Origin of the sequence: Microcoleus sp. EPA2 (assembly GCA_020882975.1) — a bacterium.
Taxonomy (GTDB): domain Bacteria; phylum Cyanobacteriota; class Cyanobacteriia; order Cyanobacteriales; family Microcoleaceae; genus Microcoleus.
Window position 1 is genome coordinate 1 of record JAHRFD010000023.1, and the last position, 54,592, is coordinate 54,592.

68 protein-coding genes (1 of these 68 cut by a window edge) are annotated in these 54,592 nt (G+C 45.4%); 17 read left to right on the forward strand and 51 right to left on the reverse strand.

Annotated features, from left to right (window positions below; all coding sequences use genetic code 11):
• Positions 1-441 precede the first annotated feature (441 nt).
• Complete coding sequence (locus AAFP14_RS18800) at positions 442-615, reverse strand: hypothetical protein (RefSeq protein WP_341733755.1); 174 nt, start codon at positions 613-615, stop codon at positions 442-444.
• Between the two features lie 44 nt (positions 616-659).
• Positions 660-1,007 carry a helix-turn-helix domain-containing protein gene (locus tag AAFP14_RS18805; protein ID WP_341733756.1) on the reverse strand — a complete coding sequence of 116 codons (348 nt, stop codon included), beginning with the start codon at positions 1,005-1,007 and terminating at the stop codon, positions 660-662.
• A gap of 182 nt (positions 1,008-1,189) precedes the next feature.
• Here AAFP14_RS18805 and AAFP14_RS18810 point away from each other — a divergent pair, with 182 nt between their 5' ends.
• Complete coding sequence (locus tag AAFP14_RS18810) at positions 1,190-1,618, forward strand: hypothetical protein (protein ID WP_341733757.1); 429 nt, start codon at positions 1,190-1,192, stop codon at positions 1,616-1,618.
• A gap of 33 nt (positions 1,619-1,651) precedes the next feature.
• Here AAFP14_RS18810 and AAFP14_RS18815 read toward each other — a convergent pair whose 3' ends face one another.
• The 3 genes from AAFP14_RS18815 to AAFP14_RS18825 all read right to left on the reverse strand — a co-directional run bounded on the left by AAFP14_RS18815 (position 1,652) and on the right by AAFP14_RS18825 (position 4,325).
• The gene (locus AAFP14_RS18815; RefSeq protein ID WP_341733758.1) at positions 1,652-2,269 is read right to left on the reverse strand and encodes a hypothetical protein; all 618 of its coding nucleotides are present in this window, start codon (positions 2,267-2,269) and stop codon (positions 1,652-1,654) included.
• A 184-nt stretch (positions 2,270-2,453) separates the two neighbouring features.
• The gene (locus tag AAFP14_RS18820) at positions 2,454-3,740 is read right to left on the reverse strand and encodes a hypothetical protein (protein WP_341733759.1); all 1,287 of its coding nucleotides are present in this window, start codon (positions 3,738-3,740) and stop codon (positions 2,454-2,456) included.
• Between the two features lie 228 nt (positions 3,741-3,968).
• Positions 3,969-4,325: a helix-turn-helix domain-containing protein gene (locus tag AAFP14_RS18825; RefSeq protein ID WP_333092052.1), complete on the reverse strand. Its 357-nt coding sequence runs from the start codon at positions 4,323-4,325 to the stop codon at positions 3,969-3,971.
• Between the two features lie 136 nt (positions 4,326-4,461).
• On the opposite strand from AAFP14_RS18825, the gene AAFP14_RS18830 reads away from it, so the two are divergent.
• Positions 4,462-4,878: a hypothetical protein gene (locus tag AAFP14_RS18830; RefSeq protein WP_341733760.1), complete on the forward strand. Its 417-nt coding sequence runs from the start codon at positions 4,462-4,464 to the stop codon at positions 4,876-4,878.
• A 16-nt stretch (positions 4,879-4,894) separates the two neighbouring features.
• On the opposite strand, the gene prfA is transcribed toward AAFP14_RS18830, so the two are convergent.
• The 31 genes from prfA to rplC form a co-directional block, all read right to left on the reverse strand.
• Positions 4,895-5,989 (reverse strand): peptide chain release factor 1, encoded by a 1,095-nt coding sequence (gene prfA / locus AAFP14_RS18835; protein ID WP_341733761.1) that lies wholly within the window; start codon positions 5,987-5,989, stop codon positions 4,895-4,897.
• A 289-nt stretch (positions 5,990-6,278) separates the two neighbouring features.
• Positions 6,279-6,587, reverse strand: coding sequence for a 50S ribosomal protein L31 (rpmE, locus tag AAFP14_RS18840; protein WP_341733762.1), 309 nt, complete (start codon positions 6,585-6,587; stop codon positions 6,279-6,281).
• Positions 6,588-6,784: 197 nt separating this feature from the next.
• Entirely contained in the window at positions 6,785-7,195 is a 411-nt protein-coding gene (gene rpsI / locus AAFP14_RS18845) for a 30S ribosomal protein S9 (protein ID WP_340518184.1), read from the reverse strand.
• Entirely contained in the window at positions 7,195-7,650 is a 456-nt protein-coding gene (rplM, locus tag AAFP14_RS18850) for a 50S ribosomal protein L13 (RefSeq protein ID WP_340518182.1), read from the reverse strand. The genes rpsI and rplM overlap by 1 nt, the downstream gene beginning before the upstream one ends.
• Before the next feature lie 208 nt (positions 7,651-7,858).
• Positions 7,859-8,701: a tRNA pseudouridine(38-40) synthase TruA gene (gene truA / locus AAFP14_RS18855; RefSeq protein ID WP_341733763.1), complete on the reverse strand. Its 843-nt coding sequence runs from the start codon at positions 8,699-8,701 to the stop codon at positions 7,859-7,861.
• 29 nt (positions 8,702-8,730) lie between these two features.
• Entirely contained in the window at positions 8,731-9,081 is a 351-nt protein-coding gene (rplQ, locus tag AAFP14_RS18860; RefSeq protein ID WP_340518178.1) for a 50S ribosomal protein L17, read from the reverse strand.
• Between the two features lie 153 nt (positions 9,082-9,234).
• Positions 9,235-10,179, reverse strand: coding sequence for a DNA-directed RNA polymerase subunit alpha (locus tag AAFP14_RS18865; protein WP_340518203.1), 945 nt, complete (start codon positions 10,177-10,179; stop codon positions 9,235-9,237).
• A 174-nt stretch (positions 10,180-10,353) separates the two neighbouring features.
• Entirely contained in the window at positions 10,354-10,752 is a 399-nt protein-coding gene (gene rpsK / locus AAFP14_RS18870; protein ID WP_332978136.1) for a 30S ribosomal protein S11, read from the reverse strand.
• A gap of 84 nt (positions 10,753-10,836) precedes the next feature.
• A complete protein-coding gene (gene rpsM, locus AAFP14_RS18875; RefSeq protein WP_340518176.1) occupies positions 10,837-11,220 on the reverse strand; it encodes a 30S ribosomal protein S13 in 384 nt (127 codons plus the stop codon).
• An 82-nt stretch (positions 11,221-11,302) separates the two neighbouring features.
• Positions 11,303-11,416, reverse strand: a complete 114-nt coding sequence (gene rpmJ, locus AAFP14_RS18880; protein WP_015178722.1) for a 50S ribosomal protein L36 — start codon at positions 11,414-11,416, stop codon at positions 11,303-11,305.
• A 369-nt stretch (positions 11,417-11,785) separates the two neighbouring features.
• Positions 11,786-12,010, reverse strand: coding sequence for a translation initiation factor IF-1 (gene infA, locus AAFP14_RS18885; RefSeq protein ID WP_006276978.1), 225 nt, complete (start codon positions 12,008-12,010; stop codon positions 11,786-11,788).
• A 258-nt stretch (positions 12,011-12,268) separates the two neighbouring features.
• Complete coding sequence (locus tag AAFP14_RS18890; RefSeq protein WP_341733764.1) at positions 12,269-12,850, reverse strand: adenylate kinase; 582 nt, start codon at positions 12,848-12,850, stop codon at positions 12,269-12,271.
• A gap of 5 nt (positions 12,851-12,855) precedes the next feature.
• Positions 12,856-14,160, reverse strand: coding sequence for a preprotein translocase subunit SecY (secY, locus tag AAFP14_RS18895; protein WP_341733765.1), 1,305 nt, complete (start codon positions 14,158-14,160; stop codon positions 12,856-12,858).
• Positions 14,161-14,262: 102 nt separating this feature from the next.
• Positions 14,263-14,709, reverse strand: coding sequence for a 50S ribosomal protein L15 (gene rplO, locus AAFP14_RS18900; RefSeq protein WP_341733766.1), 447 nt, complete (start codon positions 14,707-14,709; stop codon positions 14,263-14,265).
• A gap of 104 nt (positions 14,710-14,813) precedes the next feature.
• Positions 14,814-15,356: a 30S ribosomal protein S5 gene (gene rpsE, locus AAFP14_RS18905; protein ID WP_340518166.1), complete on the reverse strand. Its 543-nt coding sequence runs from the start codon at positions 15,354-15,356 to the stop codon at positions 14,814-14,816.
• 144 nt (positions 15,357-15,500) lie between these two features.
• Entirely contained in the window at positions 15,501-15,863 is a 363-nt protein-coding gene (rplR, locus tag AAFP14_RS18910; RefSeq protein WP_340518163.1) for a 50S ribosomal protein L18, read from the reverse strand.
• A 2-nt stretch (positions 15,864-15,865) separates the two neighbouring features.
• Positions 15,866-16,414: a 50S ribosomal protein L6 gene (rplF, locus tag AAFP14_RS18915; protein WP_341733767.1), complete on the reverse strand. Its 549-nt coding sequence runs from the start codon at positions 16,412-16,414 to the stop codon at positions 15,866-15,868.
• Between the two features lie 122 nt (positions 16,415-16,536).
• Positions 16,537-16,941 carry a 30S ribosomal protein S8 gene (rpsH, locus tag AAFP14_RS18920; protein ID WP_341733768.1) on the reverse strand — a complete coding sequence of 135 codons (405 nt, stop codon included), beginning with the start codon at positions 16,939-16,941 and terminating at the stop codon, positions 16,537-16,539.
• A gap of 22 nt (positions 16,942-16,963) precedes the next feature.
• Entirely contained in the window at positions 16,964-17,509 is a 546-nt protein-coding gene (rplE, locus tag AAFP14_RS18925; RefSeq protein ID WP_340518158.1) for a 50S ribosomal protein L5, read from the reverse strand.
• A gap of 148 nt (positions 17,510-17,657) precedes the next feature.
• Entirely contained in the window at positions 17,658-18,020 is a 363-nt protein-coding gene (gene rplX / locus AAFP14_RS18930) for a 50S ribosomal protein L24 (RefSeq protein WP_340518156.1), read from the reverse strand.
• Position 18,021: 1 nt separating this feature from the next.
• Positions 18,022-18,390 (reverse strand): 50S ribosomal protein L14, encoded by a 369-nt coding sequence (gene rplN, locus AAFP14_RS18935; RefSeq protein ID WP_193973611.1) that lies wholly within the window; start codon positions 18,388-18,390, stop codon positions 18,022-18,024.
• A 76-nt stretch (positions 18,391-18,466) separates the two neighbouring features.
• Entirely contained in the window at positions 18,467-18,715 is a 249-nt protein-coding gene (gene rpsQ, locus AAFP14_RS18940) for a 30S ribosomal protein S17 (RefSeq protein ID WP_340518155.1), read from the reverse strand.
• 102 nt (positions 18,716-18,817) lie between these two features.
• Positions 18,818-19,126 carry a 50S ribosomal protein L29 gene (gene rpmC, locus AAFP14_RS18945; protein ID WP_341733769.1) on the reverse strand — a complete coding sequence of 103 codons (309 nt, stop codon included), beginning with the start codon at positions 19,124-19,126 and terminating at the stop codon, positions 18,818-18,820.
• 58 nt (positions 19,127-19,184) lie between these two features.
• On the reverse strand, positions 19,185-19,604 hold the full coding sequence (rplP, locus tag AAFP14_RS18950; protein ID WP_340518151.1) for a 50S ribosomal protein L16: 420 nt from the start codon (positions 19,602-19,604) through the stop codon (positions 19,185-19,187).
• 109 nt (positions 19,605-19,713) lie between these two features.
• On the reverse strand, positions 19,714-20,442 hold the full coding sequence (rpsC, locus tag AAFP14_RS18955; RefSeq protein WP_341733770.1) for a 30S ribosomal protein S3: 729 nt from the start codon (positions 20,440-20,442) through the stop codon (positions 19,714-19,716).
• 106 nt (positions 20,443-20,548) lie between these two features.
• Entirely contained in the window at positions 20,549-20,908 is a 360-nt protein-coding gene (gene rplV, locus AAFP14_RS18960; RefSeq protein ID WP_341733771.1) for a 50S ribosomal protein L22, read from the reverse strand.
• A 93-nt stretch (positions 20,909-21,001) separates the two neighbouring features.
• Positions 21,002-21,283 (reverse strand): 30S ribosomal protein S19, encoded by a 282-nt coding sequence (rpsS, locus tag AAFP14_RS18965; protein ID WP_341733772.1) that lies wholly within the window; start codon positions 21,281-21,283, stop codon positions 21,002-21,004.
• Between the two features lie 166 nt (positions 21,284-21,449).
• On the reverse strand, positions 21,450-22,313 hold the full coding sequence (gene rplB / locus AAFP14_RS18970; RefSeq protein ID WP_341733773.1) for a 50S ribosomal protein L2: 864 nt from the start codon (positions 22,311-22,313) through the stop codon (positions 21,450-21,452).
• Between the two features lie 167 nt (positions 22,314-22,480).
• On the reverse strand, positions 22,481-22,789 hold the full coding sequence (locus AAFP14_RS18975) for a 50S ribosomal protein L23 (protein ID WP_340518140.1): 309 nt from the start codon (positions 22,787-22,789) through the stop codon (positions 22,481-22,483).
• The gene (gene rplD / locus AAFP14_RS18980; protein ID WP_340518138.1) at positions 22,782-23,414 is read right to left on the reverse strand and encodes a 50S ribosomal protein L4; all 633 of its coding nucleotides are present in this window, start codon (positions 23,412-23,414) and stop codon (positions 22,782-22,784) included. Before rplD ends, AAFP14_RS18975 begins: the two co-directional genes overlap by 8 nt.
• Positions 23,415-23,520: 106 nt before the next feature.
• A complete protein-coding gene (gene rplC, locus AAFP14_RS18985; RefSeq protein WP_341733774.1) occupies positions 23,521-24,156 on the reverse strand; it encodes a 50S ribosomal protein L3 in 636 nt (211 codons plus the stop codon).
• A 472-nt stretch (positions 24,157-24,628) separates the two neighbouring features.
• On the opposite strand from rplC, the gene AAFP14_RS18990 reads away from it, so the two are divergent.
• The 4 genes from AAFP14_RS18990 to AAFP14_RS19005 all read left to right on the forward strand — a co-directional run bounded on the left by AAFP14_RS18990 (position 24,629) and on the right by AAFP14_RS19005 (position 27,622).
• Complete coding sequence (locus AAFP14_RS18990; protein ID WP_341733775.1) at positions 24,629-25,810, forward strand: RNA-guided endonuclease InsQ/TnpB family protein; 1,182 nt, start codon at positions 24,629-24,631, stop codon at positions 25,808-25,810.
• 73 nt (positions 25,811-25,883) lie between these two features.
• Complete coding sequence (gene ndhN, locus AAFP14_RS18995; protein ID WP_341733776.1) at positions 25,884-26,360, forward strand: NAD(P)H-quinone oxidoreductase subunit N; 477 nt, start codon at positions 25,884-25,886, stop codon at positions 26,358-26,360.
• Positions 26,361-26,479: 119 nt separating this feature from the next.
• Positions 26,480-27,085 carry a vWA domain-containing protein gene (locus AAFP14_RS19000; RefSeq protein WP_341733777.1) on the forward strand — a complete coding sequence of 202 codons (606 nt, stop codon included), beginning with the start codon at positions 26,480-26,482 and terminating at the stop codon, positions 27,083-27,085.
• 75 nt (positions 27,086-27,160) lie between these two features.
• The gene (locus AAFP14_RS19005) at positions 27,161-27,622 is read left to right on the forward strand and encodes a salt stress protein, Slr1339 family (RefSeq protein WP_341733778.1); all 462 of its coding nucleotides are present in this window, start codon (positions 27,161-27,163) and stop codon (positions 27,620-27,622) included.
• Between the two features lie 41 nt (positions 27,623-27,663).
• Here the strand turns inward: AAFP14_RS19005 and AAFP14_RS19010 are convergent, their stop codons facing one another.
• The 4 genes from AAFP14_RS19010 to AAFP14_RS19025 form a co-directional block, all read right to left on the reverse strand.
• A complete protein-coding gene (locus AAFP14_RS19010; protein ID WP_341733779.1) occupies positions 27,664-28,224 on the reverse strand; it encodes a deoxycytidylate deaminase in 561 nt (186 codons plus the stop codon).
• A 37-nt stretch (positions 28,225-28,261) separates the two neighbouring features.
• On the reverse strand, positions 28,262-28,696 hold the full coding sequence (gene dut / locus AAFP14_RS19015) for a dUTP diphosphatase (RefSeq protein WP_341733780.1): 435 nt from the start codon (positions 28,694-28,696) through the stop codon (positions 28,262-28,264).
• A gap of 157 nt (positions 28,697-28,853) precedes the next feature.
• Positions 28,854-29,576 (reverse strand): FAD-dependent thymidylate synthase, encoded by a 723-nt coding sequence (gene thyX / locus AAFP14_RS19020; RefSeq protein ID WP_341733781.1) that lies wholly within the window; start codon positions 29,574-29,576, stop codon positions 28,854-28,856.
• A gap of 90 nt (positions 29,577-29,666) precedes the next feature.
• On the reverse strand, positions 29,667-30,290 hold the full coding sequence (locus AAFP14_RS19025) for a Uma2 family endonuclease (protein WP_341733841.1): 624 nt from the start codon (positions 30,288-30,290) through the stop codon (positions 29,667-29,669).
• A gap of 469 nt (positions 30,291-30,759) precedes the next feature.
• Between AAFP14_RS19025 and AAFP14_RS19030 the strand changes: the two genes are divergently transcribed.
• The 3 genes from AAFP14_RS19030 to AAFP14_RS19040 all read left to right on the forward strand — a co-directional run bounded on the left by AAFP14_RS19030 (position 30,760) and on the right by AAFP14_RS19040 (position 32,488).
• A complete protein-coding gene (locus AAFP14_RS19030; RefSeq protein WP_341733782.1) occupies positions 30,760-31,896 on the forward strand; it encodes an ABC transporter ATP-binding protein in 1,137 nt (378 codons plus the stop codon).
• Positions 31,897-31,961: 65 nt separating this feature from the next.
• Positions 31,962-32,087 carry a hypothetical protein gene (locus tag AAFP14_RS19035; protein ID WP_341733783.1) on the forward strand — a complete coding sequence of 42 codons (126 nt, stop codon included), beginning with the start codon at positions 31,962-31,964 and terminating at the stop codon, positions 32,085-32,087.
• Entirely contained in the window at positions 32,084-32,488 is a 405-nt protein-coding gene (locus AAFP14_RS19040) for a hypothetical protein (RefSeq protein ID WP_341733784.1), read from the forward strand. The genes AAFP14_RS19035 and AAFP14_RS19040 overlap by 4 nt, the downstream gene beginning before the upstream one ends.
• 230 nt (positions 32,489-32,718) lie before the next feature.
• Here AAFP14_RS19040 and AAFP14_RS19045 read toward each other — a convergent pair whose 3' ends face one another.
• The 3 genes from AAFP14_RS19045 to rbfA form a co-directional block, all read right to left on the reverse strand.
• Entirely contained in the window at positions 32,719-32,952 is a 234-nt protein-coding gene (locus tag AAFP14_RS19045; RefSeq protein WP_340518115.1) for a DUF4327 family protein, read from the reverse strand.
• Positions 32,953-33,342: 390 nt separating this feature from the next.
• Positions 33,343-35,016 carry a glycoside hydrolase family 3 N-terminal domain-containing protein gene (locus AAFP14_RS19050; RefSeq protein WP_341733785.1) on the reverse strand — a complete coding sequence of 558 codons (1,674 nt, stop codon included), beginning with the start codon at positions 35,014-35,016 and terminating at the stop codon, positions 33,343-33,345.
• Between the two features lie 92 nt (positions 35,017-35,108).
• Positions 35,109-35,531 carry a 30S ribosome-binding factor RbfA gene (rbfA, locus tag AAFP14_RS19055; RefSeq protein WP_341733786.1) on the reverse strand — a complete coding sequence of 141 codons (423 nt, stop codon included), beginning with the start codon at positions 35,529-35,531 and terminating at the stop codon, positions 35,109-35,111.
• Between the two features lie 207 nt (positions 35,532-35,738).
• On the opposite strand from rbfA, the gene AAFP14_RS19060 reads away from it, so the two are divergent.
• Complete coding sequence (locus AAFP14_RS19060; RefSeq protein WP_341733787.1) at positions 35,739-36,164, forward strand: NUDIX domain-containing protein; 426 nt, start codon at positions 35,739-35,741, stop codon at positions 36,162-36,164.
• 170 nt (positions 36,165-36,334) lie between these two features.
• A complete protein-coding gene (gene sipA / locus AAFP14_RS19065) occupies positions 36,335-36,568 on the forward strand; it encodes a regulatory protein SipA (protein WP_341733788.1) in 234 nt (77 codons plus the stop codon).
• Between the two features lie 106 nt (positions 36,569-36,674).
• Here sipA and AAFP14_RS19070 read toward each other — a convergent pair whose 3' ends face one another.
• Complete coding sequence (locus AAFP14_RS19070; protein ID WP_341733789.1) at positions 36,675-40,001, reverse strand: EAL domain-containing protein; 3,327 nt, start codon at positions 39,999-40,001, stop codon at positions 36,675-36,677.
• Positions 40,002-40,833: 832 nt separating this feature from the next.
• On the opposite strand from AAFP14_RS19070, the gene AAFP14_RS19075 reads away from it, so the two are divergent.
• Complete coding sequence (locus AAFP14_RS19075) at positions 40,834-41,274, forward strand: pentapeptide repeat-containing protein (RefSeq protein ID WP_341733790.1); 441 nt, start codon at positions 40,834-40,836, stop codon at positions 41,272-41,274.
• 131 nt (positions 41,275-41,405) lie between these two features.
• Here AAFP14_RS19075 and crtH read toward each other — a convergent pair whose 3' ends face one another.
• Positions 41,406-42,950: a carotenoid isomerase gene (crtH, locus tag AAFP14_RS19080; RefSeq protein ID WP_341733791.1), complete on the reverse strand. Its 1,545-nt coding sequence runs from the start codon at positions 42,948-42,950 to the stop codon at positions 41,406-41,408.
• Positions 42,951-43,369: 419 nt separating this feature from the next.
• Between crtH and upp the strand changes: the two genes are divergently transcribed.
• The 3 genes from upp (at position 43,370) to AAFP14_RS19095 (ending at position 44,964) form a co-directional block, all read left to right on the forward strand.
• Positions 43,370-44,020 (forward strand): uracil phosphoribosyltransferase, encoded by a 651-nt coding sequence (upp, locus tag AAFP14_RS19085; RefSeq protein WP_341733792.1) that lies wholly within the window; start codon positions 43,370-43,372, stop codon positions 44,018-44,020.
• 134 nt (positions 44,021-44,154) lie between these two features.
• On the forward strand, positions 44,155-44,622 hold the full coding sequence (locus AAFP14_RS19090) for a TMEM165/GDT1 family protein (RefSeq protein WP_341733793.1): 468 nt from the start codon (positions 44,155-44,157) through the stop codon (positions 44,620-44,622).
• 36 nt (positions 44,623-44,658) lie between these two features.
• A complete protein-coding gene (locus tag AAFP14_RS19095; protein WP_341733794.1) occupies positions 44,659-44,964 on the forward strand; it encodes a TMEM165/GDT1 family protein in 306 nt (101 codons plus the stop codon).
• Positions 44,965-45,387: 423 nt separating this feature from the next.
• Here the strand turns inward: AAFP14_RS19095 and AAFP14_RS19100 are convergent, their stop codons facing one another.
• Complete coding sequence (locus AAFP14_RS19100) at positions 45,388-45,885, reverse strand: hypothetical protein (RefSeq protein WP_341733795.1); 498 nt, start codon at positions 45,883-45,885, stop codon at positions 45,388-45,390.
• A gap of 246 nt (positions 45,886-46,131) precedes the next feature.
• On the opposite strand from AAFP14_RS19100, the gene AAFP14_RS19105 reads away from it, so the two are divergent.
• Positions 46,132-47,391: an MDR family MFS transporter gene (locus AAFP14_RS19105; RefSeq protein WP_341733796.1), complete on the forward strand. Its 1,260-nt coding sequence runs from the start codon at positions 46,132-46,134 to the stop codon at positions 47,389-47,391.
• Positions 47,392-47,508: 117 nt separating this feature from the next.
• Here AAFP14_RS19105 and hisIE read toward each other — a convergent pair whose 3' ends face one another.
• Positions 47,509-48,159: a bifunctional phosphoribosyl-AMP cyclohydrolase/phosphoribosyl-ATP diphosphatase HisIE gene (gene hisIE / locus AAFP14_RS19110; RefSeq protein ID WP_341733797.1), complete on the reverse strand. Its 651-nt coding sequence runs from the start codon at positions 48,157-48,159 to the stop codon at positions 47,509-47,511.
• A 357-nt stretch (positions 48,160-48,516) separates the two neighbouring features.
• Between hisIE and hemL the strand changes: the two genes are divergently transcribed.
• Positions 48,517-49,815, forward strand: coding sequence for a glutamate-1-semialdehyde 2,1-aminomutase (gene hemL, locus AAFP14_RS19115; protein ID WP_341733798.1), 1,299 nt, complete (start codon positions 48,517-48,519; stop codon positions 49,813-49,815).
• A 225-nt stretch (positions 49,816-50,040) separates the two neighbouring features.
• Here hemL and AAFP14_RS19120 read toward each other — a convergent pair whose 3' ends face one another.
• The 4 genes from AAFP14_RS19120 to AAFP14_RS19135 all read right to left on the reverse strand — a co-directional run.
• On the reverse strand, positions 50,041-51,084 hold the full coding sequence (locus AAFP14_RS19120) for a tetratricopeptide repeat protein (RefSeq protein WP_341733799.1): 1,044 nt from the start codon (positions 51,082-51,084) through the stop codon (positions 50,041-50,043).
• A 548-nt stretch (positions 51,085-51,632) separates the two neighbouring features.
• On the reverse strand, positions 51,633-52,406 hold the full coding sequence (locus AAFP14_RS19125; protein WP_341733800.1) for a carbon dioxide-concentrating mechanism protein CcmK: 774 nt from the start codon (positions 52,404-52,406) through the stop codon (positions 51,633-51,635).
• Between the two features lie 207 nt (positions 52,407-52,613).
• Positions 52,614-53,279, reverse strand: a complete 666-nt coding sequence (locus AAFP14_RS19130) for a carbon dioxide concentrating mechanism protein (RefSeq protein ID WP_341733801.1) — start codon at positions 53,277-53,279, stop codon at positions 52,614-52,616.
• 205 nt (positions 53,280-53,484) lie between these two features.
• Positions 53,485-54,592, reverse strand: partial view of a ribulose bisphosphate carboxylase small subunit gene (locus AAFP14_RS19135; protein WP_341733802.1) — the 3' portion only. It continues 524 nt past the right edge of the window; the window shows 1,108 of its 1,632 coding nt (coding positions 525-1,632); the start codon falls outside the window, past its right edge; the stop codon is at positions 53,485-53,487.

The window sequence follows — 54,592 nt, forward strand, 5'->3', positions numbered from 1 at the left end:
GGTGGGGCACACCGAAATCAACGCTTGGGGACAGACCGATCTCTACTCTTTGATGGCAGCATCAACGAGCAAATCGACTGATTGATCCAAGAATCCCCGCGCCTTCAAGGCCGGGGAGTGTCAACAGACCAAATTTTCTGGACAAATTTGTCGATGTTGACCCCTCGAAGGCTACTCAACCGTACCTACAAGTCTAGCAAGGGATCAGAGAGATTACGAGAGTATGGCATTGGGACAGAGAAAAATATGCAGCGTTTACAGATAACCAGAATGTTTACAGATAAATTTGCCTCCTATTCATTCTCCAGCAGCCTCAGCCGACGCAGCGAATCTATCCGCTACAGCTTTCAAAGCTATGCGATCATATCTACGAGTCTACTTACGAACTGATATATCAACTATATTTCCCACACGACTCAGCAGCCGCCGCGAGTCTATCCATCACTGCTCTACCAATAACTGCCAACTCATATCGTTACCCTTTTCCCAATACTCAACAGCAGACCCAGAGACTCCCAATAGCCTACCAAAAGCGCTAAAACTCAGGTCGCCACGGGCTAGCTTCACAACGTCGCTCAGTTTTTTCTTAGCTTCTGCGTCCACAGTATCAGCCACGAGATAACCACAATTCCTAGTTTACAGATCAATCTGCCTCATATTCATTCTCCAGCAGCCTCAGCCGACGCAGCAAATCTATCCGCTACAGCTTTAGCAATTAGCGCCACCTGACTCAGAGGCAAAAACTGAATTTTTTTGACAATATCGTTAATTTCTGGTGGTTGCGAGACTGGATTGCCATCCAAAAAGCTGAGAAACTCTTCCAGAGTATAGCCGGCTCTCGCTGCGAGCTTACCCAAGTTTTCAGTATCGGGAACCGTATCGCCTCTTTCCCAAAGCTGAACAGCAGTCGCAGAAACGCCTAAAAGCTTACCAAACGCTCGTTGACTCATTGTTCCACGAGCAGTTTTGATGATTTCACTAAGTTTTTGTCTATTTTGGATGTTCACAAGTTAAAAGCTACTCGACCGCACCTACAAGTAAACTGGTCAGTTTATAAATCATTATCATTCAATAGTTTGTTCTTTGACTTGTCATCATTGACAAACAAGTAACTTTAGTATAAAATTAAAAGTATAAATTTAGTAGCCCTGGATCTGAGTATCCCTCGCGATCCAGCAGTCAGAAAATAATGACTAATAGACGCACACAGAGAACACGCAACACCCGTCAAAGCCTCACAGCCTCCGGTTGGCTCAAACCTCAACGCTGGCAAATCTCCAAAAAAGAAGCCGCCGAAGCCCTGAGAATGCCGGTCAACCGCATAGTCAAAGTTTACCCCAAACAACATCAAGTAATAGTCGTTTACCTGAACAAGAAAGGACAAAAATGCAGTTCCTTTTTCAGCTACAGACTATTTGCCAGATGGCAGCAGGAGGCGATCGCAGCAATTGCCAGTTGTCGAAACCAGCAAATCCTATCACCCCTAGAAGTCATTGTACAGTACGACCTCGAACATTTCAAGTATCCAGTGGCGATCGCCGATGCAATTTGGGAAGCCCTACTCAACCACATCCGTCAAGTCATCAGGGAACAAAGGCTCAGCCTAGCTTGCGCCTAGTCCCCCATTAACCCCCACCTATGTCGATCGTGGTTAATGCTTGGGAAAATCGATTCCTGAGATGGATATTCCTTGCATCTTCTGTACATATCGTCCTTGAGCCGCTACACACTCTGCCATTTTTTGAGCCTGTATAGGTTGACTCCTGGGATCTGGTGAGGTGCCTCTATACTCCCACACACCCCCACGACCACTATTTATTACTTTTCCATTTTTTTCTAAGATTAACTCTTCTCCGGTAGCATCAATATAGAATTTCCCCTTTTGAAAAGACACGCTGCTAATTGTGATATCTTCCACTCCCTTGTAAGGATTTGCAGGGCCCTTGACAATCTTAATACAGATTCTATTGTTTTTATGTGCAATCTCTCTCCGGGAATTATTGAACATGGTTCCTTGAGAGTAGTAAGTTCCTGTGGGTAGAATTGTAGAATCTTGTTGATTACTTTGAGCATATGACAAGGATGAAATTGATAGAAGAATAGAACTAGCAATTAGTGTTTCGAGTACCCTAAATTTCACTTCGTTTAAAACTCCATTAAAATTGTTTTTTCCGCAGGGCTCAGAAACCGGGTTTTTTACGAAAATATTGCGTTGTAGCCCCCAGATCAGGTAAAAACCCGGTTTCTTTGTCGGAGTACAAAAGTCCATAAGGGCGATCAAACTCCGTAACTAAAGTAGATTTTGCCTTGACCAAATACTCGGTTTGTGAGATGAACCTGTGGTGGAATTTCTTAAGGGCGATCGGACTCTACGAAAGCAAAACGGGGATCGCGATCGAGTTTTGTCTTTGTTGAGAATTGACCATTGGAATAGCCACTAGATCTCAATTAGCCTACTGTGTCAATGATAAGTCAAAGAAGTCAACATTAACGCAGTAAGCTTTGGGGCAAAAAGTCTCTATACTAACACTTTTTACTTTTTTAATATTTAAAGATATGGATTCTATTTTGCCTTTTCCTACTATTTTCGAGCTTGCTTTTTCTCCATCCCTGTAAATAATAATAGTGCTAGGATTGTCTGGTTGATTAATTATAGAATTTATATCATTATCCGAAACTCCAAAATCTAACTTCAAATTTTCAGCTTTTGTTCTAGATTCAGTAGATGAAAGTTTACATGTTATCCCAACTCTGCCTGAACTACCCCGTAAGTTGGGTGACATATGTAACATGGATACATATAGGTTCTTACCAACAGGAACATCATCTCGCTTCTGGTGCCAACCAGCCTCTCCAGTATTTAAACAAGTCATTGATAGTAGGTCGGTAATATTTAAATCTTTTTTTACAACTGAAGTTAAATTTATGGAAGGGGTTTTAGGGTTTTGTGACGCAGGTATGATTGTAGGTGTAGGTTGAGGCTGTGCAGATGAAGTTGGAGATACAGGATTAGGATTCATATTAAAATGATGATCGTAGAAAGTAGCATCAAAAAAGTGAACATCTCCACATCCTGTATTTGTTCTACATCTAAATTCTATTGCTATAGAATCTCGTTCAGATATATTAAAATTTACTGATTTTTGCTCACCTGATTTTATGAATTGACTTGGTGCAGGATCACCATTAATGTAGACAGTGATCGTAGAAGTTCCACGTCCATCCATATAGTTGTTCTCATCTCCATCTTCTCTACCAAATTTAAGCTGAAGGCTTTTATGCCCTTCAGGGACTTTACAAGTTAGTAAAGAAATTGATTGCGCCCAGCCATATATATAGCCCATCTTGAAGGATGAGGTAAAAATTTGTTTCCCAATCGATATATCCTTACCTTGAGCGAATGAACTAATAAATCCTCCTGTTCCACTCTTCATAATACAATTTTTAGGCTCCAGTTTCACAACAGAGACTGAAGGTGCTGGTTCTGGCGAAGAAACTGATGGAGAATCCGAAGGAGTTGGTGATGGGGGAGATGAAATTGTAGGAAGTGGAGCTGGTGAAGAAGTTACTGGGGGAGAAGTTATTGGGGGAGAAGAAAATGGTGGATTAGAAATTGTAACAGAAGTTTCAACGCCTTTTGGGTGGTAATGGTTATAAGCTGTATATCCAATACTAACTATAATTCCCACACTACTCAAAGCTATAAATAGAGGGTGATCTCCCCAGGCTTTCCAAGACATACAATAGTAGACCCCACAATGATAACTTGAATAACAAAATCAATGACCTTAGAAATCTGACTTAAGCTACGTCGCTGCTATCAACTTCATATCCAATCATGTCTTTTTCGGAGAAGCATACATTTTGAGTTAAAGTATACTTTTTCTTGACAAACTACTGACTTTGTTATGACCATGAGTGGTAGAAATTTTCAAGGGCGATCACACCTTCGATCCGTTCAACAGTCCTTACCCAGACGACTCAGCCGCCGCCGCGAGTCTATCCATCACAGCTCTACCAATCACTGCCAACTCACTAATCGGCATACATTGAATTTTCTTCAGCAGCTCGTTGGTATTAACAGGTTCTGGCATTGGTTTACCTTCGAGATGAGCCATCAACTCTTCCATTGTAAAGCCCGCTTTTGCCGCAATCTGAGTCAAATTTTTCGTATCCGGGAGTACCTGGCCCTTTTCCCAATACTGAACAGCAGACCCAGAGACTCCCAATAGCCTACCAAAAGCGCTAAAACTCAGGTCGCCACGGGCTAGCTTAACAACTTCGCTCAGTTTCTTCCTAGCTTCTGCGTCCACAGTATTAGTCACCAGATCAACACAACTCCTAGTTTACTTATTTACCAAAGAATCTGTCTTTCTTGCTTGACAGCAAAAATTTTTCCAGTTAAAGTGTAAATACTTTTGAAATCGTAATTGTATTTATAGCTAATCAGGGGCAGTAAAAATGACTCGCAAGACACGCAACACACGTCAAAGCCTTACAGCCTCCGGTTGGCTAAAACCCCAGTGCTGGCAAATCTCCAAAATAGAAGCAGCCGAAGCTCTGAGAATGCCCGTAAACCGCATAGTCAAAGTTTACCCCAAACAACATCAAGTAATAGTCGTTTACCTGAACCAGAAAGGACAAAAATGCAGTTCCTTTTTCAGCTACAGACTGTTTGCCAGATGGCAGCAAGAGGCGATCGCCACAATTGCCAGTTGTCGAAACCAGCAAACCTTAGCACCCCTAGAAATCATCGTACAGTATGACCTCGAACATTTCAAGTATCCAGTGGCGATCGCCGATGCAATTTGGGAAGCCCTACTCAACCACATCCGCCAAGTCATCACAGAACAAAGGCACACCCAAAAATGCGCCTAAGTTCCCTATCAACCAATCAATTAGTAGAAGCAGCCAACTCAGCCAAACGTTCCTGCTGATCCTGAGAAATGCAAGTCTGAATAATCCCCTCAATATCCCCTTCCAAAACACTATTGAGCGAGAAATTCTCCCCTAAACGGTGATCGGTAGCCCGATTATCCTTATAGTTGTAAGTGCGAATTTTTTCCGATCGCGAACCAGTACCAACCTGAGCCAAACGCCGGGACTTCACCTCATCCTGCTGCTCTCGCAACTTCATCTCATAGAGCTTAGCCCGCAAAATCTGCATCGCCCGCTCCTTATTCTGCAACTGACTGCGCTCCTCAGTACAGAAAATCCGAATCCCCGTCGGCTTGTGAAACAAATCCGCAGCAGTTTCCACCTTGTTCACATTTTGACCGCCAGCACCGCCCGATCGCGCCGTACTCATCTCAATATCCTTCGGATCGATATGAATCTCCACCTCATCAACCTCCGGCATCACAGCCACCGTCGCCGTCGAAGTGTGTACCCGGCCGCCAGCCTCAGTCACAGGCACTCGCTGCACCCGGTGTACCCCAGCCTCAAACTTCAGCTTGCTGTAAACACTCTCACCCGTAACTTCCAGAATCACTTCCTTAAAGCCGCCCATTTCCGCCAGTGACTCGCTCACCAATTTTACCTGCCAGCCTTGAGTTTGAGCGTAACGCGAATACAGGCGCAGCAAATCTCCAGCCCAAATACTAGCCTCATCTCCGCCAGTACCAGCCCGAATTTCCAACATAATATTCTTATCGTCGTTGGGATCGCGCGGCAGCAGCAAAACCTTCAAACGGGTTTCCAAATTTTCCAGCTTCGATTCAAGTTCCTCAACTTCCAAGGCCGCCATTTCTTGCAATTCTCGATCGCCCGCAGCCTCTTTCAGAACTTGTTTCGCACCTGCTAAATCATCAGTCGTGGTTTTCCACAGCTCAAAAGTATCGACCACTTCTTCTAAGGACGATCGAGCCTTCGCTACCCGCTGAAACTCATAATTATCCCTAGCCACATCCGGGTCAGCCATGCGGCGAGTCAACTCATGAAAAGTTTGCTCTACCGACTTCAATTTATCCAGTAAATAAGATTCAGCCATTGTCAAATGTCCTCCGTCAATCGATTTGAGATTTGAGATTTGAGATTTGAGACTTGAGATTTGAGATTTTAGAATTAGACATCTCCAATAATTCCTGTGGGGTAGGCATGGGGCCTGCCCTAGCTAGCCTTTTGGGGAGATGTCTATTGAAGAGCAGTTGGAATAGAATGTTGCTCCAACTCAACTGCTGGCAAGGGCAAGTCTTCAATCTAAAATCTGCAATCCGAAGGCGGTAAATTGTCAGTAGAAAAAACTACTCTCAACAAACTGCGGACAAATGACAATCCGGCTACTTCTTCTTTTTGCCTTTAGCAGCAGCCTTAGCAGCATCCGCTTTCGGGTCTTCCATTTTAAGCGGGCCAGAAGAAGCATCTGCCTTCGGCATTTCCACTTCCGTCATGCCATATTTCCGCATAAAGCGTTCCACACGACCTTCAGTATCAATAATCTTCTGAGTCCCAGTATAAAAAGGATGATTCCCAGACCAAACATCAACTTGCAGCTTGGGTCTAGTAGAACCAACAGTCATCACAAGTTCCCCGTTGCAATAAACCTCAGCTTCGGGATACCACTGAGGGTGAATGCCATCTTTCGCCATTGTTTTTTACTCTCTATTTTTTTTACTTTACAACCATTTTAGCCGTGCTCGGACTTGCGTACCAACAACCGCCGCGATTTTGCCTTATATCTTTTGGAACCAGCGAGCGTCATCGGGCAAATAGACTTGAAAAAAAAGGAAGATAGAATCTGGATAATTTTGCATTCTTCCTTCTTCCCTCTTCCCTCTTCCTTCGATTACCGCTTGGAGTATTGAGGAGCCTTCCGAGCTTTCCGCAAACCGTACTTTTTCCGCTCTTTCGCCCGCGGGTCACGAGTCAAATACCCCTCTATCTTGAGAGGTTTGCGGTTATCAGGGTCTAATTGGCACAGTGCTCTAGCGACACCCAAGCGAATGGAGTCAGCCTGACCTGTCAACCCGCCACCTTCGACTTTTACTAAAATATCGTACTCATTTTCCAGACCCAAAGTTTCCAAAGGAGCCTTAGCCAGAGCCAAATAAGTTGGGTTAAATTGCAAGTACAAATCCCCTTCTTTACCATTGACAGTCAATATCCCAGTGCCGGGAACCAAACGTACTCGTGCTACGGAACACTTGCGACGACCAGTACCCCAGTACACCGCGCGGCCGGTATCTGTTGCTTGCATTACTCATTTCCTCCTGGAATCGTGTGAACAATTAATTCTTCTGGTTTTTGAGCAGCATGAGGATGCTCAGGGCCAGCGTAAACCTTCAGCTTAGTAAACAGTTGTCTGCCCAAAGCAGTGTGAGGTAGCATTCCTCGAATCGCTTCTTCCACAATTCTTTCAGGCAAACGTGCTTGCAATTTAGCAAAGGTTTCGGTTTTCATGCCGCCCGGTCTTCCAGAGTGGCGACGATAGATTTTCTGGGTACGTTTTTTGCCAGTAACAGCGATTTTGTCAGCATTGATGACAATTACAAAATCGCCGGTATCCATAGAAGGAGTGTAAGTGGGTTTGTGTTTTCCCCGGAGGTACATGGCAACTTCAGTTGCCAGACGACCGAGCCGTTGGTCGGCGGCATCGACCACGTACCACTTGTGCTCTAGGGAGTCTTGAGTAGGGACGTAACTTTTGTTCATTGTTTGTTGTTTTTTGTGAGTTAACTGTTAACTGTTAACTGTTGTCAGTTGTCAGTTCTTAATTGTTAGTTGTCAGTTTTTAATTATCAGTTGTCAGTTTTTAATTGTCAGCTTTTAATTGTTAGTTGTCAGTTGTCCTTAGTTTATATTAGTAATTACCTAATGACTACTGACTAATGACTACTGACTAATGACTAATGACTACTGACTACTGACTAATAACTAATTTTGGCTGAGTGTCATACCAAACTTCGGGAGGAAAGGGAAAGTCTTGATAGCCAACTCGCAGCAGGCACAAACCTTGAGCCGGGGCGGCATATTTTACCAGTTCTCGGCGTTCGTTGACCCAGATATCTGTAAAATTTTCGATCGCCCTTTCCCCGCGACCCACCTGCACCAGCAAACCCACCAGCAGCCGCATCATCCCGTACAGAAACCCGCTCGCCTGAACCTCGATATAGATCGTAGAGCCACAACGGTGACACTCTGCTGCTTGTACGTCCACCCAAGAATGCGGCCTGGCAGACCCCGCACGGTGGAAAGCTGCTAGATGGTGGTGCCCGATCAGGGGTACCATAGCTGCCTGAATCAAAGATTCATCCACAGGAGCGTGATAATAATGCCAAGCAAAAGGACGCACAAACAAATTAGGGGTCTGGTCTGTATAAAGGGTGTAGCGATAGCGCCGCCAACTGGCTGAGAACCGAGCGTGCCAGGTAGGTTCCACCTTTGCCGAAGCTCGAATTAAAATATCTTTTGCCAGTCGAGAGTTGAGAACGCTTGCCCAGCGGTGAGCTGGAATTGGGCCATCGGCATCAAAATGAGCTACTTGAGCCGCTGCGTGAACTCCCGCATCAGTTCTCCCAGCCGCGTGCAGCGTTACCGGACGCTCTAGAACATTGGAAATTGCTGTTTCAATCTCTTCTTGTACTGTACGCTGATTCGGCTGTCGCTGCCAACCGTGAAAGTCAGTGCCGAGATATTGGATGACAAGAGCAACACGCTGCATCGATTTGGGGTTGTCGATTTCCGATTTGGGATTTTCAGTCATAAATCAAAAATATCCAACCCAAAATTGAATTAAACCAGTTCGACGATTGCCATTTCGGAATTGTCTCCTTGACGGGGGACAGTTCGCACCACGCGGGTGTAGCCACCGTTACGTGAGCCGTACCGTTCTTTTGCCGCATCAAACAGTGCGTGTACTAACTGTTTGTCATAGATAAAGCCCATAGCTTGGCGGCGAGCGGCTAAGGAGCCATCTTTTGCCAGAGTAATCATTTTGTCCGCCTCTGAACGCAGCGCTTTGGCGCGGGCGAGAGTAGTAGTAATTTTACCGTGACGGATTAATTCGGTGGTCAGCGAGCGCAGTAGTGCGCGACGCTGGTCAGCCGGTTTATTGAGTTGGGGGACGCGACAGCGATGACGCATAGCAGTTGGTAATTGGTAATTGGTAATTGGTAATTGGTAAGTAAATAGTTTTGAGTTATGAGTTTTAAATTTTGTATTTAAACCTCATCCACAAGCGTGGCCTTTGGAGCTAGCCGTGGCTAAATCAAAACTTTGTTACTCATTACCGTTGGATTAACTTTTAGCTGATTTTTCCTGTGGCAAAGTAATGCTCAGGCGCTTTTGCAAAGCTTCAATCACTTCCTCTGCGGACTTTTGCCCGAAGTTTTTGATTTCGAGCAAGTCTTCTTGGGTATAATCCAATAGGTCTGCGACGGAGTTAATCTGAGCCCGCTTGAGACAGTTGTAAGCCCGTACTGACAATTGCAATTCCTCGATCGGAATTTGGCTTGTAGGATCGGTTACACCTTGAGATTCGGGTTTGAGGGAATCTTGGGTGATGTCTTTGAGAGGTGCAAACAGGTCTACCAGGATGTGAGCAGATTGACTCAGAGCTTCTTGAGGAGTCACGCTACCATCAGTCCAGATTTCCATAATCAGCCTGTCTTTCTCGACAGTGCCGCCTACGCGAGCGTCTTCAACACTATAGTTGACCCTCCGAATCGGCATAAAAATGGCATCTATGGACAGAAAATCCAAAGCAGCTCCATCATCGCGACTACGGTCTACAGCTCGGTATCCGATCCCTTTTTCAATTCTGAATTCCATTTCCAGAACTGAGCCTGGGGAGAGAGTCGCAATATACTGAGAGCGATCGATTATTTCTACCTCAGAAGGTACATCGAATCTATCTGCGGTAACTGTGACGGGTCCTTCGATCCGCAATCTACCTATTTGTGGCTGCTGAGAATGAGTTTTGAGGACGACCTCTTTCATATTCAGCAGGATTTCGAGAACATCTTCTCGTACCCCTTCGATCGTGGCAAACTCGTGATTGACACCTGCGATGCGGACTGAAGTTACTGCTGTTCCTTCCAGATTTGACAGCAAAACTCGTCGCAGTGCATTCCCAACCGTTGTTCCTTGACCGCGGTCGAGGGGTTCTAGGACGAATTTTCCGTACTGACTCCGGTCTTTGTCAGTATGAGACTCTATACATTCAATTTGAAACTGCGCCACGGAGTGACCTCCCTTTTCCACTTTGGATTTTTGATTTTGGATTTTAGATTGCAGAGCATACCCCTGAACGGATTTCGGATTTTGGATGGACGGGGCCATAGTTGAAAGCATTAGTTTTTGGCTTTCAGCAATTAGCCATTATCCAAAATCTAAAATCTAAAATCTCAAATCGTTTTAGACTCTACGTCGCTTGGGAGGGCGACAGCCGTTGTGAGGAATTGGGGTAACATCTCTAATCAGAGTAATTTCTAGTCCAGCCCCTTGCAGCGCCCTAATTGCAGTTTCTCGACCTGCTCCTGGTCCGCTGACCATTACTTCTATTTGGCGCATCCCTTGGTCATTGGCTCGGCGGGCTGCACTTTCTGCTGCTGTTTGAGCTGCGAAAGGCGTTCCCTTTTTAGCTCCTTTAAAACCGCTCGAACCTGCTGATGCCCAGGATATGACTTCGCCATTGAGGTCAGTAATAGTCACAATCGTGTTGTTAAAGGTAGACTGGATGTAGCCTACCCCATTCGGTACATTCCGTTTCTGCTTTTTTGCACCAGATTTCTTGCCTGTTTGTGGTCGCGCCATATGAGTCTCTTTAACTTTTCTGTCAACTAATTTCCCGAAGCGCTAGGAGCCAGCAGCCCCCAGCGTAATTTTCCCAAAAAGATATTACTTCTTGGAAGGTGCTTTTTTCTTGCCCGCAACTGTGCGGCGGACACCCCGGCGGGTTCTGGCGTTGGTGCGGGTTCTCTGGCCTCTAACTGGCAATCCCAAACGGTGACGCCGACCGCGGTAAGTCCCAATATCCATCAGGCGCTTGATGTTCATTGACTCCCAGCGCCGGAGGTCTCCTTCGATCTGGTAGTTGCTTTCTACATGAGCCCGCAGGGCGGTCACATCTGCTTCTGTTAAATCCTTGACACGAGTGTCAGGATTTACGCCTGTTGCAGCGATAATTTTCTGGGCCCGAGACAGGCCTATTCCGTAAATGTATGTCAAACCTATTTCGACGCGCTTATCGCGTGGAAGGTCTACCCCGGCAATCCGTGCCACACTTTTGTCTCCCTAGTTTTCCTGTTTGGCTACAATGTTGAATTAGGCAGCAGCTATCTGCAATTCCTAATTTTCCGATTTTCTAACCCTGGCGTTGTTTGTGTTTTGGGTTAGTACATATCACCATCACTCTGCCTCGACGGCGGATGACGCGACATTTTTCACAAATTTTTTTGACAGATGCTCGAACTTTCATCTTTCTTCCTGCCTGGAGAACGCCACCATACCGGAGAGTACGCCTGCGGGCACTGCCTGTATAGCGGTGGGAGGAGAGGCAGGGCAAGGTGTAGGCCTCTCCTCGATTAATTTTTATGAAGCGGGGGTTATTTGATGAAGGAACCCGCTGGTCCCCACTCCCACTACTGGGGTCAAGTTCGCCTGCTTTCAGACTGTTAGCGATCGATACTTTCACGGTGTAGCAATGACTTAACCCTGTACACCGGTGGGTTGTTGACGTCCTTCTCGGCAACACTACAAACGTAGCATTATAGCATAAATTTGACGGGTTTTACCAAATTCTCTCTAATTAAACTTAGAATTAGTTTTTAGAAAGTTTTATCTAAGCCTATTTTTTACGAAGGCGATAAGTGATCCGGCCCTTGGTTAAGTCGTAGGGGGTTAATTCGACTTTGACGCGATCGCCAGGCAGAATTTTGATGTAATTGCGACGGATCTTGCCGGAAATGTGAGCTAGGACATTAAACCCATTATCTAGGTCAACCCGAAACATCGCATTGGGCAGGGATTCCGTCACTGTCCCTTCCATTTCAATTAAATCTTGCTTAGACAATTTGGTATTTACCTCAACTCTACATTTGATTAACTAGGAGTTTCCCGGCTGCTACAAAAACTTATTTATTGGTAAGTGTGAAACTAGCACAGGAAAGGGACACTCGATCGACTTAAGGACTCAACCAACCCCTAACTTTATCCTTAATTGAATAAACCTAAAGTTGTGTCAATTAGATTGACGTTTGAGCACAAAAAGCTCCTAGTTAACACATCTTAGCAAAAGTTGTTGGCGGGTAACAGGCTCGATTGAGAAGGTTCAAGAGTTTCGCGAAAGAACTTGTTGCAGTTGAGCGGTAACTTCCTGCATGGAGCGATCCCCATCAACTGCCACCAATTGTTCGCGGTCTCTGTAAAACTCAATCAAAGGTTCAGTTTGCTCGCGATAAACTTGCAACCTACGGCGAATGGTTTGCTCATTGTCATCTTGGCGACCCCGTGACAGCAGGCGAGTCACCAAAACATTGTCAGGAACATCCAAATTCACTGCCCTCAGAGCACAGTCCTTCCCAGACGTGGGACCCCCACCAGGAACATCGCACAGTAGTGTGTCAAAAAACGCTGCTTGTGGGACGGTGCGAGGAAAGCCGTCTAGAATCCAGCCAGCCTTAGCATCTGGTTGATTCATGCGTTCTTGTACGATATCCATCAATAACCCATCGGGAACCAACTCACCAGCATCCATGTAGGCTTTGGCTTTTTCACCCAAGGGAGTTTTCGCCACTACGCAGGCGCGTAGGATATCACCAGTAGAAATGTGGGGTATTTTCCAGAGAGCTGCTAAAAGCTGAGCTTGAGTTCCCTTTCCTGCCCCTGGAGGCCCCATAAAAATCAATTGCATTGGGATTACTTCACCATTCCTTCATATCGTTGGGAGATGACGTAAGTTTGAATTTGCTTAGCAGTTTCGATCGCCACACCTACTAGAATCAGTAAGGAAGTTGCGCCAAAGCCTCTAAAAGTTTGCACTCCGATCGCGCTTTCGACAGCAGTTGGTACAATTGCCACCAGACCGAGAAATATCGCTCCCAAGAAAGTCAAACGATTCAAAACCTTCTCCACATAATCGCTCGTTTTTTGACCAGGACGAATCCCAGGAATACTAGCACCCATTTTCTTCAAGTTCTGAGACATATCTACGGGGTTGACAATCAACGAAGCGTAGAAATAGCTAAAGAACAGAATCAAAGTCAGATAAAATAGTGCGTAAGCCCAGGGTGCAGGTCCATTGGGACTCAAAACATTAGCCACTTGCACCAGAAACGGGTTATTGAGAGATTGAGCTAAGAAAGAGGGAACAATCAATACCGAGGATGCAAAAATAATCGGCATCACTCCACCTTGATTTAAGCGCAGGGGTAGATAACTGCGACTCTCCCGATACACTTTGCGACCGACTTGGCGACGGGCGGAAATAATCGGAATCCGGCGAATACCTTCCTGAACAAAAACAATCCCTACAATCGTCACCAAAAATACCAGCAGCAGCACAATTACGCGACCAACAACTTGCGTGTCTCCACTTTGAGCCAATTCAAAAGTTTGTCCCAGAGAACGTGGCAAAACTGAAACAATGTTGATAAAAATCAGCAAAGACGCTCCATTACCGATACCTCGTTCTGTCACCACTTCCGATATCCACATCACAAACATCGATCCAGCAGTCAAAGCCAAAGCGGTTTGTGCAATGAATAAAGGTCCTGGAACTTGAGCAAAAGGGCTAACCCAAATCGCTATGCCAACGCTTTGCAGAATTGCCCAGCCCAAAGAAACGTAACGAGTAATTTGAGAAATCTTGCGTCGCCCCGCTTCCCCTTCATTTTTCTGCAACTCTTCTAAACTTGGTAAAGCCGCTGTTAGAAGCTGCACAATAATTGAAGCATTGATGTAGGGCAAAATCCCTAGAGCAAAAATCCCCAAAGCTGAAAGCCCGCCCCCGGAAAATAGATCCAAAAAGCCAATCAAAGGGCTATTTTGAACATTTTGGGAAAAGGCGACGCGATCGATGCCGGGGACTGGTAAGTGGACACCCAAGCGCACTAAAATCAATAAGCCGATGGTAACGAGGATGCGGCCCCGCAAACCCGCAGCTTGGGCCATCTGCATGAAAGTTTCTTGTGCAGTTGGCGCTTTTTCTCTACTAACGTCCATAGTTACGATTTGGGATTTTAGATTTGGGATTTTAGGCTAAATGATTTTTTGATAGCAGCATTGAGGATTTGAGATTTGGACACATTCTCAAACCTCAAATCTTTAGGCAACTAATTCACAACTGCCGCCAGCGGCTTCTATTTTTGCCTTAGCACCTGCGGTAAAAGCAGCGGCTCGGACTTGCAGAGGTACATTTAATTCCCCATCTCCTAAGATTTTGAGCGGACCGTCGTCAGTAGTGACGATTTTTGCTTGAATCAAAGAGCTGAGAGTTACTTCTGTGTTTGCTGGCAGCGATGCTAATTTACTGACATTGATGATAGTGTACTCTTTACGGTTCACTAAAGGGAAGCTTTTGAGTTTGGGGAGGCGGCGGTAAAGAGGATTTTGACCTCCTTCAAAACCGGGTCTAGTGCCGCTACCGGCTCTAGATTTTTGACCGCGCATCCCTTTACCAGAGCTCGCGCCTTGACCGGCAGCAATACCTCTACCCAAGCGGCGGGGGCGTTTTGTGGAGCCCGCTTTTGGTCGGGCGTCTTGCAATCTCATAGTTTTGGTAATTGGGTTTGCAGTAGGAAGTGAGTTGTGAGTGAGGTAGTTTTGAGTTTCTGAATTTTTTGATTCTCAACTCAAAACTTGCAGTGTTCCATTGTCTAACCGTAGAGGTTTTCTACTGGAATGCCGCGCTCTTGAGCTACTTCGGATAGGGTACGAAGTGTGGATAGGGCATTGACGGCTGCTCTAGCATTGTTTAATGGATTTCCCGAACCTAGCTGTTTGGCTAGGATGTTGCGGACTCCTGCTAGTTCGAGAACAGTTCTGACTGCTCCCCCTGCAATTACCCCTGTTCCAGGAGATGCCGGTCGCATCATGACTTTGGCTCCGCCGCCAGCACCGTTGATGGGGTGAGGAATTGAGTTAGCTTTGGTCAAAGGCACTTCAATCAGGTGCTTTTTGCCGTCAGCGACGCCTTTTTTAACGGCACCGATGACGTCGCTAGCTTTGCCTACTCCAACCCCAACTTGACCGCGTTCGTTACCGATAATGACTATGGCGCGGAAGCTGAGTTTTTTACCGCCTTTGACTACTTTGGTAACGCGGCGAATCTGAACTACCCGTTCTTGCCATTCGGATTCTTTTTCGCGCGTTTTGTTGTTGCTTTTTTTCTTGTTGCGCTGTTCTTTTTGTTCTGCCATGTTTTGTGCTTGGGGAATTGAGGATTAGTAATTGGTAGTTGGAAAATAGAAATTAACAATTAGGAATTAAGAATTTTATTGTAGATTCTTTTTTCCTTCTTCCTTATTCCTTCTTCCTTATTCCTTCTTCCTTCTTGTTTCTTCCTAAAAGTCTAACCCGGCTTCGCGAGCTGCGTCGGCAAGGGCTTTGACTCTACCGTGGTAGAGGTTGCCTCCGCGATCGAAGACGACTTTGGCTATGCCGACGCTGGAACAGCGTTTGGCTATCAACTGACCTACTTGCACGCTGGCGAAGCAGTTGGCTCCCGAACTGAGAGCTGACTTTAATTCCGGGTCTAGGGTTGACGCGGCGGCTAAAGTGTGCTGGGTGCTGTCGTCGATGACTTGAGCGTAAATGTGCTGTTGCGATCGAAATACCGCTAATCTGGGGCGTTCGGAGGTCCCGAACACCTTGCGCCGCACGCGGCGGTGTCTGCGGTGGACTGATTCTTTGCGAGTAAGCTTCATGTCTACTTCTTACCTGTTTTGCCTGTTTTACCAGCTTTGCGGCGGACGACTTCGCCACTGTAGCGAATGCCTTTGCCCTTGTAGACTTCAGGCGGACGCACTGCGCGGATGCGGGCTGCTGTATTGCCTACGAGTTCTTTGTCAATGCCAGAGACAATGACGTTGGTGTTGCCTTCTACTGCCATGGTGATCCCTTCTGGAGGGAGCATTTCAACGGGCTTGCTGTAACCGACGTTTAAAATCAGGTTCCGTCCTTGAACCTGGGCCCGATAACCTGTACCGATAATTTCCAGACGGCGCTGAAAACCTTGGGATACACCTTCGACCATGTTGGCGACTAGGGTGCGACACAGGCCATGTAGTTGGCGGGCGACGCGAGATTCGTCTCGGCGTGTGACGAGTAAAGTCTCGCCTTCGAGTCCCATCGTGATTTCTGCTGGTATGACTCGTGAAAGTTCACCTTTAGGACCTTTGACGGCTACTTTTTGACCGTCTAGGGTGATGGTGACTTTCGTGGGAATGCTAATCGGACGCTTGCCAATTCGCGACATAGTTTTTGGTCCTTTGTTTTTAGTTATTAGTCCTGGATGATTAGTCTTTAGTGATTAGTCCTTAGTTATTGATTTTTGAGTCTGTTGCCAATGACCATTGACTAATGACTAATGACTAATGACTACCAAACATAACAAAGCACTTCTCCGCCTAAACCTTGGCGGCGGGCTTCTCTATCGGTCATAATGCCACGGTCTGTGGAGATAATGGCTATGCCAATTCCGCCTAAAACTCTGGGCAATTCTTTGCGGTTCGAGTAAACGCGCAGTCCTGGTTTGCTGACTCGCTTAAGTGCCGTAATGATGGGCTTGCGAGTTTTGCCTTTGTACTTGAGAGAAAGCACTAAATGTCGCTTAATCCCTTCTGGTTCTGCTTCTTCAAATTCGCTGATAAAGCCTTCACTTTTGAGGACTTCGGCGATGCTACGGGTCATTTTTGTAGCTGGAATTTGTGTTGTTTGGTGGCGCGCCATGCACGAATTGCGAATGCGCGTCAACATATCTGCTATGGTATCGTTAGCTGCCATGTTTTGCTCCTTACTCTACTGCTTAGTTGTCCCGGAAGGGCATTCCCATTTCTTTGAGCAAGGCGCGTCCTTCTTCGTCGGTGTTTGCTGTGGTGATAATTGAAATGTCCATGCCTCGAATTTGATCGATGCTGTCATATTCTATTTCGGGAAAGATTAGTTGTTCTCTCAGACCCAAGCTGTAGTTGCCACGTCCGTCGAAGCTTTTGGGACTGATGCCGCGAAAGTCTCTGATTCGGGGAAGTGCGAGGTTGATTAGTCGATCGAGAAAATCGTACATCCGCTCTGAGCGTAGCGTCACCATGACACCAACTGGTACTCCTTTGCGGATTTTGAAGCCTGCGATCGCCTTTTTCGCCCGCGTCACCACTGGTTTTTGACCTGTGATGATGCCAATTTCGTTGATGGATGAATCTAGCGCCTTAGCATTTTGAGATGCTTCTCCCAAGCCACGGTTCACGGTGACTTTGACGAGTTTGGGTACTTGATGGATATTAGTATATTTAAACTGATCCATCAGTTTCGGTACTATCTTTTCTTGGTAAAGAACTTTGAGTTTGTCTGGCATTGTTTTTGGCTTTGTTTAACTGTCCCTGGGCTTGGTCAGGGAATTTTTAGTTGTCTGTTGTCTGTTGTCTGTTGTCTGTTGTTAGCTAAGGACTAATGACTAATGACTAAGGACTAAGGACTAATGACTAAGGACTAAGGACTCCTGACTAATTATCGAGGATTTCTCCGGTTTTTTTGAGTTGTCGGAGTTTGCGGCCATCTTCGCTAAAGGTGTAGCAAACACGACTAGCTACTTTTTCTTTTTCGGAGTAGTGCATGACATTGGAGCTATGAATTGGAGCTTCAAATGTAACTACTTTACCCGATTCTCCCTCTTGCTGGGGCTTTACGTGTTTGGTTCTGATATTTACACCTTTAACAATTACTTTGCTGACTTTAGGATAGGTCTTTAAGATTTCTCCGACTTTACCTTTTTCTTTGCCAGTAATTATTTGAACGGTGTCGCCTGCTTTGACGTGCATTCTATGGCGTTGCGGTTCGCTCGTTGCTTTACCCTTTTTTCCGTACATTTTAAAGTACCTCTGGGGCTAAGGAAACAATTTTAGTGAAGTTTTTGTCGCGCAGTTCGCGGGCGACTGGTCCAAAAACGCGAGTGCCTTTAGGATTGCCTTCTGGATTGATAATAACGGCGGCGTTATCGTCAAAACGAATACTCATGCCACTGTCGCGACGCAAAGCTTTGCGGGTTCTGACAATGACTGCCCGGACGACATCGGATTTTTTGACTGCCATATTGGGTATGGCGTCTTTGACGACGGCAATAATGACATCGCCGACTCCGCCGTAGCGACGGTTGCCACCTCCCAATACGCGGATGCACATCAGTTTACGTGCTCCGCTATTGTCGGCGACATTTAGGTATGTCTGGGGTTGAATCATGGTGATTGGTGACTGTTAACTGTTGAGTGTTGATTGTGAATCTGGGATCGGGCGATCGCCAGAATGCAATTAACTGTTAGCCGTTTTTTGTACCGAAAATTTCAGCAACTGTCCAGCGTTTGGTTTTACTCAAAGGGCGGGTTTCAGTGATGCGGACACGATCGCCCGGTTTGCACTTATTTTCTTCGTCGTGAGCTTTGTAACGTTTGGTGCGGACTACGATTTTGCCGTATTTGGTGTGGGAGGAGCGGTTTTCGATTGCCACTACCACAGTTTTGTCCATTTTGTCGCTGACTACTACGCCAACTCGTTCTTTAACTGCCATACCTACCTATTTTTATTGTGCAATTGAGTTTTGTGTAACTGCTGTGCGATTCGGTTGGGCTACTTTTGTCTTTTAGCTGACTGCTGCGGTTGAAGCAGTTGATTAGGCAGTGGTAGACGAAGCTGATTTTGCAGCAGCTTCAGCCGCGATTTGCCGTTCGCGTTCAACAGTCATCAGTTGAGCCAGTCTGTGTTTGGCGTGCTTAAACAGATGGGGCTTGTCTACACGGCCAGTAGCTTGGAATAACCGCAGTTCCATTAGTTGGCGCTTAACGGCTAAAATTTGCTCTGCCACTTCGGCATCGCTTAAATCTCTAGCTTCTTTAATCTTGGATAAAGACATAATTTTGTCGTGGATCGTTAGCGATCGGTCAATGGATTTTAGGTGAGAGATTTGAGGTTGAAAAATCATCCTAAATCTGCTTAAGTTATTTCCCAGAATCTGAGGAGGAAATTAAAGTCCAAAATCGCTATGACTGCTCATCTTCGCGGGTGATGAACTTGGTTTTGATTGGCAACTTAAAGGCTGCCAAACGCATTGCTTCACGGGCAATTTCTTCAGCGACACCGCCAATTTCAAACATTACCCGACCCGGTTTAACAACGGCAACCCAAAACTCAGGTGAACCTTTACCGGAACCCATCCGGGTTTCTGCTGCCCGCTGGGTTACTGGTTTGTCAGGAAAAATGCGAATCCAGATTTTGCCACCCCGGCGGATGTAGCGGGTCATGGCACGCCGTCCGGCTTCTATTTGGCGAGAAGTAATCCAGGCGGGTTCAACAGCTTGGAGCGCGAAGTCACCAAAGCTAACTGTATTGCCGCGGGTGGCAACACCGCACATTCGCCCGCGCTGTTGTTTGCGGAATTTGGTTCTTTTAGGGCTTAACATGGCTGGGGAATTTAGTAATTGGAAATTGGTAATTAGTAATTGGTTGTTGGTAATTGGTAATTGGTTGTGAACCACTGACAATTAACAACGGACAATTAACAGTTAACCACTAGCCTTCGTTGGATCGATCTTCAAATTGCTGGCGACGGCGCTTGTTCTTGGTCCGAGGGGCATCGTTGTTCGGGGCTGCTATTTGTTCCTGTCCAGGAATAATTTCGCCTTTGAAAACCCAAACTTTAATGCCGAGGATACCGTAGATGGTTTGAGCGGTGCAGTAAGAGTAGTCAATATCGGCACGCAAGGTGTGCAGTGGGACTCTTCCTTCCCGCGTCCACTCGGTACGGGCGATTTCTGCACCGTTGAGTCGTCCGCTGACTTGAATTTTGATGCCTTCGATGCCGACTTTTTGAGCGCGGGTAATTGCTTGACGGACTACTCGGCGGAAAGATACGCGCCGTTCTAGCTGCTGAGCGATGTATTCTGCGATCAGAGTGGCATCAGCATCTACCCGTTGGACTTCCACAACGTTGATGCGGATTTGGCGGTTGTTGCCGAGTTGCTGCTGCAAACCGACTCGCAAGGTTTCGATCCCTGCTCCACCACGGCCTACTACCACACCTGGTCTAGCTGTGAACACTTCTAGGTCGATTTGATCGGCTTTGCGCTCAATTCTGACGGAGGAGATACCAGCGTTACTGAGGTTTTTTTGGACGTACTGACGAATTTTGTAGTCTTCTTGCAAGAGTTCGGGATAGTTTCTGGCATCTGCAAACCAGCGGGAGCGGTGCTCTTGGGTTATGCCGAGGCGGAAACCAATTGGATGTATTTTTTGTCCCATAAAAGTTGGTATTTGGTAATTGGTAGTTGGTAATTGGTAATTGGTAATTTGGTTTACCGGTGTTTGCAACTTTTAGCAGTTTTTTACCTATTACCTGTGCTCTTGTTTATTTTTCTAGGAGCGGAGCTACTACCACAGTGATGTGACAGGTTGGCTTGCGAATTTGGTAGGCACGACCTTGAGCGCGGGGTCTAAAGCGCTTGAGGACTGGACCTTGGTCTGCGTAGGCTTGAGAAACTACTAGCTTGGCTTTATCCAATCCCGCGTTGTGTTCGGCGTTTGCTACTGCGGAGCGCAAAACTTTGACAATTGGTTCGCAAGCTCGGTAGGGCATGAATTCTAGTAGAATCAGCGCTTCTTGATAGCTTTTGCCTCGAATTTGATCGAGAACTCGGCGCACTTTGAAGGGCGAGCTTCTAATATAGCGGGCGATCGCCTTTATTTCGGATGTGGTATCTATAGCCATTGCGATTTTTGTAATTGGGAATAAGGTAATTTGAAGGTAATTGGTAATTGGTAATTGTTTGCCGATTACCTCTTACCTGTAACCTAATGGCGGCTATCTCTTGGCCTTTTTGTCACCACTTTTAGCGTGACTTCTAAAGGTGCGAGTAGGAGAAAATTCTCCTAATTTGTGACCCACCATTTGGTCTGTGACGTAGACAGGAACGTGTTGTCTGCCGTTATGAACTGCGATGGTGTGGCCTACCATTTGCGGCAGGATTGTGGAGGCTCGCGACCAAGTTTTAATTAACTGTTTTTGGCCTGTGGAATTGAGTTTCTCGATTTTTGTCATCAGATGGTCTGCGACAAACGGGCCTTTTTTTAATGAACGAGACATGATTTTGGTAATTAGTAATTGGGGATGGGGAATTGGGCTTTGGGCTTTGGGTATTGGGCTTTATAGCATTGGGCATTGGGCATTTGTTAATTGCAATAACTCATTACCTATTACCTATTACCTATTACCCATTACCCATTACCTATTTACCCATTACCTATTAACATTAACTTTGTCTGCCACCCTTGCCGCGCTTGGAAGACTTGCGACGACGGCGGACAATTAAAGCATCGCTTCGCTTGTTTTTGCGTCGGGTTTTGGCACCCAATGCTGGTTTACCCCAAGGTGTGACAGGTCCTGAACGCCCGATGGGAGCTCTGCCTTCACCACCACCGTGCGGGTGGTCTACTGGGTTCATGACGGAACCACGAACTGTTGGTCTGCGACCTTTCCAGCGGGTGCGGCCGGCTTTACCCAGGCTGATGTTTCTAGCATCTATGTTGCCGACTTGACCGATGGTGGCGTAGCAGTTGGCGCGGACTTTGCGCTGTTCGCCGGATGGTAGTTTGAGAGTAACGTAGCTACCTTCTTTTGCCATTAGCTGAGCGCTGGCACCTGCGGAACGGACGATTTGTCCGCCTTTGCCTGGTACTAGCTCAACGTTATGGATGCTTGTACCGAGAGGGATGTTGCTCAGGGGTAGGGCGTTGCCGATTTCGATTGGTGCGTCGGGGCCTGAGACAATGACTGTACCAACGGTTAAGTTCAGTGGATGAAGGATGTACCGTTTTTCGCCGTCTTTGTAGAACACGAGGGCGATACGGGCGTTCCGGTTGGGGTCATACTCGATTTCCTTGACTGTAGCGGGAATGCCGTGTTTGTCGCGACGGAAGTCGATGTCTCTATAAAGGCGCTTGTGACCGCCTCCGCGGTGGCGACAGGTGATGACGCCTCGGTTGTTGCGGCCTTGTTTGGTGTGCTTGTTGCTGGTTAGAGACTTTTCTGGTTCTGATTTAGTAACTTCCGCGAAGTCGGAAACGGTGTGTTCCCTGGTGCTGGAGGTATAAGGTCGGTAAGAACGAATGCCCATAATTTGGTAAGCGGTAGTTGGTAATTGGTAATTGGTAATTGGTAATCGGTAATTGATAATTGGTAATTAGTAATTAGAAGTTGTGAAGTCCGAATTCATCTTTCATACTTTTCAATTACCGATTACCTATTACTGAGTACCCATTACCGATTACCTATTACTAAATTTTAAACTTCTGGGAATAAGAGTTTGCGGAGTGAATCTCCGTCGCTGAGAGTGACGGTGGCACGTTTGTAACAAGGTTTGAAACCGACGAATTTGCCAACTCGACGCTTTTTGCGCGGCGGGTTTTGGGTATTGACACCGGTGACTTTAACCTTAAATAGTTCTTCGATGGCTGCTTTGATTTGAGGCTTGGTCGCTTTGGGGGCTACGTCGAAGGTGAATTGATTTAATTCCATCATTCTGGTAGCTTTCTCAGTGAGAATAGGACGCTGGATCAAATCTGCGTAGTCGCGGGGGTCGATTTTACTCACCGTAAATCTCCTGAATTTTTGCTAGGGCTGTGGATGTGACGATAATTTTGTCAGCGGCCAGAACGTCGTATACATTCAGGGAAGTTGCCAGGATGACGTTCATCAATTCGACGTTGCGTCCTGACAAGTAGACGTTGAGTTGCGGTTCTGGCAAGACTAACAGAACTTTTGTATCGGCTTCGATGCCCCACCGGGCGATCGCATTTAGTAATTCTTTGGTTTTTGGTCTCGGAAATTGCTCTGCAAATTCTTCCACCACAATCAAGTCTTCTGTACGGCTGTAGAATGCTGTCCGCAAAGCGAGACGGCGTTCTCTTTTGTTCATTTTGACTTCAAAGTCTCTGGGTTTTGGTCCGAAGATGACACCGCCACCACGCCACAGGGGAGAACGGATAGAACCTGCTCTGGCTCGGCCTGTTCCTTTTTGCCGCCAGGGTTTGCGGCCACCGCCTCTGACTTCCGATCGAGTTTTGGTGCAAGCATTTCCTTGACGAGCGTTATTGAGTTGCCGCGTCAATGCTCTGTGAACGATGTGAGAGGCATTTTCTTGTTTGGCTACGCGCAATTCGAGAGTTGTTTCTCCAACTTCTTCGCCTTGCCAATTTCGCACTACACAGTTAACCATGTCTTTTGTCCTTTGTCTGTTGTTGTTAGTTGTTAGTTGTTTGTTAGTTGTTATTTGTTATTTGTTATCTGCTACTACTGATAACTAAATCACCCATAACTAATGACTACCGCCCAACTTTTTTCTCAGGTACAACATTGACTAAGGCACCGGCTTTACCGGGAACGGCTCCTTTAATTAGTAGCAGATTCCGCTCTGTATCTACCCGCACAATCGTTAGCTTGCGAACGGTTACTTGAACATTCCCCATCCGTCCTGCCATTCTTTTCCCTGGATAGACGCGGCCGGGGGTTGTTCCAGGTCCGATCGAGCCTGGTTCGCGGTGGTTCTTGGAACCGTGAGACATGGGGCCTCGTTTGAAGTTGTGGCGCTTTTGGAAACCAGCAAAGCCTTTACCGATGCTTGTACCGATCACATCTACTATTTGTCCGGGTGCAAAAGCATCGGCTTTTAGTTGTTGACCTAATTCAAAGGAACTTGTGTCTTCCAATCGGTATTCCTGCAAGTGGCGCAATGGATTCGCCCCGGACTTGGCTAGGTGTCCTAGTTCTGGCTTGTTGAGAGCCTTTGGTTTGACTTCGCTGTATCCAATTTGAACGGCACTGTAGCCGTCTGTTGGTTTTGTTTTAATTTGAGTTACTGTACAAGGCCCTGCTTGAATGACGGTGACGGGGATTGCTTTCCCTTCTGCGTCAAACACTTGAGTCATGCCTAGTTTTGTACCAAGAATGCCTACTGACACGGATTTTTTTTCCTTTTATTTACGCAAGAGGTTTCGGATTGCGAAGTTTTCGTCAATCCGCTTGCTCTTGTGCACAATCATTTATTTGAATGATTCTGCAATTAACTGTTATCAACCAACAGCTTTCCGCGGTGTTTAAAATTTAAATTTTAAATTTGGGAGCTAGCTTGTGGAAGTCTTGCAAGTTTCCAGATTCACAGGCTTCTAGCTGTTGTGTCTGGGAGATTTATTTTGTTCTTGCTTGTTCGTGCCTGGACTTGAGCAGTTAACCACTCAGTATCCTTTACAGCAACGATTCACAATACTATACGAAGTGTTGGCTCTTTGTCAAGGCCGCGATCGGATTTTTTTGACTCAGCTTAAAGATTTATCGAAAATTTGGGTTTAAAACCCCGTCCTTTAGCGTAGCGGAGGACGGATTGACACTTTTGACCAAACAATTTACCATAGTAAATGTAGTGTGGTAAGCAAAATGTTAAAAGCATTCAAGTACAGAATCTATCCGACCGGTGAGCAATCCGTTTTGCTTGCCAAGTCGTTTGGCTGTGCTAGATGGTTTTACAACTACGCTCTCAATCTAACATCCGAAACTTACAAACAAACTGGAAAAGGATTAAGCAGAAACGAAATAATCAAGCTTCTGCCTTCCCTAAAAAAAGAGTATGAGTGGTTAAGCGAAGTCCCATCGCAGGTATTACAGCAAGTCGCTTTAAATCTTTCTAGTGCTTTCCTTAATTTTTTTGAAGGTAGAGCTAAATATCCTAACTTCAAGAAAAAGCAAAATAGGCAGTCGATTAGATTTCCTCAGCACTGTCAGTTAAAAAATGATGTTCTAGTATTACCTAAAATCGGCAAAGTCTATTGCAAAATTTCACGGCAACCCGAGGGAGATTTAAAGTCGGTTACGGTTTCAGTTAATCCATCAGCAGAATATTTTGCATCTTGTCTTTATGATGATGGTCAGGATTTGCCCCAAAAATCATCAGAAGGAAAAGCTATCGGGATAGACGTTGGACTAACCCATTTTGCGATTACATCAGATGGGACTAAACATGGGAACCCTAAATACTATCGTAACTACGAACGAAGATTAGCGAGGAGACAAAAGAAACTTAATCGCAAGCAAAAAGGCTCTAAGAACCGCAATAAAGCTAGAGTTAAAGTTGCTAAAGTTCACTCTAAAATCCTTCGTTGTCGTGAAGATTTTCTCCACAAGCTAAGTCGTAAATTAGTTGACGAAAACCAAGTCATAGTGGTCGAAAATCTAGCCGTCAGCAACATGGTCAAAAACCCTAAACTAGCAAAATCAATTAGTGATGCTGGCTGGGGTCAATTCTGTACTATGTTGAAATACAAGGCTGAATGGGAAGGAAAAATCTATCTAGAAGTTGACAGATTTTTCCCCAGTTCCAAGACCTGTAGTAACTGCTTAAATCGTGTTGATAGTTTGAGAGATATTCGTAGTTGGCAATGCCTTAAGTGTGGAGAAAACCACGATAGAGACATCAATGCCGCTAAGAATATTCGGGATGAAGGGTTACGAATTCTGGCGGTAGGGCATACCGCCACTGCTTCGGGAGGGAGAGTAAGACCAAGTAAAGGCACTGCTTTTGCAAGGCATCTCCCTGTGAATGAAGAATCCCCACGTCTTTAGACTGGGGAGTGTCAAAATACTTGCAGTTCGCACTTGGGCGATACACCAAATTTTCATACAGCAACACAAATTTATGGGATTGATTACGACGGGTTCAGATATGATTCGGGATTTGGAAAAGTCGGGGTCCCTGGCCCTGTATGTTCCGTTGGAGGGAGGTTTTGAGGGACGCTACCTGCGCCGACTCAGGGCTGCGGGCTATGGTGCGTACAACATTACAGCGCGGGGTTTGGGCGATTTGGCGATGTATTTGACGGGGGTGCACGGGGTGCGGCCGCCGCATTTGGGTAAGAAAACCACTGGTAATGAAGCGTCGGTGGGTTATACCTACTACGTGCCACCGATGTTGAAGACTCAATTGGACAATTTGCCTCCGAAAGCAAAAGGACTGGTGCTGTGGATCATTGAAGGGCAGATTTTGTCTAGTCAGGAGGTGGAATATTTAACTATTTTGCCGACGTTAGAACCGCGAGTTAAAATAGCTGTAGAGATGGGGGGCGATCGAGTTTTTAGTTGGAAGCCACTCAAGGATGCTTTAGTTACAGCTTAAATAGGGTTTCAGTCGATCGCCAATCAACTAAAAAACGCAGCGAGCAAGTAAAGCTCAACAGCTTCTGCTCGCTGGTTTCGCTCTTTTTTGAAAAAATTTAATGTAACAGGAAAATTCTCATGCTTCACAACCGAGATTATACCATAATCATTGACAAAAGTGGCAGTATGTACACCAAAGACAAGACTGGGGGCAAAAGTCGGTGGGCGCTGATGCAGGAATCGACGATCGCATTAGCAAATAAATGTGAAGAACTAGACCCTGATGGCATCACAGTTTACTTGTTTTCCGGTCGCTTCAAACGGTACGACAATGTAACAGCAGCGAAAGTAGTACAAATATTCCAAGAAAATGAGCCTTCGGGGACTACGAATTTGGCGATAGTTTTGCAAGATGCTCTCAACAACTATTTTCAGCGAAAAACATCCGGTAAGACTCAGCTAAATGGGGAAACAATATTAGTGGTGACGGACGGAGAACCGGACGATCGCAAAGAAGTAATGAAAACAATTATAGAAGCTTCGCGGAAGCTAGATCGAGATGAAGAATTAGCAATTTCGTTTATCCAAGTCGGGAATGCCCCAGAAGCTACCAAGTTTCTCAAGATATTGGATGACGAACTGCAAAGCGCTGGAGCTAAATTCGATATCGTGGATACTGTAACTATGGACGATATGGAAGGAATGACTCTCACGGAAGTATTGCTGAATGCAATCACTGATTGAACAGGTGAATCAAGTTTAAGGCGATGGTATTTTGGCCGGAGGGCTCAGAAGCATTGTTTAGGGGGGGGTTAAGTAATGGAATCGATCGATCGTTTGTTAGCTGAACTTAGGGCTGAGTATCAAGAATCTCAAAAAAAATCTGCTGAGTTAAAAAGCCAGCAGAGGGTGCAAGCAGAACCGTCTTTGCCAGCTATTGAAACTTCTGGCAAAAATTTGGATTTGGATAATTTCGACCGTGATTTAGCTCAAATTAAGGCTGAATACCAAGCAGAAGACCAAGCTGAAGACTTTGCCAAACAGGAACGGCTTTTGGCTGAAAATGAAGCACAAAATAAAGCTCAGAAAATTCTCCAACAGGAACAGCAGCAGGTGGAAGTAAAAACCCACCGGGAAAAAGTGAGACAAGCTCAAGTTTGGCTGAAGAATTTAAGTAAAGATTCTGATGAGAGATTTTGGTTCGATCAGTTTGCTTTTAAGTATTCTTCGAGGATAGATGCTGCGATCGACTATTTGCAAGTTGTGAATGAGTTTGATTAAATGTTGACTGTGGACGCTAGGGAAAACCGTTATAGTGATTGTCAAGAAATAGAATCTTTGAGGACAGAAGTAGGATGCAGCAAAAATAGGGCAGCCTTTTTTGCTGTATTTTCAGATAACTGAATTTGCTTGAGTTCCACAATACCTTCACTGATAAAAGTATCTCTCAAGGCTGCTTTTTCTCCACTGTTGAAGCTGGTTTCATAAAAGATTTCCCGAATCCCAGCGGCAATGACTAATTTAAGACAATAAATGCAGGGTTCTAAGGTGACGTAAATGCTAGCTCCATCTGTAGATATACCATGTCTGGCGGCCTTGGCGATCGCATTTGCTTCTGCATGAACCGCCCGCGATGGTAAGGTTTTACTAGCATCACAACTGCTCAAACCAGGATAGCAGAATCCTTGAGAGATGCAGTGCGCCGAACCGGAGGGGGAACCGTTGTAACCGGTGGCTAACACTTGCCTATTTTTAGTGATCACAGCACCTACGGGAAAGGCCAGACAAGTCGATCGAGTGGCTGCTAATTTGGCTAACATTAAAAAGTATTCATCCCAATCTGGTCTTTGAGGAGGGTCGTAGTTGTCTGGTGTGTTCTGCATTTAAAGTATAGAATTAGAAGTGTATGAGAGACGCTATTTATTGCCAGATGCCAGTGGAGCCAAATCCATTATCTCCTCTAGAGCTGGAACTTAACATTTTAACTTCTTCAATTTCCACGCGAATTACTGGCGCGATAACCATTTGAGCAATTTTCATGCCTTTGGTAACTTGAAAATAAGTGTTACCATGATTGATTAAAATGACTCCTATTTCCCCTCGATAGCCTTCATCTATTGTTCCTGGCGCGTTGAGTACAGTGATTTGGTTTTTGAGAGCCAAACCACTTCTAGGACGAATTTGTGCCTCTGTTTTTGGGGGTAATTCTATTGATATGCCTGTATGAATTAACTTGCTTTCTCCGGGAATGATTTCTAATTCATCTATGGAAAATAGATCGAGTCCAGCATCAGATTCGTGGGCGTATTTGGGGATTATGGCTGATTCGTGAAGTTGCCGGATTTTTAATTTCATCTTGTTTGGTGAGGATAAGGAAGACGGAATAATGCTGAGATAGCAAACTTTTTAGCGTTCTCAATGTTAGTTGTATTGGATTTTTTTTAACCGCAGAGACCGCAGAGGACGCAGAGGGGGAGAAGAGAGGGATGAATAATTGCGAATATCGGAATTATTACGGGGCTAGTCTGGCTTTTCCGAGGCGAGTTGTTGTGTACCATTTCGCAATGGCTGGGGCCCAATTTTCAAAATGGGGCCACATCATTTCGCAGAGTTTTTGAATTTCGAGTTGAGCATTTTTCTTGTTTCTCAAGTCAGCAAAATGCAGGAATGACCTTAAATTGAAACTGACTACAAAGTGCTGGCGGTAGTCAAAGGGTAATTTGCCTCTGGCGTGTTCTTCGGACATTCCGCCATCGAAGTCTATTTTGTAACGTTTAGCGGCTTCTAGACACCACTCTAAATCTTGCTGTCTTTGTTGGGGAGAATAGTAGTATTTTTTGCCTTCGCGGTCTGTATAATAATCTACTGGGCGGAGGTAAAAAATATCTTCTATATCTTTTTTGCCGGTGGCGGCATCTAGAAATTGATTTCCTGTATAACGGAGGGATTGCACATCAAATGATACTCCTACACGATGTGTCCTGGCCTGCTGCATGACGCTGTGGGGAAAGTAGCCGCAATTAAAGATAATTTGGGGATGTTCTAGGGGGCCGTAATGACCCCGATCGCCTGCGAGGAGCCTTTTGACGATTATTTCGCCACATTCGGCTTCAGATGGCCAGGAATCCCGTTCGTCAAATACGAAATTCTCTGTATAGTCTTGATGGAGAGCAGCATATATTACTTGCTGAGGATTGGGTGTTTGAGAAATAACTTCTACTCTGAATTTATCCATTATATTTTTATTTTTATTTGGGGATGTCTCTTTAGTTTGATTTTTCAACATCCTAGATTATTTCATAACCTGTCCTTTTTGGCAAGTTCTTTATGCTAATAATTCACTGACACCTAAGCTAAAACCTGAAAGTACATTTTGAGTGCTAGCCACTTCATCGGCATTAAATAATAGCCAATTTTTCCCGGCATTCACAAAGATTAATCGAGCTTCTGGAAATAGCAGCCAGATTTCTAAACATCCAGATTCTAAATATTCTTGAGCTTTCGCAAATAATTCTTCGGCGCTATCTTCAGGGGAAGCAACTTCTGCTATCAGGGGAAAACTTTGGGAAAATGCTGTAAAATTGCCTGATTGTGGCAGTAGTTCAGGAGTTATGTAAGCGACATCGGGACGGCGGCCTTGTTTGTTAGTGCGACAAAGGACTTCTGTAACAACTTCTCCTCCCTGTCCGCTGGAATTTTTGTAATTTGTCCACAAGGTAGATAATTTAGACTGAGCCAGACCGTGCTTGAATGTCATTCCTGTTTTCTCCACTAAGTTGCCGTCAACCCATTCCATTCTATCAGCAGGCTTGACTAAAAAATCTTCGAGAGATATGACTTGTTTGGGTTCTGATTCTGGCTGAATTTCTGCTAGGTTTTCTAATTGCTGCTGGGATTCTGGCTCTATTTTTGGGTCGGCATTTTTAGGTATAATTATAGTAGCTGTCACGATGGCAACCTCTCTTTGATGATTCTGATCTTGGATACTGCTAGTATAGCTTTGCACTAGGGGGCTTCGGAACATGAGACGATCGCCATTTTACTTGACGCAAGCGCTCCAGGATCGAGGCGACCCCGCCACGGGCGAAAACATCCATCACAGCTATTATGGACGGCTATACCGAAAGGCGCAGGACACCTAATCTCCCTTGACGACACGATCGGCTTCTAGTTCAGTCAGATTGGTCTCGGCTGCTGATAAAATCTATAATGTGCGATCGCCCTTAAAAGATTGTCGTCAATTAGGCGATAATTTGAAAACTATAGTCCTAGACCCATGGTGACGGTGTGGCAAAGATTGGAGATGCTTCGCGACCCTGAGAATAACATGATTTAGGTTATTAGTGCATCCTGGAATAAACAAATAACTAATAACCAGTAACTCCTAATTAATAACCAGTAACTCCTAACTAAGAAAAATGGCAAATGTTCGCTTACAAAATATTACCAGACGCTACCAAAATGTCACCGCCATAGAAAATATTAGCTTCCAAATCCCGGACGGAGAATTTTGGGTATTAGTCGGACCATCCGGTTGTGGTAAATCTACAATCATGCGGACAATAGCAGGTTTAGAAACGGCAACTTCGGGCAATATTTATATTGGAGATAATTTAGTCAATCACATTCCAGCCCGACAGCGGGATGTGGCAATGGTATTTCAAAATTATGCGCTTTATCCGCACATGACTGTGGCAGAAAATCTGGCTTTTGGATTGCGGATGCGGAATGTTGAAAAATCAAAAGTTCAAGCAAGGGTGGAGACTGTAGCCCAGACGCTATCGATCGACCATCTCCTCAACCGCAAGCCGAAACAGCTTTCAGGAGGTCAGCAACAGCGGGTAGCACTGGGAAGGGCGATCGCCCGCGAACCCAAGGTTTTTCTCTTAGATGAACCATTGTCTAACCTGGATGCTCAATTGCGAGATGATACTAGGGCCGAACTTAAACTACTGCATCAGCGGCTAGGAATTACTACTATTTATGTCACCCACGACCAAGTGGAAGCGATGACTTTAGCGGACAAAATTGTTATTTTAAATCGCGGTCTGATTCAACAAATTGGAGACCCTCAAACTGTCTATGCTAAACCAGTAAATCGGATGGTGGGGACATTTTTAGGCAATCCGGCGATGAATATTTTGCCTGCAATTTATGCGAACGAATCTTTTCAAGTGGGAAATCAATCTCTAGCTTGTCCGCCTTCGATTCAGAAAAAATTGCAGCCTAGGGAAGGACAGGGTTTTGATTTGGGAATTCGTCCTGAACACATAGCAGTTTTTACTAAATCCATGACGGATAATGAGGATTTAAAAACCGATGTTTGGGCCTTAGAAAAAGTGCCTCTAGAGTTAGAGGTGAAAGTGGTTGAACCCTTGGGGCGGGAAACTTTAATTCGGGCGAGTTTGCCGATGTTGAGTCCAGAAACTACGATACAGCTAGTGGTGCCTGGGAATGGGCGCTACCGATCGGGCGATCGACTGAGTGTAGAGCTTGATTTCGATCGACTATTTGTATTTGACCCTTCCACCGGGGATACCCTCTATCCTCGATAGTCGGGTGCTTAACCTGAATATTTCAGAGCGAGCGGTATTGTTACAAAAATTTACACTTGACATTTATGAATTTGCCAAGTAATGCTAAAATTAGTTTAAGTAACATAGAAAGCCATCCCCCCAAAGAATTATTTTTTGTGATTTGGGGCGTTCCCGATCCACAAATTCGCACTCGCGGAATTTTTAAATGAATTCTGAAAAACTGCCTCAAATGCTGCAAACCGGATTTCACCTAGCTTTGGGTGCAACTTCTTTTTTAATTGAGACATTGCAAGACCCGCTGAAGCGAGAGGAAAATCTGGAAAAATTAAAGTCAGACTTGGGTGTATTAGCCGATGAGTTACTAGAAAAAGGAGAAATGGCCGATACAGAAGCGCGGAATTTTGTAGATACTATTTTTTCTGGGCAAAACGAACGGGAGAATACCGAGAGTGAATCCGTCTCGCCTCAGCAATCGAATTCACCCCAAGGTAATCCTCCCGATGCTGTGTCACAACCAGACGTACAGTTAGAGATTCAAGAGTTAACTGCACAAATGATGGCACTCAGAGCCCAGTTAGAAAGTTTACGCGCTGAAAATTCTCAGGATTAAAGCATCTTGAGTCGCAGACAAAGTAATTTGAAATTTTTAAATCAAAAAAGGTATTTCGCAAGCAAACAACCTCCTCTAACACTGTTGCAATTAGGAGTAATGTAAAAAAAAGCCGTTCTAAGTTTGACATTTACATTGTGCTAATTGCCAATTCTGCTACCAGCCTCATGTACAACAAACACCCATAACTGATTCAATTCCTCAACACAGCCGGACTGGATGAAGCAAATTTAGTCATTGTCCCACTTTTCCGAACCGATGAGGTCGGCGATGCGATCGCGCAGTAAAAAGTCACATTTTTCCAACTCGCACTCTACACAGGCCCATTCGCGAGGCGGAATGAATTGGCACATCGTATAAATGGGCTGCTGACGGCTGAGAACGCCATCATGCACGAGGTGACGTGCTTCATCTTGGATAACATCTAAAGAGTATTGCAAGGGGTGGATGGTGGACTGAATCATAATGCGCCCTCAATGTTTGCTAAAAATTTTTATGGCCTTATTAATAATATAGTGTACACCCAACTAATTCCTAGATTAATTTTTGTCTGTATATATAGATACAATTTAGTTATATAAACTTAAAAGAAATTCTAATATTTACACAAATCAGCTCCGTAAGGACTTATTCGGAGTTCCACTAGAGCTCTTTTGGTCTGAAAATTTTGATTTTTCGCACATACTAAGTATATTTACTTAAATGCAAAATTAACAAAAATTTATAAAACTTTAATCAATAACTAACTCAAGCATGGTCCTGGTGTCAATTCATTGAAAACTGGAGATTCCAGAATCCAAGACCGAAACTCCCTGTGCATGAAAGGCCCGTGCTTTAATGCACAACTTTGTTAGTTACCCTAGAGGCTTTGAGTCTAGGCCAAATAGTAATTCTAGGGCGATGGCTTGGGCACTGGGCATCTGACCGAAACAAAATATATGGGGAATGCTGGGAGATAGGTGGGGCAAAAATTGGTCTAAAACGTAGGGACTTCCGTAGATTAACACAGCTTGAAGTTCACCAGTTGTTAATAATTGCTTAAACAAATCTTGAGCAGCCAAGGTCAAGCCAGCACTCCCTCGGAAGCAGTTGCCACGAATGAAAACTTGCAGCAAAGTGGGAGTAAAGCACTCTGCATTTGTATTCTGTGCGATGGAGGCTGTGCGATCGTCAATTAGTTGCAATTCGTAACCAAACTTGGCCGGCAGGGCGATCGCGGGAGTGTGGTTTCCCAAAAATTCGCACCCCAAAACATCATCTACAACTATTAAATTCCGCAACGGCTGATTTTTTTGAGTCTGCGACACAGCCAAAGGTAGATTGCCGCCAAATTTCAAGGAATCTCGCAAAATATCAGCAGCAATTGTCGTGGCAGCCGGATGTGCCAGCAAACTTAAGTCGATCGAATTTAGCGATTGTAGATTCTTGCTACCGCTTTCGACAACAGCAGTTTGATGCTTACGCCTGGGCTGCTGGGCGGGTTGGGACGGTTCAGAAATCTGCAAACCAACTTTACGCTTAGCCTCCCAAATTCGCTTCACAGATTCCTTGATTTGGGTTCTAGGAATCCTACCTTGAGTCACAGCTTCACAGACAGCCTGAATTGCGCCGTGGGGGTCTAGGGGCATCAGTAAAACATCAGCACCAGCAACAGCCGCCAAAACCGCAGCTTCATTTGGGCCATACTGATTGGCGATCGCCCCCATGACTAAAGCATCGGTTACGATCAAACCCTGAAAACCCAACTCTTGGCGGAGTTTCCCCATCAAAATTTTGCGAGAAACAGTAGCCGGAAACTCGGCATCCCAAGCCGGAATCAGCAAGTGGGCGCTCATCACAGCATCAACTCCATGGGCGATGGCTTCGACAAAAGGAGGCAACTCAACCTCCGCCAATCGACTTGGGGAATGGGGCAAAACAGGCAATTCCAAGTGAGAATCAACGGCGGTGTCGCCGTGGCCGGGAAAATGTTTGGCTGTAGTCAAAACCGATTGTGTGCTGGCGCCGCGAATAAAAGCACTGGCTAATTTGCTGACAATTGCTGGTGTCTCCCCAAAAGCGCGGACGTTAATTACCGGATTGTCAGGATTGTTGTTGACATCAACTACTGGTGCCAGAACCCAATTGAGACCGATCGCCCTAGCTTCGATGGCAGTCACAGCACCCATTTGTTGGGCATAGCATTGTGCATCTGTTAGATTTTGCTTGGCAATTTCTGCGATGGCCATGGGTGGGGCAAACCAAGTTGCGCCACTGAATCGCTGGCCGACACCTTCCTCAATATCCGCCGCCAGTAATAGCGGAAATTTTGCCCAAGATTGCAATTGGTGCGATCGAACTGACAATTCCGCAGCACTTCCCCCCGCCAAAATCACACCACCCACACCCAATTTTTCTACGTAATGGCGGAGTTTGTCGGCGGTGGGTTCCCATTCGGGATAGCGAATTTGGCGATCGAACAAATAGCCAGAAGCGCGCACTACGAACATCTGGGCTACTAATTCTGGTAGGGAAAGATTGTCAATCATGGGAAATTGGTGATTGGTAACAGGTAACAGGTGATTGGTGATTGGTGATTGGTAGCAACTGCCAAGTGCCAACTGCCAATTGAATTAAAATACTAATCCTCATCTGTATCGTCAATGTCATCGTCGCTGAATTCTGCATCTGAATCTTCTAGATCCGGTTTGCGATTAGCAGAAAGCTGATTCAACAGTATTAACATTTTATCACCTCGTTCTAGGGAGCGGTCTTCGAGAAAGGTGACTTCTGGTGTGCGGCGCAGTTGCATCCTTTGGCCCAACTGGTTGCGGACGTAGCTAGTAGCGGATTTTAAACCTTCCATGGTCTCGGCTTTCGCCTCATCAGTACCGTAAATGCTGACAAAGATTTTTGTGTGCTGAAGGTCTCCCGAAACAATTACTTCGGTGACGCTAACCATACCGGCACCTACTCGATCGTCCTTAATGCCGTTGAGCAACATGAGGCTGACTTCGCGTTTAATCATTGAAGCTACGCGCTCTATGCGACGACTTGTAGCCATACCAACTATCCCCTACTTTTAGATCGGCTATATCTGCCGTTTTTATCCCGATTGACAATTGTAGCGCGATCGGTATCGGTGTTATGCGCGATCGGTCTAAAAATTAGGATTAGTATGACAGGGATAAAGAAGCAGGACGAGCGAGCGCCGTTAGTCACTTGTGCAAACCTAGCCCAGGACTCACTCTCAATCTAAAACACATCGAATATGAATATTCCTCAGTCAATTGTTCGTATTTTTCTCATGCTCCCGAACGGTCAGATTGTGGCACAACTGCGAGATAATATTCCAGGTATTGCCAGTCAAGGGATGCTGTCTACTTTTGGAGGTGCCGTGGACCTTGGAGAAAGTCCAAAGCAAGCGGCAGTAAGAGAACTGGAGGAAGAAACTTGCCTCAATACCAATTACACCATGGAATTTATCGCAACTTTTATTCACCCAAAGACCAAAAAAAATCCCCAAATCATACAAGAAAATCACTTGTTTTTGGCGAGAGTTAGCAATTTCGAGGACATAGAAATCAAAGAAGGTGTGGGTTTTGTGGTTTTGAGAAAAGATGTAGATTTTGGGAAAGTAAACGCAGGGGAGGGTACTCAAATGGCTTGGAAATTGTTGCAGGAGTATTTAAAATAAACAGTTACTTACAATACTAAAGTTAGATAAAATCCTGTCTTCATCGTCCTGTATTAAACTCTCTCTTCTCGAACTTCGCGTCCTTAGCGCCTTCGCGGTTAAATCATTCCCATACAACCGGAATTGATATTACTACTAAAATCACCAGATTGTCAAAGGGAAAAAAACTCATGGAAAAAGAATTTAGTGTTGGTCAAAAAGTGCGAGTTATAGCGATGCCACCCTACGTGAAAACTGCGGAACGGATGCCGATGCTGCGGCCTGCTAATGTAATTGCGATCGGCGCTGAGGGTATTGTAGTCGATCGGCATCCCGGCAATTATTGGGGTATTCGTTTTGAAAAAGGTGCTTTCCTCCTAGACAGTCAGTATATTGAAGCTGTGGAAACTATTGTTGAGGGTTGAAGGTAGTTATTGGTTATTTGCTGTGCGCCGTGTCTTTGGATGCTTCGATGAAGCTGAGCTGGTGCAGCCAATAACTAATGACTAATGACCAATGACTAATGACTTTTCAAGAAGCTATCTGAGTTTTCAAATCCAAAGAATTTACAGTAACTTCTTCCAAAACTTCCTGTAGATTCAGAGTTTTTAAATTACAAAGTTGAGGTCTTCCCAAAAAATAACCTTGACCATAATCAACTCCTAGCTCTTTGAGTTTTTCCATAATTTCTTCATTTTCCACATACTCAGCTATAGTGGTAATTCCCATTACATGAGCAATTTTTGTGATGGATTCCACCATGGCAATATCTATTTCATTATTGACAATATTTTTAATGAAATTGCCATCAATTTTAATATAATCAACTGGCAAACTTTTTAGATAAGCAAAGGAAGACATCCCGCTACCAAAGTCATCCAAGGCAAACTGACATCCCAGTTTCTTGAGTTTAGAAATTAAACTAGCTGCTTTGCTGAGATTGGCGATCGCCACGGTCTCTGTAATTTCAAAACAAATGATTTCCGGGGGGATTTGGTGGATGGAAAACTGCTCGTAAATAAATTCAATAAACCGTTCTTCGTTGATGCTAGCACCAGAAAGGTTAAGAGCATACAGGCTGGCATAGTTACCCATCGATGACCGCAAGTTAGGCATGGCACAACAAGCAGGCAAAGTGGCGATGGGCTGGCTGTGGGGGCTTTGGTTCTGGGCTAAGGAATTTGGACCAAAAACTTGTGACAAATTGGTAAATAAAGTGCGGAGGACCCAGCGGTCGATCGCGTTCATTAAATTGTATCGTTCGGCCGCCGGAATAAACGCCATGGGCGAGACTAACTGACCGCTTTCAAGCTGGAGACGGAGTAGGATTTCGCAGTGTACTCCTGTGGTTTGAGGATGTAGCAAATGTACGATCGGCTGAGAATACAAGCAGAAGCGATTGTCTTCTAGGGCTTGATTGATTTGCACTACCCACTGGGTTTCGCCGTGCTGCTTGAGCAATTCCCGATCGCCCGATCGATAAACCTGCACTCGATGGCGACCTTTATTTTTAGCAGCATAACAAGCAATATCGGCGGCGATCAAAATTCCAGAGGCCGATGGTGTCTTGTGATTAATGGCAACTAAACCAATACTGACACCAATAGAAAAAGTTTTGTCTAGCCATCCGAACCGGAACCCTTCTATGCAATTTAAGAGAGATTCTGCTACTTCCAATCCCTTTTCGGCGGAACATTCGTACAGGAGTACGGCAAACTCATCGCCACCGAGACGGGCTAAAATATCGGTTTTGCGGATATTATTTTTAAATAGCTGACTGACTTGACGAAGTAATTCATCCCCAGCCATATGGCCGCAGGTGTCGTTGACTATTTTGAAGCGATCGAGATCTAGGTACAGCATGACGTGTTCTTGGCCATAACCTAGAGTCCTGTGGAGGGCGTATTCTAACTGGTATTCAAATTCGCGGCGGTTGACTAATTGCGTCAGGGAGTCGTGAGTTGCTTGCCAAGTTAATTGTCGCGCTTGAGTTCGCACTTGAGTGACGTCTCGGAACACCACGACGGCACCGATGATTTCGCTATCGCTGGCGTGGATGGGGGCGACGCAATAGTCGATCGCAAATTCGCGGTTGTTGCGGGCAATTAACAAGCTGTTTTGTCCTTTGTCTACAATTTGACCTTGGGACAAAGCGATGTCAGCGATATTGGCGATCGACATCCGGGTAGTTTCGTCAACTATGCTGAGCACCATTGCTAGGGGCAAACCTTTGGCTTCGCAGGTTGACCAACCAGTGATTTTTTCAGCGGCGGGGTTGAGGGTGGAAATGTAGCCACTAGCATCTGTGGTAATTACGGCATCGCCGATCGACTGTAAAGTAACTTGAGCGAGTTCTTTTTCTTGAAAAAATGCTTGTTCCAGCCGCTTGCGATCGCTAATATTGCGCTGTACAGACACCCAGTGTGTCACTTTCCCCGACGCTTCGGCAATGGGTACGCTGTTGAGTTCCACCCAATAAGTCGAACCATCTTTGCGGTAGTTAATCAATTCCAAACGCAGAGGTTCGCGGCGAGAGAAAGCGCGGCGAATTTTGGCTACTTGGGCTGGGTCGCTTTCTGGGCCACGCAAGCAACTGGGCGTTTGTCCGATGATTTCTGTGGGTAGATAGCCCGTCATTTGGGTAAAAGCTTCGTTGGTGTAGATGATGGTGGGGTCAGAGATATCGCTGTGTCCGGCATCCATAATCACGATCGCGTCGTTAGCGTTGACTACTGCTGATTCTAAAAGATGTAGCCTGGCCTCGGCTTTGACGCGGGTGGCGATTTCGTTTTCTAGTTGGGCGTTGGTTAAGCTGAGGGAGGCGATGGCTTTTTGCAATTTGTGAGTTTGTGCTTGGACTGAATCGTGGAGCACATCGATCGCCCCTGACATTTCCATTGGGTCTAGTGCTCGGAGTAAACTACTTTGGGTAACTATGCCTTGAAGTTCTCCCTGTTCTCCGGTGACAACCAACCTACGGACTAAGCGTTGCTGCATTTCCCGATGAGCTACCCACAGGGAGTCTTCTGGTTTGAGACAAAACAAGGGGGTACTCATGACTGTTTGGGCGATCGTTTGGGATAAATCTATTTCTAGGGCTTGAAATTCTACCATATCCCGTTCTGTGACGATGCCTACGGGAATTGGCAATTCCCAATTTCTAGATAATTCTGTTTCTGTAATGACGACGCAGCTAACACGGTGTTGGGCCATCAACTCCGCTAAACTCATCACTGAAGCAGTTACCGGGGCTTGAATGACTTGAGTTGTCATTACTTCTTGGACTTGGGACATTTTTAAGATATTTGCCGGTTGCAACATGGCTTGGCGAATGCTTTCGGGGGTAATTACTCCTAAAAGTTGACCGTCATTGTCTAATATGGGTAAATGCTGAATTTTGTATTGACGAAGCAAAATTAGGGCGCTGAAAATGTCTTGAGCTTCGGATTTTGTCAGAGTTGCTATGGGCTGTTTCATTACTTCGGCGATGGTGACAGCTTTTAAGTTTTTGCCTGAAGCAATCAAATCTACCAGGTCTCTCTCAGTAAATAGTCCTTGCAATGGAGAAATGCGATCGGCATCCCAAGAGCAAGTTTCTTTCAATTTGTCCACGACAAAGACGCAGCCACTTCTGGTATCTCGGAGTGGGTCTGCGGGTGTGAGGGGATTGGTAATTTCTGTTAGTTGGTGGTAAATACTTGTGGGTGGAATTTGTGTTTGGCGGGGACAACTTTCGCGTAGTTGACCCATGAGGGTAATTACTTCTGCTAATGGGGTATTTGGCGCAACTGTCAAGGGGCTGCGGTCAATTACTTGGTCTAAGGTTGGTAGATACTTGGAGGAATGGTTTTTTATCATATTTAATTTTTGGCGATCGCCTGGAATTTAGGACTTTTGAGCAAGGCACTGCTGGCGAGTTCTTACCCCAGTAGTATCTAGATGGTTTCACGGTGGCTAGCTTTGGTTGAGTTAGACTCATTAACCCCATTTTTTTGTCGGAAAAATTAGAGGTTTAGCTGCGATCGATCTAGGAATCAACAGGGTTGGGGGGAGCAAGTGCCTAACTTTTAACTAATTAAAATTTGTTGTTAAACATTCATCTGCGGGATGTGGTTGAGCTGTGGCTAGTTTCCTGCTGGTGGCACAACTGCGATCGCAGGGGAAGTTTCTTGCTATATCTATGAAATTAAGAGTGTATCTTTTTTATGTACCAAAGGAGCGGGTTGGGATGGTCATGAGTTTAATTTTACCTACCACTGGCTTTGGGATATCGAAACAGCACCTAGGATACTGCTCTTACCAACTGTAATTGGTTTTTACAGAATTTGTTAGGGTCGATCGCGCGATCGGATGTGAAAGTTAACAAAAACATTAAGTCTTTAATATCCCATCTTTCCTCACCACTCATATCTATCTGTAGAAAGACGCAAATGTTACTTGCATTCGTTAATATTGGAGGTGTTACTACTGAAATTCATACCCGATCGAATTTCATATTGTTAAGTTTTGTAGTGTTAAATTTTGCGAAGATTGCGGTACTGACTAGAGGGCGATCGCCCATCGCGCATCGGGTTCCATGTCACATCCGGGCTGTGTACTCGATCGCAACTTGCAAAAACCACTGTGGTAAAATAGTAGCTATAAACAAAAAAAACTTATAAATCTAAAATCGTCCCAGGAGACATACATTATGAAACTGAATCTGTTAGCTGCTACTCTCTTAGTTACTCCCCTACTGTTGGTAAGTCCTGCTCGTGCCGATCGGACTTCTGATGTCGAGCAGTTACTATCGACAGGGAAGTGTTTTCAGTGCGACTTGTCAGGAGCTGATTTAAGACAAGCCCATTTAATTGGTGCTGATTTGAGAGAAGCAAATTTGGCAGGAGCAAATCTATCTGAGGCGAACCTCGAAGGCGCTGACTTGACTGGTGCTAACTTGACTGGCGCTAACTTAACATCAGTTTTTCTGACGAATGCTAGTTTAAATGGTGCAGACCTTGATCGGGCAAATTTGACCGCCGCTATCATTAACACCGCAGATGTATCCGGCGCATCAATGGAAGATATGACGATCACTGATGCCAAAATCTACAATACCCAAATCGGTGTTGGTGGTAGCTACGATGAGTAATTGACTTGTAAACTCATAACCCCCAAATTTCCGTTAAAAAACCCGATTTCTATTCAGAAATCGGGTTTTTAGTTGATTGGTCAAGTTCTGAGTGAGAAATGAATCGGGAAACCTGTGTTACGACGCTTCTCCTACAAGCCCAAATCCACCGCAATACGATGGGCACAAGCAAACCCCGAAAACGCCACAGCATTTAAACCTTGTCCCGGAAAGGTACTATCACCCACACAATACAAACCGGGCATAGAAGTTCGATTAAACGGCATTCCCAACAAACCCATTAACTTTTGTTTCGGAATGGGTCCATAGGTGCCATCTTCCCTATTCAAAAAACGACGGTGCGATCGGGCTGTGCCAACTTCCATATAATCCAAACCGGCATCTAAACCGGGAAAAATCTGCTCTAGGCGATCGATAATTCGACCTGCTGCGACTTCTTTTTTATCTTCATATTCCTGCTGCGAAAGCCCTTCCCACTCTTCTATCCAACTGGAAGTAAAAGCATGAACAATGTGATAGCCCTCTGGCGCTAAACTTGGGTCTAACAGCGTAGGAATTGATACCAACACAGTTCCCTCCGGTGCTTCCATTTTCTCCCAATCTTCTAACAAAATGTGATGACAAGCCGTACCAGGAGCGATTACATCTGCTGCCACTCCCAAGTGTAAACTCAAGAAACTGGGAGCTTTTTGATAGCGCTGTTGCCATTTCTTCTCGCTAGGTGGCATCTCTGTTGCGGGTAACAATTTCTCAAAAGTATCCCACCGCGTCGCATTAGAAACTATGCGCTTAGCCCGATAAACTTCGCCGCTTGCCAACTCAACTCCGACAGCGCGACCTTTTTCTGTAATAATTTTCGTTACTTTAGCTTTGTATTGAATTTGCCCACCACACTGTTCTAATCCTGCGACTAATTTTTGGGCGATTTGACCGACTCCGCCTTTGGGATAATTAATTCCGCCGTAATGTCTATCGGAAAATACCATTCCGGCATTAATCATGGGTGTCAAGTCGGCGGGTACTACAGACCAGTAGTAGCATTCCATATCAATGAATTTCAACAGCACGGGGTCTTTAATGTAGCGCCTTGCTATGTCGCCAGTATTTTGAGGTAGATATTTGACTAATCCTAAACACGCAAAAGGATTTTGGAAAAAGACTCGCATTAAATATCCCGGTTCTTCGAGGGACAGTAATTCCATCGCGTTGAGACAGTTGAATACTTTCCAGCATTCGCCGTAAAATTTGGTAATCCCTGCCTTTTCTTGGGGGAATCTGTCAATTAATTCTTGCAAATATTTCTTATAAGACTGGGGAACCTGAAGGTCGAGACCTGCGGGTAGGTGATAGTGAAGTTGGATGGGATCGGGAATGGTTTCGAGGCTGACATTGACGGCTGCTAGGGCGCGGGTGAGCAGGTTGGTCGTGCCACGGTCTCCGAAGCCAAAAATCATGGAGGCGCCGACATCAAATCTGTAGCCTTCGCGATCGAAATATCCAGCACTACCTCCGGGAATCAGGTAGCTTTCGAGGACGAGAACTTTAGCTTTCTTCGCGGCTAGCTGAGTTGCAGTCACGAGTCCGCCAATGCCAGAACCAATGACTATCACGTCAAACTCTTGTGCTGTCGGGCGGCTGTTGGCAGAAAATAACTGGGATTGGGTAGGAGCAGGCATTAGGTTAAAAATCTTAATATTTTTATAATTTTACAGTCGATCGCCCCACAAGGAAGAATGAAGAAGCAAGAGGGACACGACGGTTTAATTTTTCCTAGGGGGCAGGGGTTAGTGCTAATGGACTTCGCTGTTGCTGCTCCTGGCCCCAATGCCAAAAAAAATGCGGGAACAGTCTACCATTGCCGACTGCCCCCGTCTGCATATCCTTTGAGAGGAGAACACTAAAAATCAATATAGCCTTATTGCTAAAATATGTCAATACTCTTGATAAAAATGTTCAATAAGTTGAGAAAATTTGAGTGTGCCAGGGACTCTAAGGGACGGCTTGTATAGACTTCAGGGGTATGATAAGTTGACAGAGCAAGCGATCGCGCGATCGACCGCACCGCCAAAAACTTCAAAATCCCCCAAATTTTCCAATGTCCCTGCAACTCCGCGTTTACGTTCCTCCGCATCCGTTAATTAAGCACTGGCTAGCAGTCGCCCGCGACTCCGGCACCCCATCGGTACTTTTTCGTTCTGCAATGACAGAATTGGGTAGATGGCTAGCCTACGAAGCAATTCGAGATTGGTTGCCGACAGTGGAAACGACGGTACAGACACCTTTGGGCGAATGTCCGGCGACGTTTATCAATCCGCAAGCTCCCTTATGCGTGGTCCCAATTTTGCGGGCGGGGCTCTCACTGCTGGAAGGAATTCAGACGGTAGTGCCGCTGGCTTCGGTGTACCACCTCGGTATGGTAAGGAATGAGGAGACACTAGAAGCAAGTTGTTATTTAAACAAGTTGCCGGCGCAGTTTAACCCCCAAACGCGGGTGATTATTAGCGAGCCGATGCTGGCTACGGGTGGGACGATTATGGCGACGATGCAGGAATTGATTTCACGGGGAGTCGATCCGAGCTTGATTCGGATTATTTCTGTGGTGGCGGCTCCTCCGGCTTTGCATAAACTGAGTGCTGAGTATCCGACTTTGAATATCTACACGGCGACGATCGACGAAATAGTCAACGAGCAGGGCTTTATTGTACCTGGGTTGGGCGATGCGGGCGATCGAACTTACGGCACTTAGCCAGGGAGTAAGTTGGTTCAGAAATTAGTTTCTGAAGTCTGTAAAAAAAAGATGACCCTGCTTTGTTAAAAAGCAGGGAGTCAAAGTTAAGATCAAAATTAACTAATACATAACCTTTAGCAAAATTATTGCCCGTGAAACTTGATTCTGTCCCGCCAAATGTGTCTGCTTCTGAGTCAGCAACTCTCAATGCAGATTTGTCACCACAGTTAGAAATCAAACTGACAAGCAATCCTGAGATTGCTCTCAAACTCACTCCCGAACCTGCGGATTGTTCCCTGAGTTCAACTTCTGATTTATGTCCAGAATCAAAGGGACTGACTCAGAAGCACTGGGCAATTTTTGCTTCTACTTTTGTAACTATTTTTTTGGCAGAAGTTGGAGACAAAACCCAAATTGCTGTTTTGTTAATGACTGCTGAATCTCATAATCCTTGGATCGTTTTTGCCGGTGCTGGTTCAGCTTTGGTAGCAACGAGTTTGTTGGGTGTGTTGCTGGGTAGATGGCTAGCAAGTCGGATCGATCCAAGAACTTTGGACAGATTAGCCGGAGGGATTTTGCTAGGAATTTCAGCTATCTTGCTGTGGGAAGTGATTAGTTAATTGTCTGTTATCAGAAACTAGATTTAGTGAAAATACATGGATTGGCAACTTTTAGGAATTAGTTTTGTTACTGTGTTTTTGTCGGAATTGGGAGACAAAAGTCAGGTAGCTGCGATCGCCCTTGGTAGCAGTTGTGAATCGCCACGGGCTGTGTTTTTCGGCACAGCCTCGGCGCTGTTGTTGGCGAGTTTTCTCGGTGTTGTGGTGGGTCAAGGTACGGCTGAGGTGTTGCCGGCAAACTGGGTAAAGGGGATGGCGGCGATCGGATTTGCGGTGATGGGCTTGCGTTTGCTGTGGCCGAAAGCCCAGATACCAGAAGCATCGGAGAGACTGGGTGATTGATAAGTAGAAGATCGATGTGAAGAAGGAAGAAGACTTATGCAGTCAGCTTTTCTGTCATACCAATTTAATGTGAAGTTGCACATATTCCGATCCCCCTAAATCCCCCTTAAGAAGGGGGACTTTGATTGGACTCTTGTCCCCCCCTTCTTAAGGGGGGTTAGGGGGGATCGAATTCTATGCAGCTTCATAAAAAATTGATATCATCCGTATTTTACGTTTAATTAAGTGGATTTACTATCAATTCCGGTTGTATCGGAATAATTTAACCGCGAAGGCGCTCTTGACGCGAAGTTCGAGAAGAGAGAGTTTAATACAGGACGATGAAGGGAGGATTTTATATCGCTACTACAAAAACAAAGTCCGCCTAGGCGGACTCATAAATCAGGAATTAATTCGTGACTGCAAACCACATTTTATTGTCGATTAAGCGTCATAACACCAACTCAGCAGGGCGGCGCCGATAGCCAACTTGACTGCTTCCAAAGCGAAATAGCCTTTGTGCAGTAGATTCATGCTGGTGGGGACTTCTGCGGAATCGAACAGATTTAGCTGCATTCCCAAGGCGCTCATTTGTGGTGTCAGAGCGTAGGTGTCAATCAGGGCGATCGCCAGAAGTACCAAAGATAAGATAATTGCTGTGCGGCTTTGCTTGCCCAAATCACTAGATAAATTGCTCAAAACCATCAAACCAGTCATCGCCAAAGCTGCACAAATTAACTCTACGCGATTAAATCCCCAGAACATTAAGTTTCCGGCTGTGGCAAATTCGGGAGATGTCATCATTCCAGAGACGTAAAGGCTGGGCATGATTACTAAATCGATAATCAGGCTGCCACTGAGCCAGAAAATTAATGCCACCATCACAATTGCTTGCCAGCGAGGTCTGATAGATTCTACTCTTGATGTATTAATAGCTGTCATAATCTGAACCTCTAAAATTTTTTCTGTCTCTTTTTAGAGCTTAACCAATTTTTTCCTAAAATCGTGTTAAGTATTTTGAATTTAATGCTAACTTTTGTGTAATTGAGTAATAATTTCTATTGAAAGTTCGTATTTGTAATGTACGCTTGGACACACTTACAAATAGGTTTCTGCGTCCAGGATTGTAGAATCTCAAACCTAAAATATCAAATCTCAAACCTCAAATCGCCTCACGCCTGGACTTTAATGCCTAAACCTCAATTACCATCTTGGTTTCCCCGTCTACGTCCTCAAGTATGGATTCTGGCTTTTGGCAGATTCCTCTCCCAAAGTGGCACTGGTTTTACCTTATTTTACGCCCCCATCTATTTTGTCTCTCAAGTCGGTTTATCTGCTACTGCTGTTGGCATTGGTTTGGGAAGTGGTTCTATTTCTGGGATATTGGGTCGAATTTTGGGCGGTTCTTTTTCTGATTCCCCAAAAATGGGACGGCGACGAACTTTATTGCTGTCAGCAATTATTTCGGCTGTGGCTTCTTTCCTGTTGGCGGCGGCTTCGGATTTTCCCAGCTTAGTTGTGGCGAATTTACTAATGGGTTTTGGTGTTGGGTTATATTGGCCTGCAACTGAAAGTATGGTGGCGGATTTGGCTGATGGGGAACATCGCCAAGAGGCTTTTGCTTTGACGCGACTGGCGGATAATTTGGGTTTGCAGGTGGGGATTATTGTAGGGGGTTTTTTGATTGCGGTAACGGGGAATTATCGATCGCTGTTTATAATTGATGGTATCTCGTTTGTGATATTTTTTGCGGTAGTGTGGGGTGCGATTTCGGAAACCTACAAACCATCTACTTCACGGGAAATAGGTAAAAAACTTCAGCAAAATGGCTGGATGGTGGCGTTGAGCGATCGCACGTTGCTAATTTATGCTGTTGTGAATACTCTGTTCACATTGTATATTTCCCAAATCCAAACGACGATGCCGTTGTACTTTAGCAATTTTGTGGTGGTTGGTGCATCGGAAAAGGGCTTTTCTACGGCTACAATTACTATTTTATTTGCTTTTAGCACTTTTTTAACTGTCACCTTACAAATGCCTATTGCTAGGGCGCTGAGACGGTTTTCTTGTCCGAGAGCATTGATGATTTCTGCTTTGCTGTGGGGCATCGGATTTATCGCGATCGGCTTAACGGGAATAGCTACAAGTGGTAATCTGTTTTTAGCTATTTTAGGCTTGTTTTTCTTGTCAGTTGCAACGGTTGCTTACACTCCTTTTGCTTCTGCTTTGGTGGTGGAATTAGCGCCAGAGTCTTTGCGGGGAGTGTATTTGTCAATTAATTCTCAGTGTTGGGCGATCGGCTATTTGATCGGGCCGCCTGTGGGTGGTTGGGCCCTGGATAGAGGACAATTTGCAGCGAATAATTTTTGGTTGGGTTTGGCTGCGAGTGTTGGTGTTGCTATCTTGATTTTGCAGATTGTCGATCGCAGGTTGAAAAGTAGAATTTAAATACAAGAAAAGGACGCGAAGGAAGAACCCCCCCAGCCCCCCCAAGGGGGGAAAGAACAAGCTCCGGTTCTTCCTTCGCGCTCTTCGTGTCTTCGCGGTTTAATCATTCCGATTAACTTATTTTCGTCGATCGCCCAATTTGCGATAAACATCTCTCAAATCAACTTGATGGTGAGCGATCGCCACCAAAGCGTGATAAAATAGATCCGCAACTTCCCCAGCAATGCCATCTTTGTCGTCATCTTTGCAAGCCATCACGACTTCGGCCGATTCTTCGCCAATTTTTTTGAGAATTTTATTGTCGCCACCCGCGAACAATTTACAGGTATAAGAAGTTTCGTTAGGGTTGTCCCGCCGATCGCAAATAACGTCAAACAATTGAGATAACATATCTCCCGGAGGCGCTACAATTTGCCCATCCACTTGGTGAAAGCAACTTCTTTCTCCCGTGTGACAAGCAATATCTCCGACTTGTTCGACTGTGACTAGCAACGCATCGCTATCGCAGTCATAACGCAGCCCTTTGACATTTTGAACGTGTCCCGAAGTCGCGCCTTTTGGCCACAATTCGGAACGCGATCGACTCCAGAACCAAGTTTGACCGGTTTCGAGGGTTTTTTGCAGAGACTCGCGATTCATCCATGCCATCATCAACACCGTACCGTCCAAGTAATCTTGGACGATCGCCGGTACTAAACCTCGATCGTCGTAACGAATTTTTTCAATGGGGATCGATCGGCTTAAACTAGACAAATCATTAGCAGACATAATTTTATTTCAACTATTTAATATACATTTACGCTTTCTTTTCGGATATTTTTTTTAAAATTAACCGCAGAGAGCGCAGAGGACGCAGAGTTAGAGAATAGAGGAGATTTACCTAGCGATGGGTAAATTGTCAAGAACTATTTTACAAATTATTACACTTGAGGGCGATTCCCTACGGGATAGCTTCGCTTCACGGTGCTAGTGGGACTAAGGCTGAAAAACCCAAGCTAGTATTGCTACAAACTGGTTTCTACTCTAAAATCTACAAGCATAGTTTCCTGGCATTGACCTCACCTTTATGCTGAACTGGCTATAAAATAATCCTACCAACAACAGACGTTAACTAAGGAGAAAACATTGGTTTCCACAACCTTGAAAACAACCAAATCAGAAGAAATATTCGCCGCCGCCCAAAAATTGATGCCCGGTGGTGTCAGTTCCCCGGTGAGAGCCTTTAAATCCGTAGGCGGACAACCCATTGTATTCGATCGCGTCAACGGAGCCTACATTTGGGATGTCGATCAAAACCAATACATTGACTATGTAGGGACTTGGGGTCCCGCCATCTGCGGCCACGCCCACCCCGAAGTCATCAAAGCCCTTCACGAATCCCTAGAAAAAGGTACCAGTTTCGGGGCACCCTCCCTCCTGGAAAACGTGCTTGCTGAAATGGTCATCGATGCCGTTCCCAGCATTGAAATGGTGAGATTTGTCAATTCCGGTACCGAAGCCTGCATGGCCGTTTTGCGCCTCATGCGAGCCTTCACCGGGCGCGACAAACTGATTAAATTTGAAGGCTGCTATCACGGGCACGCCGATATGTTCTTGGTGAAAGCGGGTTCCGGTGTCGCCACCCTCGGCCTTCCCGACTCCCCCGGCGTACCAAAATCCGTTACCGCAAACACCCTCAACGCTCCCTACAACGACTTGGAAGCAGTAAAAGCTTTGTTTGCTGAACACCCAGGCGAGATCGCAGGCGTGATGCTGGAGCCTGTGGTGGGTAATGCTGGATTTATTGTACCAGATGCAGGTTTTCTCGAAGGTTTACGGGAAATTACTAAAGATAATGGTGCTTTGCTAGTATTTGATGAAGTAATGACCGGTTTCCGCATCGCCTACGGTGGAGCTCAGGAAAAATTCGGTGTCACCCCAGATTTGACAACTCTCGGTAAAGTTATCGGTGGCGGTTTGCCAGTTGGAGCCTATGGCGGCAGACGGGATATTATGGCAATGGTTGCTCCTGCAGGACCGATGTATCAAGCCGGTACGCTGTCGGGAAATCCTTTGGCGATGACTGCTGGGATTAAGACTTTGGAATTGTTGCAAAAACCTGGTACTTACGAACAGTTGGATAGAATTACCAAAAAACTGTCTAACGGTTTGTTGCAAATTGCTAAAGAAACGGGACACGCTGCTTGTGGTGGGCAAATTAGCGGGATGTTTGGTTTGTTTTTTGCAGCCGGTCCGGTTCACAATTACGAAGATGCGAAAAAGTCTGATGTGGCAAAATTCGGCCGCTTTCACCGGGGAATGTTGGAACACGGAATTTATCTAGCTCCTTCGCAGTTTGAGGCTGGATTTACTTCTTTGGCTCACACAGACGAAGATATTAATCGCACTTTAGCCGCTGCTCGTGAAGTAATGAGCAGTATTTAATTCGGTTCGCAATCAGGAATTTAAAAGTAGGTTGGGTTTCGCGAGTTCGACCCAACCTACCTATTAACTAATTATATCAATTCCTCTCTTCCTCAGAATTATTAATTTCTCTCCGATCTCTCTGTGTTCTCTGTGTTCTCTGTGGTTAAATCATTCCGATACAACGGTCAACGATAAGACCCTTTAATGAAGCTGAGCCGGCACCGTCAATGACTAATAACTAAATCAATCATTCATAAATTCACCTTCGCAGATAATAGAATCTCTTTTGTCCAAATCTTCTTGATTCCAGACTGAGTTTAAGGCTGCGGAACTGAATGAAGTTGACATTGTATTGTTTAATGTTGTGTTGTAGTATTCCACAGCATTATTCAGTTCCATTTGTGGCGCTTCCTTGAAGTAGGAATTAATATCTGGGGTACAACGCTGTGCTTGATAGTATGAATAAGCTTCAGCATTAATGCACATTACATGATAAAAATCCTTATTTGCTGCCATAATCTCTCCCAGTTTATAGAGAGCTAAACCCCGGTTGAGATAAGCTTTGACATAGTTCGGATCGATTTCTACTGCTTTGTCAAAGTCTTCAATAGCAAGTTTCATCTGTTTGAGCTTGTAGCGGACGCAACCTCGGTTATAATAGGCATAGACATTTTTGGGGTCGATACCCAGTGCCGTATTGTAATCGGCGATCGCCTGAGTATTATCTCCTAATTGGTGATAAGAAAGGCCGCGATTTATGTAGGCTTTGATATATTTAGGATTCCGCCGTAGGGTTTCGTTAAAATTATCCGTTGCTGCCTCCTTATTTCCCAAAAGGTAGTAAGCGCGTCCCCGGTTGTAATAGGTTTTATAATTGTGGGAATTGATGGATATAGCTCGATCGTAGTCTTGAATTGCTTCTTCGTAATGTCCTAAATTAGCAAGTACAAGTCCGCGGTTGTTGTAGATAGCATGGCTGTCAGGATTACTTACCAGAGCGCAGTTGAGGTCGTCAATAGCTTTTTCGTGTTCTCCCAGATGTCGCCAAGCATTGCCTCGATTGAGGTACGCCTCGAATAAATTAGGATTGAGATCCAGTGCTTGGCTCAGGTCTGCTATTGCTTTTTGGTAATCTTTCATGTAATAGTAGACTAAGCCGCGATTGTTATAGGCTTTGGCATCGGCTGGGTTGAGTTGCAGTATACGATCGAATTCGTCGATCGCCTCGAAGTAGTTTCCTTTCTTGGCATTTTGTAAACCGCGTTTGTAAAATTGCTTAACGTTCATAGGTCAAACTTGCAGAATTTCTTGATGCTAGTGGTGGATTTGTTGACAATCGTTTTTTGGTAGAACAACCATTCAACTTTCCGAGCGCTGCTAAATAGTTTCCTAATCTCCCCGACTTGTGAAAGTAGTCGTGGCTGTGGGTATGGTGTTTTTTTAGCTCTTGCTCGCTTACCTCTACCCAGAGTAACAGTCCCTTATTCCAGACTATCAAACGGAAACAGGATTTTAGGTTGATTTTAGCAGCACTTTGATTCTTTGGAGAGAGCTATTACCAGGGCTCAATTTACTTTCGGCGTTCGATTATTTACCAGATTCAGTTCCATTCCCACGTCTGATTTTAGTTGCTCTCTTGTGTCTGATTCTGGAATTGCGATCGACTCTCTCAGCAAATGCAACTTAAGTTATCCACTAAATATCAACACTCATTTACGCACTCCCAACAGTAAAATTTATATCTGGATTTATAAATTTCATCTAAGTAATTTCCGTATCAGGATTACCAAATTGGCAATTCCCCCGATCGCCATTACCCCATGGTATATTCCCCATTACCTATTCAATTCCTCTTCCACAGAAACTGTCAACTTCTCCAAATCTGGAAGTTGAATTAATTCTTGTTCCTTTTGCTTAACCGAGAGGGGCATCATTACAGGCTGACGCTGCTCAATCCAACAACTAGCCAGAGGCAAAGTTTGTTCCAAATCTTCCAAAGGCCTGGGAATTACCATCACCGCATTTAACTCACCAATGCGTTCAGCTTCATACATTCCAGCCTCGACAGCCACAGCCACATCGGCCACCGCACCGCGAATAATTGCCGTGCACAAACCAGCGCCAATTTTTTCATAAGCTGCTAAGTGTACGTCTGCGGATTTGAGCATAGCATCGCAAGCTCCTACCATTGCTGGAAATCCTCGTGTTTCTAGCAAACCAACTGCTTGAGTGCTCAAACGAGAATAACTGCCACTTTCAGAAAGTTGAGTCAGGCGAAAACCGATGGGTAAAACTACTTCCAAATTAGCCAAAGGTCTAGCAATGACTAATTTAGAAACAAATTGACCAAACTGTTCTGCTGTTTGTGCTCCGGCTTCGACAGCCAAACGAACATCAGAAATTCTACCCCGGACGATCGCCGTACAGTGGCCTGAACCGATTTTTTCATATCCTACTAAAATCACTCCAGCCGACTTCAGCATCATATCAGCAGTCCCAACAATTGCCGGAAAACTTTTGGTGGATACCAAACCCAAAGCTGTGTCTTTGAAGTATTCCTGGCGCTGAGATTGCGATTCGTTACTATGATTATTTGTGTGTCCGTTCATCTTCTATTACCCTTAGAAACTTCGCAAAATAGAAATTTGTTTATAGTTTTAGTGTGTCAGACGATCGGACAGATTACATGAGCTACAAGACACATATTGCTGCTACAAGGCATTAAAAATTGCGGAGCGACCAATAATAATATGATATTACCTATTTATATTTCATGTTTCTGCTTTCAGCATAGCTGCATTTTGCCGAAAAAACGACTACTCTGAACCGCTAGAAAAAGTTTTACCGTTTTCCTCCGATCGATTAAAAGCTTGGCGGTGCGGAAATAGCGTTCCCAGCAGCCGATTGATATGAGCTTGTCCGTACAAAATGGTTGGTATTTCTCCGGGTTGAGGAGGTTGCTCTGTCGGAGTTGATGGAGGGGATGCCGCCGTCTCCGGTGGCGTGAGAGGATTTTTGGGAGCAGTTTCTGGTGGTTCGACTGGTGGTTCGACTGGTGGTTCGACTGGTGGTTCGACTGGGGAGGTTTCTGGTTGTGGTTGTGGTTTTGCTTCTGCTTCTGCGGTGATTTGGCGGCTATCATCTCCCATCAAAGAACCTGCGGCCAAAATTTGCCTTTGGTCAATACAAGGATTAATCAATGTAGTCCCCGCACCGATACAGGAATTGGCTCCGATCGCCCCCGAACCTACTACTAGCACCCCTGCGCCGAGAATCGCACCCGCTCCGATTTCCAGAGTACCTTGACGGGCGTGAAGAATTACTCCCATACCGATACAGGTACCCGCGGCGATCGAGATCCGGCTATCTGGATCTGCTTGGAGAATCACTCCAGGAGCGATCGCCACACCCTCATCAACAACCACATCGCCACTGATATAAACTTGAGAGTTGCTACTTAATTGCAGTGGCCGTAAATACATTCAACTTAACCATTTTAGATGTAGGATTTTAGGTTTATTAACAAGGATATTTTGGATGGTATTATTGATAAATAGAAAGCCTAACTCTCAGCAATAATTATTGCTCGATCCTGCTAACTTTTTCAAATTTTACTTCAATTTCCTGGCGGTTCTCCCGTTAGCTTAGACAGCAACTAACGGGAAAAAAATGCTAATTACTAGCCAATTAAGGACGCTGAATAATCTCTTCCAACACCCGGCGCTTAGCCTTGGAATCAATTCCTAGCAAGCGGACGTAATCGCCTGTGTGTTCTTTCAGACAGCTTTCCAGGGCAGAAATCACTTCCGATTCGCGATTGGAGGCGATCGGCGAGCAACTGTTCCAAGAACCTGTGCGGAAGCGGCGCGGGTCGGCGTGTTCCGTACCAATTTTGTATCCTTGGGAGAGCAGGTTGCGGATTTGCTCGATCGTCTTGGCGCTCAATAATGCGGTGCCTGTTGCAGTCGAAGTTGCTTTATATGATGCGGTCCCTGCTGCTTGAGCAGATTGAGCAACGGGGCCATCTGGGCGCTGAATAATTTCTTCCACCACGCGGCGCTTAGCTTTGGGATCGATGCCGATTAAGCGCACGTATTCTCCTGGGTACTGTTGCATCACAGCTTGCAAAGCGGCGATCGCCTCAGATTCGTTCCGTGCTTGCACAGAAGCCCCGCTTTGCCAAGAACTGGTGCGGAAGCGACGAGCATCAGCGTGTTCAGTCCCCACCTTGTAGCCTTGAGCTAGCAAGCTGCGAATAGTCCCAGCCAAATCCCCACTCAATTGACCATTGGACGCAGCAGCGCCATTCTGGTGAGCAGGTTGAGCAACTTTGCCATTAGATTGGCGAGTTGTCGCGCCATTAGAACCGTTAGAGCCATTGTCACCCGGTCTTTGGACAATTTCTTCAAGTACGCGACGCTTGGCTTTGGTATCAATGCCGATCAAGCGGACGTATTCCCCTTGGTGTTCGCTCATACAAGCCGACAAAGCATTGATTACTTCAGATTCGCGGGTGGACGAGATGGGTCCGCAACTACGCCAAGAACCGGTGCGGAAGCGACGTGCATCAGCGTGTTCTGCTCCGACGCTGTATCCTTGAGCTAGCAGGTTGCGGACGCTATCGACTAGCGAATTGCTCAATTGAGTGGTCCCATGGGTAGAATAAGTGATTGGAGTCATGTCCGAATTTTTAGAAAGTTCATTGCGAATAGGTGCCAGACAAGCGATGTTGTCGGCACAGCGATAACCAGTTCTCAGAGCGTCGTTAACTCCGATGACGTGGGTAGCAAATTTA

Bases quoted from the DNA above. Each gene is read 5' to 3' on its own strand.
- AAFP14_RS18810 (WP_341733757.1), top strand. From the start codon at position 1,190: ATGACTAATAGACGCACACAGAGAACACGCAACACCCGTCAAAGCCTC.
- secY (WP_341733765.1), bottom strand. From the start codon at position 14,160: ATGGACGTTAGTAGAGAAAAAGCGCCAACTGCACAAGAAACTTTCATG.
- AAFP14_RS18820 (WP_341733759.1), bottom strand. From the start codon at position 3,740: ATGTCTTGGAAAGCCTGGGGAGATCACCCTCTATTTATAGCTTTGAGT.
- rplQ (WP_340518178.1), bottom strand. From the start codon at position 9,081: ATGCGTCATCGCTGTCGCGTCCCCCAACTCAATAAACCGGCTGACCAG.
- AAFP14_RS19105 (WP_341733796.1), top strand. From the start codon at position 46,132: ATGCCTAAACCTCAATTACCATCTTGGTTTCCCCGTCTACGTCCTCAA.
- AAFP14_RS19125 (WP_341733800.1), bottom strand. From the start codon at position 52,406: ATGAACGGACACACAAATAATCATAGTAACGAATCGCAATCTCAGCGC.
- dut (WP_341733780.1), bottom strand. From the start codon at position 28,696: ATGAAATTAAAAATCCGGCAACTTCACGAATCAGCCATAATCCCCAAA.
- hisIE (WP_341733797.1), bottom strand. From the start codon at position 48,159: ATGTCTGCTAATGATTTGTCTAGTTTAAGCCGATCGATCCCCATTGAA.
- rpsK (WP_332978136.1), bottom strand. From the start codon at position 10,752: ATGGCGCGACCACAAACAGGCAAGAAATCTGGTGCAAAAAAGCAGAAA.
- rpmC (WP_341733769.1), bottom strand. From the start codon at position 19,126: ATGATTTTTCAACCTCAAATCTCTCACCTAAAATCCATTGACCGATCG.
- rpsH (WP_341733768.1), bottom strand. From the start codon at position 16,941: ATGGCAGCTAACGATACCATAGCAGATATGTTGACGCGCATTCGCAAT.
- AAFP14_RS18990 (WP_341733775.1), top strand. From the start codon at position 24,629: ATGTTAAAAGCATTCAAGTACAGAATCTATCCGACCGGTGAGCAATCC.
- AAFP14_RS19095 (WP_341733794.1), top strand. From the start codon at position 44,659: ATGGATTGGCAACTTTTAGGAATTAGTTTTGTTACTGTGTTTTTGTCG.
- upp (WP_341733792.1), top strand. From the start codon at position 43,370: ATGTCCCTGCAACTCCGCGTTTACGTTCCTCCGCATCCGTTAATTAAG.
- AAFP14_RS19035 (WP_341733783.1), top strand. From the start codon at position 31,962: ATGAATTTGCCAAGTAATGCTAAAATTAGTTTAAGTAACATAGAAAGC.
- rplV (WP_341733771.1), bottom strand. From the start codon at position 20,908: ATGGCTATAGATACCACATCCGAAATAAAGGCGATCGCCCGCTATATT.
- truA (WP_341733763.1), bottom strand. From the start codon at position 8,701: ATGACTGAAAATCCCAAATCGGAAATCGACAACCCCAAATCGATGCAG.
- AAFP14_RS19060 (WP_341733787.1), top strand. From the start codon at position 35,739: ATGAATATTCCTCAGTCAATTGTTCGTATTTTTCTCATGCTCCCGAAC.
- AAFP14_RS19005 (WP_341733778.1), top strand. From the start codon at position 27,161: ATGGAATCGATCGATCGTTTGTTAGCTGAACTTAGGGCTGAGTATCAA.
- rplP (WP_340518151.1), bottom strand. From the start codon at position 19,604: ATGTTAAGCCCTAAAAGAACCAAATTCCGCAAACAACAGCGCGGGCGA.
- rpsI (WP_340518184.1), bottom strand. From the start codon at position 7,195: ATGCAAGCAACAGATACCGGCCGCGCGGTGTACTGGGGTACTGGTCGT.
- AAFP14_RS19000 (WP_341733777.1), top strand. From the start codon at position 26,480: ATGCTTCACAACCGAGATTATACCATAATCATTGACAAAAGTGGCAGT.
- rplN (WP_193973611.1), bottom strand. From the start codon at position 18,390: ATGATTCAACCCCAGACATACCTAAATGTCGCCGACAATAGCGGAGCA.
- ndhN (WP_341733776.1), top strand. From the start codon at position 25,884: ATGGGATTGATTACGACGGGTTCAGATATGATTCGGGATTTGGAAAAG.
- rpmE (WP_341733762.1), bottom strand. From the start codon at position 6,587: ATGGCGAAAGATGGCATTCACCCTCAGTGGTATCCCGAAGCTGAGGTT.
- AAFP14_RS19050 (WP_341733785.1), bottom strand. From the start codon at position 35,016: ATGATTGACAATCTTTCCCTACCAGAATTAGTAGCCCAGATGTTCGTA.
- AAFP14_RS18890 (WP_341733764.1), bottom strand. From the start codon at position 12,850: ATGCAATTGATTTTTATGGGGCCTCCAGGGGCAGGAAAGGGAACTCAA.
- AAFP14_RS19120 (WP_341733799.1), bottom strand. From the start codon at position 51,084: ATGAACGTTAAGCAATTTTACAAACGCGGTTTACAAAATGCCAAGAAA.
- AAFP14_RS19070 (WP_341733789.1), bottom strand. From the start codon at position 40,001: ATGATAAAAAACCATTCCTCCAAGTATCTACCAACCTTAGACCAAGTA.
- AAFP14_RS19045 (WP_340518115.1), bottom strand. From the start codon at position 32,952: ATGATTCAGTCCACCATCCACCCCTTGCAATACTCTTTAGATGTTATC.
- rplD (WP_340518138.1), bottom strand. From the start codon at position 23,414: ATGGTTAACTGTGTAGTGCGAAATTGGCAAGGCGAAGAAGTTGGAGAA.
- rbfA (WP_341733786.1), bottom strand. From the start codon at position 35,531: ATGGCTACAAGTCGTCGCATAGAGCGCGTAGCTTCAATGATTAAACGC.
- rplF (WP_341733767.1), bottom strand. From the start codon at position 16,414: ATGTCGCGAATTGGCAAGCGTCCGATTAGCATTCCCACGAAAGTCACC.
- AAFP14_RS18815 (WP_341733758.1), bottom strand. From the start codon at position 2,269: ATGGACTTTTGTACTCCGACAAAGAAACCGGGTTTTTACCTGATCTGG.
- AAFP14_RS19130 (WP_341733801.1), bottom strand. From the start codon at position 53,279: ATGTATTTACGGCCACTGCAATTAAGTAGCAACTCTCAAGTTTATATC.
- rplR (WP_340518163.1), bottom strand. From the start codon at position 15,863: ATGAAGCTTACTCGCAAAGAATCAGTCCACCGCAGACACCGCCGCGTG.
- AAFP14_RS19075 (WP_341733790.1), top strand. From the start codon at position 40,834: ATGAAACTGAATCTGTTAGCTGCTACTCTCTTAGTTACTCCCCTACTG.
- rplX (WP_340518156.1), bottom strand. From the start codon at position 18,020: ATGTACGGAAAAAAGGGTAAAGCAACGAGCGAACCGCAACGCCATAGA.
- rplO (WP_341733766.1), bottom strand. From the start codon at position 14,709: ATGAGATTGCAAGACGCCCGACCAAAAGCGGGCTCCACAAAACGCCCC.
- AAFP14_RS19010 (WP_341733779.1), bottom strand. From the start codon at position 28,224: ATGCAGAACACACCAGACAACTACGACCCTCCTCAAAGACCAGATTGG.
- sipA (WP_341733788.1), top strand. From the start codon at position 36,335: ATGGAAAAAGAATTTAGTGTTGGTCAAAAAGTGCGAGTTATAGCGATG.
- AAFP14_RS18830 (WP_341733760.1), top strand. From the start codon at position 4,462: ATGACTCGCAAGACACGCAACACACGTCAAAGCCTTACAGCCTCCGGT.
- AAFP14_RS19030 (WP_341733782.1), top strand. From the start codon at position 30,760: ATGGCAAATGTTCGCTTACAAAATATTACCAGACGCTACCAAAATGTC.
- AAFP14_RS19100 (WP_341733795.1), bottom strand. From the start codon at position 45,885: ATGACAGCTATTAATACATCAAGAGTAGAATCTATCAGACCTCGCTGG.
- thyX (WP_341733781.1), bottom strand. From the start codon at position 29,576: ATGGATAAATTCAGAGTAGAAGTTATTTCTCAAACACCCAATCCTCAG.
- rpmJ (WP_015178722.1), bottom strand. From the start codon at position 11,416: ATGAAAGTTCGAGCATCTGTCAAAAAAATTTGTGAAAAATGTCGCGTC.
- rpsS (WP_341733772.1), bottom strand. From the start codon at position 21,283: ATGTCTCGTTCATTAAAAAAAGGCCCGTTTGTCGCAGACCATCTGATG.
- crtH (WP_341733791.1), bottom strand. From the start codon at position 42,950: ATGCCTGCTCCTACCCAATCCCAGTTATTTTCTGCCAACAGCCGCCCG.
- rplE (WP_340518158.1), bottom strand. From the start codon at position 17,509: ATGCCAGACAAACTCAAAGTTCTTTACCAAGAAAAGATAGTACCGAAA.
- AAFP14_RS19040 (WP_341733784.1), top strand. From the start codon at position 32,084: ATGAATTCTGAAAAACTGCCTCAAATGCTGCAAACCGGATTTCACCTA.
- rplM (WP_340518182.1), bottom strand. From the start codon at position 7,650: ATGAACAAAAGTTACGTCCCTACTCAAGACTCCCTAGAGCACAAGTGG.
- prfA (WP_341733761.1), bottom strand. From the start codon at position 5,989: ATGGCTGAATCTTATTTACTGGATAAATTGAAGTCGGTAGAGCAAACT.
- rplB (WP_341733773.1), bottom strand. From the start codon at position 22,313: ATGGGCATTCGTTCTTACCGACCTTATACCTCCAGCACCAGGGAACAC.
- rpsC (WP_341733770.1), bottom strand. From the start codon at position 20,442: ATGGGACAAAAAATACATCCAATTGGTTTCCGCCTCGGCATAACCCAA.
- rpsE (WP_340518166.1), bottom strand. From the start codon at position 15,356: ATGGCAGAACAAAAAGAACAGCGCAACAAGAAAAAAAGCAACAACAAA.
- rpsQ (WP_340518155.1), bottom strand. From the start codon at position 18,715: ATGGCAGTTAAAGAACGAGTTGGCGTAGTAGTCAGCGACAAAATGGAC.